Raw genomic sequence first — 57,671 nt, 5'->3', positions numbered from 1 at the left:
TTTCTGCGAAGCACGCGTCGACAAGCCACAAAGGTAGTTTATAGTAGAAATGTCAGGTTGCTACTCACACTTAGTATCTACTGGCTACTCGCTTTTGGATTAGTAAAATGGGCTTATTTTTTATTTGTTAATCCTGATTATTTTAATGACCTCATTATTCGGGGCCGGGAATGGCTCACGCTGACCGCTACCTCGGAAGAAAACTTTGAAAACGCCACCCGTATGATGGATGATTTTCTGCAATTGCCTGTCTATTTGGGTATTACTACCGCCGTTCAACTTATTTTCTGCTTAATTTACGCCTTTTTATTCCCTGCTTTTGTCAAGAACAAATAGAGTCTTGTCGATTATTTTTTTGATTAAACGTTCTGATTATCACGTCTTTTCTTCTGATAGTGCAACTTTTTTAAAACTATTTTCGGAAGAACGCCGTTTATAATGCAGTTGAAAACGATACTTACCCAAGGGCTTTGGTACCACGCCCAACGGTCGAGAGGGTGTTGCAGACAAACTTTCTGACGACTCCTCGGCGCGCTCGTACATACAACGCTGCAACTTACTAACATATTGGAATGAGCAATCAACGGGTGGCGGTCTTCCGAAAGACCCACTTCAATGCTGCGCATCGACTCAACAATCCGGCTTGGTCGGAAGAGGAAAACGCACGCATTTTTGGAAAATGCAATTTGCCGAACTACCACGGTCATAATTATGAGCTGATTGTCCGGGTAACGGGAGAGGTAGACCCGAATACCGGCTACGTTGTGGATTTGAAATGGCTGAACGATTTGATAGAACACAATGTTCTGCAAAAGTTCGACCACAAGAATCTGAATCTTGACACGGAAGAGTTTAAACACCTGAATCCCAGTGCCGAGAACATTGCAATTGTGATTTACAACATCCTGCGTGGGCATTTACAATCCACTTTTGATTTGAAAATAAGACTATATGAAACCGAACGAAACTTTGTGGAATACCCCGCGTGAGGCTGCCACTTTCGTTGATTTAAACATTGACGAATGGGGCGATGACCACAGCTTAAGTGCCTACGATACACCCATGCGCGAAGATGCTTTTGAGCTGAGCGATGTTGAAAAAGTAGCAAAAATTGAGCTGCATTTTAAAGAAATAATGGAGACCTTGGGTCTTGACCTAACCGATGACAGCCTGAAAGGAACACCTCATCGGGTGGCTAAAATGTACGTAAAAGAGATATTTAGCGGTCTTAACCCTAAAAATAAGCCCAAAGCCACCCTTTTTGAAAATAAATACAATTACAACGAAATGCTTGTGGAGAAAGACATCAGTTTTTACTCCAACTGCGAGCACCATTTTGTACCCATTTTTGGCAAAGCCCACGTAGCTTATATTTCAAGTGGCAAAGTGATTGGACTTTCAAAACTGAACCGTATTGTTCAGTATTTTGCCAGACGCCCTCAGGTACAGGAGCGTTTGACGGTTCAAATCGGCAAGGAATTGCAACAAATTCTCCAAACCGAAGACGTGGCCGTAGTAATGGATGCCAAGCATTTGTGCGTAGCTTCGCGCGGCATACAGGATGATACAAGCACCACTATCACCTCTTTTTACGGCGGCAAATTCAAAGAAGACGCTACCAAAAATGAGTTCTTGAAGTATTTGTAATCTCAAATATTACTCTACACCCAACAGAGTCAAGGCAGCGCGGGCTTTATTGTCCACGCTGTTTTTGTATTCGTGCTTAGGGTAATTAAGGGCTTGCTTGAAATGATAAATGGCCTTGGCGTTGTTGCCTTTTGCCTGATACATGTAGCCCAATTGCAGCGCTGAAGTGGCCCCAAAATACAAACTCTGTGCCTGGCTGAGCGCAATGGCGCGTTCATAATGCACGATTGAAGAATCAGGACGATTCTGGCGTTGAAGAGTACGCCCCCAACGATAATGAAATTCGGCTTTATCGTACAGCGTGGTAAAAAAAGTTTCTTGATACGGTTTCAAAGCAGAGGCTGCTTCCTGTAAATATCCCCCATCAAACGCCAATCGGGCTTTCATTAAGGCTTTCTGTTGTCCCGAAACTTCTTTCTTTCGGAAGCTTTTGGCGAATTTTTCCGCAAATTTATCGGCTTCTACGTAACTCGTTCCAACGGTCAGGACGCGCTCCAAATAGGGCATTGCCACAGCTTCTTCACCTTCCAGCCAATGGCTCAAAAACAATTTTAGGTGCGTATCTTTCAGGTAATTTTGGCCTTTATACTGCGCCAGAAATCGTTTTAAGTGCGTACGTGCTTCGTCGTATTGGCCTTTTTGAAGTAGAATTTCTCCTTTTAGGTATTCCAAAAAAGGAAACGCCAGATAGCCACTGCCAACGGGCCGCTGATTGAGTAATTTTAGGGCCTGCTCTCCGCGTCCGTCCTTCATTGAGATTGTTGTTCCGAAAAAATGGAGCAGTAAATTATCCTTTTCACCGTTAACAAATCCCAAAAGCGCTGCGTTTTGCGGCTCAGTGTAAGTGAGGATATATGCGTGCAACAGCAACTCAACCAGTCTTGCTTCGGGGCCAAACAATTTGTCTTTTTGAATAATGGCCTTGATTTCACGCATTCCCTGCGGAATATTGCCGCGCAAGCCCAGCAGCTTGGTAACCCATTGGTAGTTTTGCGGGGCCGAACCAATCAATACGTGGAGCATCCCCAATGACTTGTAGGTCGAAATAAAATCGGGATATTTTTTGGCATTTTCTTCTAGTAGCCGATACGCCTTGATAATATCCCAACAGGCGCTGACTTCTTTGCCGAATTTCAATTTGATAAACGCCCAATGCAGACGAATTTCGGCCTGATACAGTCGCTGATAAGGCGAACTCGGGGGCAACTCTTCCAAAAACGCCAAGCGTTTGTCTTGATTGGGAGACAATTGTTCAAACAAACGTTTTTCGTCGCTGACCAACAACGTGACCATGTCGGCGTAATCTTCCACATACACAGCAAAGGCTTTTTGCAGACCCGTATTTTTCTCTTTTTGCAGCAGCGCCCTTGCGGAGGTAACTTTCAACTTAAACACATCAGCGTACGCCTCTTGAAGCGTGGGCGTAATTTGGTACGGATTACTTTGGCCGAAGGAAGGAAGACGAGAAAAGAAAAAACCAAGAAAAAAGGCAAAAAAGCCGGTGAATAAAACTCCCTTTTTCACAATTTAAAACCTTCTTTTTGAAGCAGTTGTTCAAGTGAGAAGTGATATTTCCCCAGTAAACTAACATTTTTTTCCCAAGTCGAAATGATGCCATCTTGCCCTGCCCGCGAGACAAACTGTTGTTTGGTTCCTGAAAAAAACCAAATGACTTCCTGAACGCCGAAATCCAACAATTTTTTGGTTTTAATGCCGTAATAATCCATTTCTGAAATCCCGAAATCGGTCGTATCGGCCTGTATATCCACTTCTATGACCGCTAAGGGTGGAATTTCGAAGTATTTATCTTTAAAAGCATGATTTTGCAAAGCTGCCTTTTCGTAAATCACAATATCAGAGGAAACGTTGCTAAGTTTTTTGAGATGAAAGCCCACTTCTTTAGTGATAACGAAATAGGCATCTTCATCTAAATTTTTCAACAAATATTTCATCAAAACGCCAATAATTATTGCATGGGTGTCGCTTTCGCCCTTAATTTCTTCCTTCGTTTTCAGTTGATTTAATACATCTTTATAGCCCCGATAGTACATGGGTTTTCCGTCGTATTCTTCATAAATCAACGATTTCGGGATTTCATGCTTGGCAAATTTGGTCCGAATGCGTTTGCGTTTGGTGGAGACTGCTACCATGTCAATTCCTGTTTAACTAAATCAAAGATAGACAAATAAACAACTACCCTAGCTCCTCAATGAGACAATTCTTTTGCTGAAACAGGAAGCTGTCGCCGCGTTGTTTTCCCATCAGCGAAGCGCCCAGCGGTGATTGTGGCGACACCGCGATTACTTTTATTCCCGCCATGTCAAGCAGCCCCACGCTCACGGCCACAAAAAAATAACCCGCTGTGGTTTTGACCAACGTACCCAATCCAACGCGTTGAAACTGAAACAACGGGTCGATGCGGTCCAGCACAGCGCGCTCCTGACGAATCTGGTCGTACAACTGGGCGTGGCGGTCTCGTTCGTTTTGGGCCATGGCCCGCGCAGTTTCGTACTTATCTCCCGCACTGCTTTTGGTTTCTTCATTGGCTGAGCTTTGGGCAGATTGCATGGCATCCAATGCAGCCTGCATTCGAGCATCCAAATGCGCTTTTAAACGTTCCAGAATGGCTAATTTCATAATTGGTGTTATTCGTTTGACGATGAAATAACAAGAACAAAGAATACATTTCCTTGTACTGTTCTCCATGTTGTCGGGCCTCCGCTGTATTACAATCGGTGATTAATAATTTGGTCGTACATCCCTGCGAAGGCCGACTGTTTCACACCTTCCGAAGAAAGAAAATCGTGCGGAAAACCCAGTTCTATTTTGCTGAGTTCATTCAGCCGATGCATCATTTCGTCGGGAATGGTTGAATCAAGGCTTTTGATAGAATCTTGCAATTGCTCCACACGACGAGCCCCGATGATGGGCATGACGTTAGAAACCCGTTGTCTGGCCCAATTGATGGCCACCTGCGTGGGGGTTACGCCCAACTCATCAGCGATTTCTACCACGGCTTGGGCAATCTCCTGACTGCGTTCGTTGCGTCGGAGGCTATTTTCGGGCACGCGCCCGCCTTCTCCGCGTAGGTATTTGCCCGTCAGCGCCCCGCCGCCAATCACCCCCCAGGGCGTTACGGCCATATCTAGGGCTTTGGCCATGGGTAACAAATCGCGTTCAGCGCCCCGTTGTAGCAACGAATACTCAATCTGCAAAGCAGCAAATTGGCTCCAGCCACGCAGTTCGGCAAGCATATTAGCCCGCGAAATCACCCAAGCAGGCGTGTCAGAAATACCGATGTAATGCACTTTCCCACTACGCACCAAGTCGTCCAATCCACGCATTACTTCCTCTACAGGTGTGGTAAAATCCCACATGTGAACCCAAAACAAGTCGATATAATCAGTATTGAGGCGTTTTAAACTTTCGTTGAGCGAACGAACCATATTTTTGCGATGGTTTCCAGCGTAGTTGGGGTCACCGTCGCGGTCCATGAGGGTGTATTTGGTAGCGAGCACAAAATGGTCGCGGTCGGAAGCGATAAAATCTCCTAAAAATTTCTCCGAAGTCCCTTCGGTGTAGCGATTGGCCGTATCTATAAAATTACCGCCAGCATTGGCATACATGTCAAAAATTTTCTTACTTTCATGCTTGTCAGCGCCCCATCCCCATTCGGTTCCGAAGGTCATGGTGCCAAGACAAATTTCTGAAACACGAAGGCCTGATTTTCCCAATAATTTGAATTTCATAGTGATGAAGTTTGTTAGGTGATAAAGCACACGCGTTGTCGGATGAGACGTTACTCTTTCAAAAGCTGACCGACAAAATCGGCTTTTCTTTCCCGCAAATCTGCGTTTTTGCTCAAAATTACGGATAAAACTCGGTTAATTATGTGTTTTCACAATTCGTTAACAGCCACCGTTGCAGAAGTAGAGAAACGCTTTGAAGCTACTTCAGAAGTTAAGCAAGCTGATTTTCAGCCTGTCTACCACGGAAATGGGTTTGATTATCCCACTTGGCCCGTGATTACTGCGCAAGCCCCGCAAACCATCCAACTGTTTCGTTGGGGGCTGGTGCCGCGTTGGGTAAAATCCAAAGAAGAAGCCGAAGAAATGCGGGCCAATACGCTCAATGCCAAGGTTGAAACTTTGGCTCAAAAACCCTCTTTTAAATATGCCCTTCGAGAATCCCAGCGTTGTCTTGTACCTTCTACGGGATTTTTTGAATGGCAAACCGTGGGCAAACAAAAATACCCTTACTACATTCGGTTACGCAATCAACCACTTTTTGCCATGGCGGGAATCTGGGAAAGTTGGCACAATCCCGACTTCGCCGATGATGTTTGGAACACCTTTAGCATTATCACCACGGAGGCCAATCCCATGATGGCGCGTATTCACAATACCAAGCAGCGAATGCCTTTGCTTCTATTGCCGGGTAGTGAATCCCTTTGGCTTCAATCCGATTTGGATAGCTCGGCCCTGAAAGAAATCGCCCGTCCGTTAGACGACAGCCTGATGGAATCGTTTACAATCGGTCGGTTGATTAGCAATCGTAAAGCAGATTCAAATGTCCCTGACGTAAACAACCCGCACCTTTATCCTGAATTATCGCAACAACAATTGTCGCTATTTTAGCGTTTTATAAAGCAACAATTGCGAATAACTATCGCTGAATTAACCTAAACAGTAACCATTCTCATGCTAAGAAAAATATGCCTTTGGGCCTGTGTTTGCGGATTGTGCTGGGGGCTTTCTTCCTGTTTTCGTTCGTGGCGCAAAAATGAACGTGACCTTCGCAAGCATTACGCAAACAAACCCGTTCGACCTACTTATTATACCATTCAAAACGACAGCCTTCGGCTGTTTGTCGCCACTACGGGTGCCGATACGCTGCCGCCGCTCCTGCTTATCCACGGTGCACCAGGAGCGTGGTACGGATACCTCAATATGGTGGATGACAGCATTTTGCAGAGCAAATACCACATCATTGCCGTTGATCGATTAGGGTATAATCATTCAAAACACCGCAAAAAACGCATTGTTACGTCCATTGATTTGCAGGCCCGGGCGGCCGCTTTGGCCTTGTCGCTCAATCATTCCCGTCAAAAAGGAGTGTTGCTTGGTCGCTCTTACGGAGCGCCCATTGCGGCCAAAATTGCGATACTCAATCCCCAACGATTCAATAAATTGGTGATGCTGGCCCCCGCCATCGACCCCACCAAAGAAAAATTCTGGTGGTTTTCAAAGCCCGCTAAATGGTGGATAGTTAGGATGTGGCTCCCGCATCGTATTAATCTGGCGTCGTTTGAAAAATTTGCCCACGCTAAGGAATTAGAAAAACTGGCAGACGAGTGGCCAATGCTCCAAGTGCCGACGACCGTGGTGCAAGGAGGTAAAGATTGGATTGTAGACCCGACAAATCTTGATTTTGCCCGCATGAAACTGGCCAAAAAGGAAGCGCAATTTATCTTTTTGCCCAATGCGGGTCATTTAATTTCGTATTCTCATCCAGATTTGGTTCGCGAATTGGTCATCACGCCTTTTCAACACCCATCAGCCTCTACGATCTCCGTACAGGTGGGGACAAATGAAGACCATAAATAAGCAGGTATCTTTGAGGGGACGCCCATTTGTTGTAACTTTCCCCCTCAAACAATCTTGCCTTTTACTTTATGAAACGGTCATTTTATCTGTCCCTTTTTGTTGCTACTGTGTTTTTGGCAGTTTTTGCCGCATTTACTACTGCCCCAAAACCTGAAAATGCAAAAAAAAGCATCATTACGGGTGCCGACCAAACCTCAGCGTATCTTCCTTATCTGAAAGGGAAACGCATTGGAATGCTGGTCAATCAAACTTCAATCATTGGCAAAAAGCACTGTGTCGATAGCCTCTTCAAATTAGGGGTAAAAATTACCAAGATTTTTGGGCCTGAACACGGATTTCGGGGCAATGCCAGCAACGGTGCCAAAGTAGATGATAGCGTAGACCCCGCCACGGGCATTCCCGTGATTTCGCTCTATGGTAAAAACCGTAAACCTTCCAAAGAACACTTGGCCGACGTCGATTTGATGATTTTTGACGTGCAGGATGTAGGGGCTCGTTTTTATACCTACATCAATACGCTATCGTATGTCATGGAGGCCTGTGCCGAAAATGACAAAGAATTACTCATTTTGGACCGCCCCAACCCGAACGGATTTATGGTGGATGGCCCCATTTTGGAGCCGCACCTGAAATCAGGCATCGGAATCTTTCCAATACCCATTAGCCACGGTCTGACCATCGGAGAGTTTGCCCAAATGATCAATGGCGAAGGTTGGCTGCCCAGCGGGCTGAAATGCAAATTGAAAATCATCAAAGTAGCCAATTATACGCATGACCTGCCGTATGTCCTCCCCGTACCGCCTTCGCCCAATTTAAATACGCAGCAGTCCATTCTGCTCTATCCCAGTATTTGTCTATTTGAAGGCACTATTCTGAGTCAAGGACGCGGCACCTACATGCCTTTCACGGTACTGGGAGCACCCTTATTGAAAGGGAAATACACGTTTTCGTTCAAACCAGTCAGTCTTAAAGGCATGAGCGAAACTCCCCTGCATCAGGACACGGACTGTTATGGATTGGATTTGCGGAAGTATGACAGCGCTATTTTTCTGAAAACCAAGAAATTAAACTTGCAATGGCTCATGGAGCTGTATGCGGCTTACCCCCTCAAAGAGAAGTTTTTTGACATGAGTCAAAGCAAACAAATGGGAAACTTTGATAAACTGGCAGGGACAGAAAACTTAAAGCAGCAGATTATTGCGGGTAAATCCGAAGAAGAAATTCGTAAAAGCTGGGAGCCCGGGCTGGGAGACTTCAAAATCAAGCGAAAGAAATATTTATTGTACCCATAAAAAAGAAACATCCCTCGCAGCTACACAAACCCCTAAGGTAGCGCGAGGGATATTTTATCATAGGTTAAGTTGTGGTTGAAACAACTATGCAAAAATATGCAATCTTTTTGTTTTAATGCAACTTTTTTTTGCATTTTTTTGCAAGATATTTTTAGAAATCACTCTCAATGAATTTTTAAGTATTTATTGAAGTATATTTTAACTAACCTATGATAAAAGAAGAGCGCCAACGGCTCATTATTGAGAAGCTCAATCGTGACCAAAAAATCAACTTAGTGGAGTTGAGTCAACTACTGCACGTTTCGTACGATAGCATCAGACGGGATGTTATTGAACTGGAAGACAAGGGTTTACTGAAAAAAGTACACGGTGGGGCCGTGGCTAATTCCTACTTGTCTTTTAAAACCACGCAAGGCTTCGGCATCGACAATCAGGAAGTATTGCACCTGACCCGGAAAGCCCAAAAACTTTTTGAAAATCATCAAACGATATTGATGGATGGCGGCACCACAAATTTTCACATTGCCGAACAATTCCCCAAAAACTTGGAGCTGACCGTTATTACCAACAGTCTGCCCCTTGCCATTGTACTGAATGAACATCCTAAAATTGAAACGATTCTCTTGGGAGGCACTTACCACAAACGTTACCAAATCACGTTAGGCAACCAAGCCATGCGCCAACTCGAACACCTACGGGTGGACCTATATCTTATGGGTTTCAACGGGTTAGATCCAAATGTTGGAGTTACCCTGCGCAATTATGAAGAATCGGTCTTAAAACAAAAAATGGCAAAATCGGCCAAAAAAGTAGCGATTTGTGCCATTACTGAAAAAATCCATACCATCGAAACCTACAAGGTATGCGACCTACATGAGATTGATTTTTTGGTGACAAGTCTAAAGCCCTCCGACCCTTCGTTGAACGATTTTCGCAACAAGGGGATTGAAATTATCTAAATCTTGCAAAAGTTTGCAAATCTTTGCAAGGTTTAAACATTACCGCCTGAAAGAGTATTACCCACCTTCATCTTCTTCGCCCAGTTTTTGAACGAGTATCTTGTCGATACGGCTTTTGTCCATGTCGACAATCTCGAACCGATAGTCCTGCCACGTGAAGTGCTCACCCGTATCGGGAATATCCTTAAAAATATGCAGAGCAAAGCCCCCAAGGGTATTGAAGCCCGTCAATTCTTTTTTCTGCTGTATCGTAATGTCAAAATGATTGATAAAATCTTCCCACGGAAGCTGGGCATCCACCAGAAAACTGCCGTCTTCGCGCTCTACGATGTCGTAGTTAAACTCATCGGTTTCTGACAAATCCCCCACCAACGCGTCCAAAATGTCGTTGAGCGTGGCAATGCCCAGCATGGCGCCGTATTCGTCGACGATGATACCAAAATGCACCCGGCTCACTTTAAACTTCTCTAGGGCCTGATAGGCTTTGTTGTTTTCGGGAATATACAACGGCTCACGGGCCAGCGATTCCAATCGGGTAAGTTGCTCATCCAAATCACCGCCGAGCAAATCTTTAACATAAATCAGCCCCACGATATTGTCAATCCCATCGTTGCAAAGAGGATAAATGGAGTGTTTGGATTCCATGATTCGGGCCTTATTTTCTTCGGGGTCATCGGCCGAATCCAACCACGTAACCTCCTGACGGTTGGTCATCAACGACGTGATTTTCCGGTCGCCCAGATGAAAGACATTCTCCACGATTTCCTGCTCAATCTCATCAATGACGCCGCCCGTGGTGCCCTCCTGGATGATGGTCTTGATTTCTTCTTCCGTGATGGCTTGGTTTTGCGGCGTAATCCGCAGAATTTTCATAAACAAATCGCTAGATTTGGCCAACAACCAAATAAATGGCGACGTAAGATTGGAGAGCCAATTCATGGGCGTAGCCATAAACTTGGCAATGCCTTCGGGATTGGACATGCCGATACGCTTAGGCACGAGTTCTCCCAAAACCAACGACAGGTAGGTCACAAACAAAACAACGCCTCCTACGGCGATAGAATGCGCATAAGGCTTCAATAATTCGTACTGCTCAACGTAGGCTTGAAAATCGGTCGTGATGCGTTCACCACTGAATACCCCGTTCAGGATTCCAATGAGGGTGATGCCGATTTGGACGGTCGAGAGAAAGCGATTGGGGGAGTTTGCCAGTTCGAGTGCATGTTTGGCCTGCCGGTCACCGTTTCGTGCCGCAGTTTCCAACTTAGACTTTCGCGAGGAGACCAGCGCGATTTCTGACATGGAGAAAATACCGTTGATAAGAACGAGTAGAACGATAACAAATAGTTCCACGTATGGGGATGGTTGGTACAATTGCAAAATTATCAAAAGTATTTGCTATCCAAAACAAACCCATTTGCTAATTTTGTCGGCATTAAAGCCCCACTACTCCTATGATTATATTTATCAAAGACCGTCCGGTCCGAATTTTAAGCGAAAAAGCGGCTCAGGGGCTCTCCAATCGGGCCACTTTTGACCGAATCATTGACGCTCACCTCGAAATGCTGAAGGTGGCGAGTTTAAAGGGGCATTTACTCATTCTGAACGCCACACCGATTACGGCCGAAAAATTGTTTCATTTTTTGAACAATTACGACCTGCCCGAGCTCCAATCCATTTATTTGGTGCCCAAAGACCGCGAAGCAGTGGAAAAAAGATTGAAAAAAATCTACACCATCATCAAAGCGGCGGGAGGCATTGTGACCAAAGACAACAAAATGCTGATGATGTTTCGGCGGGGCGTGTGGGATTTGCCCAAAGGCAAACTCGACGACAATGAAAAATCAAAAAAAGCGGCCCTCCGCGAAGTGGAAGAAGAAACGGGCGTAAAAGCCGAGCTTATCGAAAAAACCTGCACCACTTGGCATACCTACACCCAAAACAACCAACTCATCCTCAAACGTACCAAATGGTATTGGATGCGCTGCGTAGACGACTCCAAGATGGCCCCCCAGCACGACGAAGGCATTGAACAATTGGCGTGGATGAGCGAGCCCGAAGCCCGCAAAGCACTCGTCAACTCCTTCAGTTCCATCCGCTACGTGGTGGATTGCTTTATGGGGCAGGAAGTGGATGTGGATTAGTGCGTTGACCATTGAACATACCAGCAAGTTTATTCTCTCAACGGAATGGGCTTGCTGTTTTTTTGCCCTGAGCCTTTTCTACGCATCACGCAGCTTTTCGTTCTCCTTCAACAGCACAACGTTCATTTTTTCCAACATTCGGCATTTTTCGGCGTATTCTTCCGACATAACCCGCCACTTTTCTGTATCTGACACCAAATAGGATAGTTTGATACGCAGGATTTTGGTCAATGCCTGCACCGTACTCAACGGAAGGACAGGATTACTTCGAATTATTTTATCAGAAATTTTGATACTTTTATCAGGAATCCTGATAGGGTAAAGGAGGAAAAGAGGCTAAGTTTGTACTTTTGTATTGACGCAAATTATCGGAATTATACGGATCAATAGGAGCAAATGGCATCAATGCATGGCAACAGGTCCATGTTCAAATTGTACTAAAGGCCCTGATGAATAAAATGAAGGTGCAAAAATTTAGCTTATTAATCACTTGTATACTCGTTGTTGCTTTCAAAGTTATTGGGCAACAACGAGTCCTCGTGGGTAATGTGACCGATTCCAAAACAAATGAGGCCATTCAATTTGCATCTGTTTATATAAATAACACCTCAAATTCGACCGAGACGGACTCGACGGGCAAATATCAACTCAGAAATGTCTTCAATCATCAGCGGGGAGGCAGTGTAGAAATCGTAGTATCTTCGTTGGGCTATACAACTTTTCGGCAAAAAATACTGGATAAACTCCAAGATACGATAATGCTCAACATCGCGCTATTTGCTTCTCCACAAACCATTTCGGAGGTATCTGTGAAAGGGAAACGTGACCAAAAATGGCTCAGGCAGTACAAAAAATTTGAAAGTGCTTTTGTAGGAGTAAATCAAAACGCACGAGCTACTAAAATTCTCAATCCTTGGGTCATTGATTTTGAGGGAGATATATTAGCGTTTTCGGCTTCAGCGCAAACAATAATTGAGATCGAAAACAAACCCTTGGGTTATAAAATCTTTTTTGAACTCCAACGATTCTCATTTTCTCCGACACAGAGCAGTTTTTCCGGATTGGCACGATTTGAAAAATTCAAAATAACGGACGAAGAACAAAAAAAGAAACTGGAAGAGAACCGGCAAAAAGCCTACGAAGGCTCAGAACGGCATTTTTTTAAAGCTTTAGCGCAACAGCGCTTAAAGCAGGAAGGATTTGTGGTGTATGAAGTAAACCCTAATTACAACGAAAAAACGAGCTTCTCGCACCTAAGTCCACAGTTAGGAAAAAGATTATTTCCATTTAACGACACTTCTGCTATAAAAATGGGACGTTTCCCGTCTTCCAAAGAAATTATGGCACCCAATGAACTTGAAATTCTAAACACAAACAGCGTCAATCGGATTGGTACTTATCAAGATGCCCCTTTTCCGGTATCATGGTTGCGAATCAAAGGAGGCAAAGCCGAAGTGACCACCACAGGATTGTTGTTTGATACCAATAGTTCTGAATGGGCCGGGGATATTGCAGAGCGGAGAATAGCGGATATGCTGCCTTTGGATTATGAACCCGAACCCTTAATGGAAAATAATCATTGGAAGTTGTTTTTACCCAAAAATACCCCCGAAACCCAAAGTAAGAGTGCCTTAGAACCCGAGCCAGCCCCTTTGGTTTCAATCAAACACACTTTTGAAGAAGATACTGTGGTGTTTCGTATTCAAGTAAAAAGGCCTGATGGAGAACCGTTACGCGGGCGACTGTCAGTGGCAGTGATAGAAGATATACAACCTGAACTAAATCGTTTGGACACATTATATGCTGCTGACTTATCTACCGATACATTACAAATAAAACGGGAGAAAAATGCCGTTACCTTAGAGGAAGTAAAAATCAAGGTAAAACGAAATAAAAAAGCCTCTCATACTTTATTAGGAAAAGTGGATTATGTGATAGATAGTGAAAATTTAAAAGATATCATCTCTGGAAACATAATTACGGCACTCCAAAGTAAAGTACCAGGAATAGAAATTTTTGAGACGACGGATAATGCTGGATTTAGCCGTAAAGGAATCCGAATTCGAGGGGGAGGAAATAGTTTACAAAGAAGTAGTTCAGTAGAAGATGAGCCACTTTTCTTATTAGATGGAATTCCTTTGGGAACATTACAAAGTTTGAATGCCATCCCAATCAGCGATGTATTACAAATTGAAGTGATAAAAAGTGCCAATTCTCTTTTAGGTTCTAGGGGGAAAAATGGCGCAATCAACGTAGTAACTAAACGAGCCGCTACCAACAGTACATCCCCCACGGCATCCATCAATGAAGGCAAATTATTTTTTTGGCAACCCTCCACTGATTTATCAACGCAGGGCGAGGCCGTTGTACGATTTGCTTTGCCAAAAGGAATAAAATATTATATCACAGTGAATGGAATTACTTCTGAAAATCAGCCTTTCACTAAGGAAATTTGGGTCTACTGAAATTTTAAAATCTGCTTATTCGGCATGATATAAACAGATTCTAATTGAGGTACCCATTTACTTTTGACTTTCAACGGAATGGGCTTGCTGTTTTTTTGCCCTGAGCCTTTTCTACGCATCACGCAGCTTTTCGTTCTCCTTCAACAGCACAACGTTCATTTTTTCCAACATTCGGCATTTTTCGGCGTATTCTTCCGCCATAGCACGCCACTTTTCTGTATCTGTATCTGTATCTGACACCAAATAGGGAAGTTTGATACGCAAGATTTTGGTCAATGCCTGCACCTGTTCAATGGAAGGGCAAGACTTGCCGTTTTCCCAATTATTGTAGGTGGGCTGGCTGATGTTTTTTCCTTGACTACTTAATTCTAAAGCAACCCATTCCTGCGTCAACCCCAATTCATTACGGCGTTTGCGTAGTTTTTCTCCAATACTCATACTCTACTCTTTCTATTAGATTATTTTGATGGCTATTCAAATCAGTCCTCACTTTCAGGAGTGGGCTTTCTTTATCTAATTGCTTGTAGGGTAGTGTGTGCAGAATACAAATAACACTGTTTACAACTAAAAAATTATATTATTTTTCAAATAGTTATCAAACGGTAGTTGTAACACTATTACATGATTTTTTTGAATTGTTTTATCAGGATTTCTGATAATTTTATAAAGAATACTGATAAGACCCTAAAGGAAGATTGGCTAGGTTTGTGCTACTTTAATGTATTACAGATAGCTCAAAGGCGTTACTATCGTTATGACAACGTTTAACTTCAATTCCTTTACCGAACGCGAAAACCTACTGGGCGTTGCCTGGGCGTATTTGCGCAACCTCCACCCACACCTTACGCTCACCACCCTTAGCGATACCCTCGAACAACATCCCGATTATCCGAGCCTGTTGAGTTTGGGCGATACCCTCGACCGTTATCACATCGAAAACGCCGCCCTCCGCATTGACGCCGAGCAGTTGGCGTTGTTGCAAGTACCGTATATAGCGCACTTGCGTACCCACGGGGGCACATTTGTCCTTGTAGAAAGGGCTACCGACGAAACTTTCATCTACCGTAACGAAAAAGGAAAACGCATCACCGAAACCCGTGAAGATTTTCTCAAAAAATGGTCGGGGGTGGTATTCATTGCCGAACCTACCGAAGCATCGGGTGAGAAAGACTACGCCGCCAAACGCAAAAAAGAACAACTCGAAAGCCTCCGTTGGCCGCTGATTATCGCGGGTTTTGCGCTGCTGACCATTGCGGGCATATTCCAAAGCCCCAATCTATCGAGCGGGTTGCTGTTGGGACTCAAAGCCATAGGGGTACTACTCACGGCCCTGTTGCTTTCGGTGCAGTATGGCAAACCCAATGATTTTACCGACTCCCTCTGCCACCTCAACAACCACACCGACTGCAACCACATCCTTACCTCTCCCGCCGCCAAAATCACACCTTGGTTGGGCTGGAGCGAAGTCGGATTCTTTTACTTTATGGGTGGGTGGATAGTCTTGATGACAGCGGATGACGCCCAATTCGACATTCGTCATCGCACGGGCGCCCCGTCTGAATTCGTCATTCTTTCCTTCTTGGCTTTGCCTTATACTTTCTGGTCTATATGGTATCAGTGGCGCGTAGCTAAGCAGTGGTGCCCCCTGTGTGTAGCGGTGCAGGTGGTGATTTGGGTAGAGTATCTAAGTAGCCTCTTAACTCTCAAAGGGGAAATAAATATGTTCCCCCTTTGGGGTCGGACCCTCGCAGGAATAGGGGGCTTGGCTGTTGCGTTTGTACTCCCCATCCTCTTCTGGCTGATCATCAAACCCCTGCTTCACAAATCGCAGGAAGCGGAGCGTTGGCGGGGTGAATTGCGGCGGTTTAAGAACAACCCGGCTATTTTCAACGCCCTCTTAGCAAAACAAAAACAAATGCCGCCCGTACCAGCCGATTTAGAGCCAATTATTTTGGGAAACCCCGCTGCGGAGCATACCATTACGATGGTGACCAATCCTTACTGCGGGCCGTGCGCCAATGCACATCTACAATTGGAAGAGGTATTGGCCGAAAACCCCCAAATAAAAGCACAGATAGTGTTTACTGTATGCCATGACTCCGATGGCAGAAAGACAAAAGTAGCCAAACACATGATGGCATTAGGATCTACTCACGAAAAGTTAGAGGACGGGATTACCGCTTGGTATGCTCAAGCAAAAAAAGACTATGATACCTGGGCTAGGGCTTATCCTGCTGATACAAGCAACATACCCGAAAACGTAATAGCCGCTCACTGCGCATGGACCCAAAAAGCTGATATACAAGCTACACCTACGTTTTTTGTGGATGGATATGAAGTGCCACAAGTCTATGGATTGGTACAAAGTACAAATATGCTTACCCATTTGGAGCAAAAAATAGCCTAGCCATGAAAACCGCCCTTTTCATCCTATTGCCGTATCCGAGCCACTATTTTGTGGGCTTTGGCAAAGCGCGCCAACTAAAAGCGCAAGGGTATAAGGTAGTATTTACGGGTCTCAGTTCACACCAAACGCTGATTGAGCACGAGGGATTTGTATTTAAGCCTTTGCGTTATGCAAGTGCCTACAAACGGTTGTCTTTTAGGGCACTGATCGCCTTGTTGATCCAGACTTTGCTGAACAGGCCTTTTACCATACAACGATACCGAACTTTTTGGGAAGAAGTAAGCGAAATACAAGTATTGGCCGAAGTATTACAACCTGAAATACTGCTGATAGATAGCCACTTAGGACATTATGCGCTCTATTTATGGCAGACTCAATGCAATAAAATAATACTCAATACCAAGCTTTCGTCTTATCCCGAAGTAGGCATCCCGCCTTTGACGGAAGGCTGGCTTGCCAGCCGTAATGGATGGGCTATTGTTCGTGCCTGGGCAGGGTGGCAGGTACATTTTTTAAAAAGAAAATGGAAGCAATGGCTCGAAAAAATAGCTTTTTTAGGAAAAGACGACCATTGGTTGTTAGAAAGATTGGCTCAAAAAACAGGAAAAAAATATTCTGAATGGTTTGATGATAACCACTGCTTTTATCCTGCCGTGAAAGCCTTACCCAAACTCATTACCTATCCCAGCGCATTGGAATACCCGTGGAAAAAGCCCAAAGCAGGAGAGTACTACGAAGCTATAACTTTTGACCGAAACGAAACTCATCTTTTGAGTAAAGATTACTTCCAATTGATGGCTCAATTACGCCTATCGAAACTCCAAAACCCAGCTATTAAGGTAGTGTATGCCAATTTTGGAACGACTGGTTTGAACAACAACCTGATTGGCTTACAGGCATTAGATAAACTGATAGCTGTGATACAGGACATGCCGAATATACGCTTGATTGTATCCACAAATCTTATCAAAAATACGGATGCCGATAACGTTTACTGTTTAGAAAATGTGCCGCAGTTAGATTTATTGCAGCATTGCGATTTGATGGTGAGCCACGGCGGTCTCAACAGTATTTGTGAATGTTTGCAGGCAGGAGTGCCCATGTTATTATGCCCTTTAAACCATAAAGCAGACCATTTTGGTAATACCGAAAGGGTAGTCTATCATGGTTTAGGATTAAAAGGAAATCTCACCACCGAAACAACCCAATCCATCAAAATAAAGATAGAAACGGTATTATACAACCCAACATACCGAAATCGTCTACACTGTTTTCTAAACAGTGCTACAACCTACGACTTGGCCAAGTAAAATCAAATAGATTTCCAACTAAAAAAAATTAAAAACATGAAAAAGGTATTGATGCGATTTTCTGAGAATGTATTGACCAGAAGTCAAATGAAAGCGGTAAAAGGAGGGGAGGAGTATGGTGGGGGAACCTGCCCCGGTACATATTATACAACCAAACAAAAATGTGAATTAGGGTGCCCTACCAGATGCTTATGCTCAGCAACAGCCCCTAATAGTGATCAACACGTTTGTAGCTAATTTTCATTATTTTAGGGGTAATATTACATCTAATTTTACCTCTAAAATCTAATATTTTCACTATGCTTAAAGATATTGTTTTTTCAAAAACACATTTATTAATTTGGTTATTTTCTATTCCATTTATAAAAATATTTTCACAGAATACATTTATAAATGGTGAAATAAAAAACCCCGTAGATTCTACTGTATCTTTTATTATTCTACGAAACGGACTTGTTGGAGAGCGGGAACTGATTGATATTCGTATAGATAAGTCCAATAAATTTAATTTAAAGTTGAATTTAGATGATATAGCATATATACATTTTCAACATGGCAATACTTCAGGGATTGTATTTCGCAATTGGATAATAGAACCAAAAGATAGTGTTACTTTGTCTTTTAATGCTGAAAATTTCATTGAAACTTTACGCTTTAAAGGTGTAAACTCTATGAAATATAACTACTATACAGAAGATTTGAGAAAATGGGACAGTTGGACCAGTGAGTACATGAAAAGAATAAAACAACCCATAGAAGACCAATATCATTTCATTGATTCTATCGAAAATGGCAAGTTGAAATTGTTACAATCATACTCAAAACATCTTAGCCATTTATTCTTCAAAGTAAGATATGCCGATATAAAAGGAGATGTCAATGAATCTCGATTTTTACCTCTTATTTCAGAAAATAAAAATAGCTATTCTCTTTGGTCACTGCCAAATAATCTTAAGGCTTTTTTGTACATGATGCCTGATCAAAATGACACAACGGCAAAGTCACTTTTTTATGTGGCATACTTGGATGCACTTTCAACCCTACTCTACAAAGATGTAAAAACGTTATTCGGGAATAAATCTATGTCAAATCTTATAGATTTTCAACGCAGTATTTATACGCCTAAGGTAGCAGAGTATCAATTTGCCTATCAACTCTTTGACAAGTTTCGAACTGAAGGGTCAAATGAAAAGAATAACAAACTCTATGAAAACTATGCAAATACATATCCTGCTAGTTCTTTTATTCCTTTCTTAAATGGAAGACAAATTAAGTCAACAAGTATCCGTCACGGACAAAAAGCATTTGACTTAGGAGGTGACTCCATTTCGAAGCTGGTAAAATATCATGGCAAAGTAGTTGTGCTGGACTTTTGGGCAAGTTGGTGTAGTTCATGTATTACTGATGTAAAGTATATCAAAAAAATAAAAGAAGATTTGAATATGGACAACAATGTTGTTTTTTTAAGTATTTCATTAGATGAAAAAGAAGAAGATTGGATAAAAGCAATTAATAAGTGGGACATCATGGGGACTCATATTAGATTAAAAGGTGGATTTAAAAGCTCTGTCTCTAAAGATTACGGAATTATGGGACTGCCAAGTTATTTTATTATTGATAAAAACGGTTTGTTTTTTGATGTGAACCCTCCAAGACCAAGATATAATGATGGACAGGACTTACTAAGAGTAATACAAAAAGCGATAGACTAGCTGCATAAAAATGATAACTTTGTTATAATAAGATATAAAAAGGTTATTTTAAAAATAGGACACTAATCGTCTTTCATGGCAAATAATTAAAAAGAAATTTCACCACCGAAACAACCCGATCCATCAAAATAAAAATGGTACTATACAACCCCACTTACCAAAATCGGTTACACTATTTTCTAAACAGTTTTCCAACCTACGACTTGGCCAAGTAAAATCAAATAAATTTCTAACTAAAAAAGTTAAAAAGATGAAACAGGTATTAATCCGGTTTTCTGAGCATGTATTGTCTAGAAGTCAAATGAAGAGTATTAGAGGAGGTTATGGCGGTATGGCGGCCTCCTGTTCAGACGATTGTGGTGGTGGTGATAATAAGGGTATTGAGTGCAAAAAAGGTTCTAAATGTAGCGCAGAAAATAGTTGTTGTGTGTCTTATGACTCTAATAACAATGAGTTAGAACGCAACTGTTGTCCTCCTATTAGCTAATATACTAACGATAAAAAATCGCTCATGAAAAAAATAATGCTCCAATTGGCAAATCTACAGCTTAGTAGAAGTCAAATGAAAGAAATTAGAGGTGGGTATGACAGTGGCGGAATAGTTGCAGGTAGTTGCGAAGCAAAATGTAAAGATGGAAAAAATGTTGTAAAATGTGGCCCATGTGCAGAAGGGGTAAGATGCTATGCACAAGACCATGATGATAGAGGAGGGATCCCTCTTAGAGACGGCGGTTGTAGATGTGGATCCGACTCATGGAGTGTCTGTCCTCAATCTCCACTTTAAGAATTAATCATCACCAAATTTGCAAGTAGATTAAAAATAATTTACTTGCAAATTTGGTATTCAACTCTAATTTTTTAGTACTATGAAAGGTTACATAATTTGTATTATTTTACTGTTTTTTCAGGTTCATTCCTTCTGCCAAACGAATGATAGTAGGATGATACAGATGAAAACAATTAAAGATATTGGTAATCAGAAGGTGTTTCGTGGTTGTAAAGAGATTACAAACTATTCGTTTTTGAAAGGTATTTCTGATACTTTAAAAACATTTAAGGTGTATCGTATTACTCACAATTTAAAGCAGGGTATTTACCAAAGTTATCTTGAAAATAAAATCGATTCAATAGAGTATAAAAATCTTGTTGAAAAATATAATATTAAAAAGTTAGAGATAAGTCCTTATATTATTAAATGTCATACATATATTCTGTCTGGCTTAATTAATGAAAATAAACAGAAAGTTATAATTTGTGATAACAACAACAATTATGATTTTTCTGATGATCCTCTATTGTTATATAATGTAGATATTTTGAATAACAAATTTTCCTTAGACTCGTGTAGGACTTCAACTCTTCAATTTGAATATTTTTTGAATAAAAAAATACACGAAAAGCAAATAAATGTTAAGATTTTGCCAATAAATCCTTCATTTTCTCATTCTGACCCTATAGATACGTTATTGTATTTGTCGTATGTTATCTGTGAGCATAAAATAGGAAGTTTTACGTATAAAAATAGCCAATATGAACTTCAAATACCTCACAACTGGGGCTTTGCTGCAAGTTACGAAAATGCTATATTGTTATTAGCTGACAACAATAATTTTAAAACAATTTATCGTAAAATAGACCCTGAAATTACTATCGGAAGAGAGTTTAATTTAGATGAAAATATTTATTTAAAAGTAAACTCCATCTCGATGTTTGGGGACTCATTGAATTTGTCAATTTATTCTGTAAACAATAACCATGAAGGAATTTACCCTGGAGATTTTATAAAACCTTTAGATTTTTATGATGTTTTCAAAGAAAATGTAAAAGTGCCAGATATTGACAAATATACTGTACTTGATTTTTGGGGAACATGGTGCGGTCCTTGCATTGCAGGTCTCCCGAATCTCAAAGAGTTTTATCAAAAATATAAAGATCGAATAGAACTGGTCAGTATAGCGCATGATAAGGATATAGAGAAGGTCAAGAAGTTTATTGAAGAAAAAGATATGAACTGGGTTCATAAATTTGAAAACAATGGCGAAAAGAACCCAGAGAAATTAGTAGAGAAGCTAAAGGTAGAGTGTTTTCCTACATTTATACTATTGGATAAATCGGGCAAAATTCTCTCTCGCGGATGCGGAGAACAACAGCTAAAAGAAATAGAGAAAATATTGAACTGAAAATTTTATTAATTGAAGAATTTAGAGCCAAACAACTTCATTTAAAATTCTCGTTTATTGTCGGGTAGCATGAACAACTTCCTGATACATTCTCACCCGTGTTCAGGGGGAAACTTGCATATAATTCCATGAAATCTCTCCCCCTCTACCGCCTGCCTGGTGCGCGGAAACGTCTGCCTGCGTATGGTAACCAAATTATAAAAGGCTTATGAAACCTTTTCCCTTTTACAAGCAGCACGATGCCATGGACTGTGGCCCTACCTGTTTACGCATGGTGGCCAAGTACTATGGGCGGAACTACTCGGCGCAGGCATTGCGGGAACGTACCCAAATCGGCAAAGATGGGGTCAATCTGTTAGGGATTTCAGAAGCCGCCGAGAGTATCGGGTTTCGTACAGTTGCGGTTAAAATTCCGTTTGAAAAACTCAATCAGGAAAACGCCTTCCCGTGTATTGTTCATTGGAGTCAGAATCATTTCGTGGTGGTTTATGGGGTTGTTGTAAAGCCTTTTTCCTTTTTAAATAGACGAATAAAGCAGCAATTGTCTGAAATTAAGGTTCAAGTCGCCGATCCCGCCCGTGGCCTAATTACCTACACCCGTGAGGAGTTTGAAAAACAATGGGCTACGACGATTGTTAACGGCCAAAAAATGGGCGTGGCGTTATTATTGGAACCAACGCCTGCCTTGGGAAAAGAGCATGAATTGGAGGGGCGCACCAGCGAAGAAAAAGGGTTAGGGACCAGTCGTTTGGGCACTTATCTCTATCAGCACCGACGTTTGGTAGAGCAGTTGGGCGTGGGGCTATTGGTGGCGAGTTTGTTGCAGCTTATTTTCCCTTTTTTGACGCAATCGGTGGTGGATGTGGGTATTCAAACCCGCAACCCTTCGTTTATTTTATTGGTCTTATTGGCGCAGTTGGCTCTGACCGTGGGGCGAACCTCGGTAGAGTTTATCCGTTCGTGGCTATTGATGCACCTCAGTACGCGGCTCAACCTCTCGCTGCTCTCCGATTTTCTCATCAAACTCACGCGCTTACCGCTGTCTTTCTTCGATACCAAGCAGTTTGGCGATATAATGCAAAGGATTGGTGATCATCACCGCATTGAGCAGTTTCTCACGGGTCAGACCCTCAACACGCTCTTTTCGTTGTTCAATTTGCTGGTGTTCGGGGCGGTATTGGCCTTTTATAATCTTACTATTTTTGGGGTTTTGATGTTGTCAGCGTTATTGTATGCAGGTTGGGTGGTGCTGTTTTTGAAATTTCGTCGAAAATTGGATTATCAGCGTTTTAGCATCTCTGCCAAGAGTAACAGCACCTTGGTGCAACTCATTCAGGGAATGCACGAAATCCGTTTGGCGGGTGCGGAGACTCCTATGCGCTGGCAATGGGAACAGTTGCAAACCCAATCGTTCAAACTCGGCATGAAAGGCTTGAGCGTGTCGCAGTGGCAGCAGGCGGGAGCGTTGTTTATCAACGAAGGCAAAAGCATTTTTATCACTTTTCTGTCGGCCCAGGCGGTCATCAACGGTCAGCTTACCCTGGGCGGGATGCTGGCGGTGCAGTACATCATCGGGCAAGTCAACGCGCCACTCCAACAGCTCATCGGTCTGGTGCAGTCGGGGCAGGATGCCAAAATCAGTTTGGAACGATTGAATGAAATCTACGAACTGGAAGACGAAGAGACGGGGCAGGGCTTAGTGGAACTGCCCACCTCCCAAACGCTTTTCATGCAATCACTGTCATTTACGTACCGAGGAGCGGGCAACGAACCCGTGCTGAACGACATCCACCTGACTATTCCGCAGGGTAAAACCACCGCCATTGTGGGCATGAGCGGCAGCGGCAAAACCACCCTGTTGAAATTATTGCTGCGCTTCTACGACCCTACCCAAGGCAAAATCCTCATCGGCGGCGTGGGGTTAAACAACATCAGTCACAAATACTGGCGCAAACAATGCGGTGTGGTGATGCAGGATGGTTTTTTATTTTCAGACACCATTGCCCGAAACATCGCCGTGGGCGCAGAAATCATTGACCGTCAAAAACTCTATCAGGCCGCACAAGTCGCCAATATTCTCGACTTTATCGAATCATTACCTCTGGGTTTTCATACCAAAATCGGCGCCGAAGGTATGGGGGTCAGTCAGGGGCAAAAGCAGCGTTTGCTCATTGCCCGAGCCGTTTATAAAGACCCACAATACATTTTCTTCGACGAAGCTACCAATGCTTTGGATGCCCACAACGAAGCCGTGATTGTAGAAAACCTGAATGAATTTTTCAAAAACAGAACAGTCATCGTGGTAGCTCACCGATTGAGCACCGTAAAAAATGCCGACCAGATTGTGGTACTTGACAAAGGCAGAATTACGGAGATTGGGACGCATTCGACCCTGACATCACAGCAGGGCGATTACTATCAGTTGGTAAAAAATCAGTTAGAGCTGTAATCCATTTCAACGAAATGACAAAGGAAGAAAATCACTTATTCACCGACCGCCCCGAAGGTGCTGCTCTGTTTGAAGAACTTCGCAGTGAAGAAATTCAAGAAGTGCTTGGCCACGCTCCCCCGTGGGCTGTTCGCTGGGGCAATACTCTTTTTCTCGTGATTTTGGTGGGAATCATGGGTTTAAGTTGGTTCATTGACTACCCCGAGCTAGTCATCGCCCCGTTTCGGCTCACGTCCGATGACGTACCCAAACCCGTGGTAGCAAAAACCAACGGTCGCTTGGTCAAAGTGTGGATTAAAGATAATCAGCGTGTGCAGCGGGGGCAATTGTTGGCCTATTTGGAAAGCACCGCTTCGCACCGCGAAGTATTGACGCTGGAGAAACAACTGGAAACCTTGGCCCAATGGGTACAAGCACAACGTTTTGAAGCCCTTGCCTCTTTCCACCCCGGAGATTTTCGTCAACTGGGGGAGTTACAGGCCGACTATCAAACATTTATGCAACAGTTTTCCGAGACCGCTACGCTTTTTGCCAATGGCTACCTCCTCCAAAAAACCAATTTCTTACACGCCGAATTGACTGATTTACAACAAAACCGTGAGCAATTGACGGAGCAGCTTGACATTCAAAAAAAGGAACTTGCTTTGGCCGAAAAAGAGTTTAAAATGCACCAGACACTTTTTGCGGGGAAGGTAATTGCCCCCGTAGAATACAACCGTGAAGAACGAAATTACTTGGCTAAACAATTGCCCCTGAAGCAACTAGAAATGAGCCTCACTGGCAATCGAACCGCACAAACCCAAAAACAAAAGGAATTGGCTGAACTCAGCAAACAGGCCAACGACCAAAAAGCACAATTTGCCCAAGCACTCAGCACATTACGGGCGGCAATTGGAGCATGGAAAGCCCGTTTTTTGCTCACCGCCCCCAAAGATGGGCTCGTGACTTTTGCGGCACTTTGGCAGGAAGACCAGACCGTTAAAAATGACGAGATTCTGTTTCACATTGGCGCTTCGCAGAAAAACTATTTTGGGGAGGCGCATATCCCTCAAACCAATACAGGGAAAGTCAAGCCCGGACAGCGGGTATTGGTAAAGTTTCAAAGCTATCCGTATGAGCAATTCGGAATCGTGGAAGGAAAAGTTCAACACATTGCCAGCATCCCCTCCTCCGACAGTACCTTCAGGGCCATCATCTCTTTGCCAAAGGGGTTACAGACCTCTTCGCACAAAACGCTTCATTTCAAAAATGGATTAAATGCCTCTGCCGAAATCGTCACCGAAGAGTTGCGCGTGGCCGAACGAATGTTTTATGAAGTAAAAAGGCTCATCAACAGGCCATAACTTAAATAAACACAATATCCGCAATCAATTCATACCCAAAGGAATCATTGAGAGATTAGATGAGTTTGCGTTTGGCAGTCACCAATTCATGGGCCGATGAGCCAAGATCCATTTTAGCCCCGTTGTTGAGTAGGTTTTCGTAAATTATACTTACTGTAGAAGTAATAACCCTTACGAAAGAACTCTTCAATGAACAGCAAACTCAAGCCCTTGTGTTCGGTTATCATTTTTGTCTTTTTATCAGGAGTACAAATAGGTGCTTTGGCACAGGGTCCGGGCCCGGGACAAAGAATACCGCTCCCGCCCATACCGATCAAAGGCGATACGACCCATACCTTGTCGAAACATTTCACGTCTGCTTCTACCGCCGCAAAAGCACCAGATGCCAAGGGCTTTATTCAACGTTGGCTGGTGCTGGAACCGGTGAAGAAAGATATTGTCAGAAATAACATCTTCACCGACAATTACCTCCGAACCGCCTTTTCGACAGATAATTTTTCCACTGATTACATCACCGTTCCCAAAAATGGCGAAACGGTAAAAGTGGGAAACCAAGAACTGAAATGGTATGCGCTGGACAGCAAGGCGTTCAACTTTAATTTATACCATTTTACCTACGCCCTTAACAAGCCCAAATACGGCATACTTGTCTGGCTTGTTACGGTCATCAATTGTCCCGAAGAAATCAAAAACGTCAGGATGGCTGCGGGGTGTAATTCCGGAAGCATGTGGTGGCTGAATGGTCAGGAAGCCTTACTGCTTTCCGGTGACAGGGATATGATTGCCGATAATGGTACTTCTGCACGGTTAACGTTAAAAAAGGGAAAGAACATCGTCAGAGGGGCGGTAATAAACGGACCGGGGATGGCTAATTTCTGTGTTCGTTTTTTAGATGAAAAAGGAGCACCCGTAAAAAACCTCAGTATAAGTTACGAATAATAGAAAGTATTCTGTTTAAGCTAATTACAACAAGTTAGTACATGAAAAGAATCAACGTACCCGGCCTGACAACCTTATTCGCTTTATTGATAACCCAAACCGTATCAGCACAGGTCGGAAAACCTTTTATCCATGACCCCTCAACCGTCACCGAATGCGACGGCAAGTATTATACATTCGGCACGGGCGGTGGCGGATTGATTTCCAACGATGGTTGGACATGGCACGGTGGCGGGGTGAGACCCGGTGGCGGTGCTGCTCCGGATGTCATCAAAATCGGGGATCGTTACCTTGTCATCTATGGCGCAACTGGCGGTTCACCCAACCACAAAGGAGCGATTCTGACCATGTGGAACAAGACATTAGATCCCAAGTCGCCTGATTTTAAGTATTCTGAACCGATTGTCGTAGCTACGTCGGATGGCTATGAAGAAAACGACGCCATTGACCCCGGCGTGATGCTGGATCCCACAACCGGACGCCTTTGGCTAACCTACGGTACTTATTTTGGATTCACTCGTCTGATAGAATTAGACCCCAAAACGGGAAAACTCAAGGCAGGAAATAAACCCGTTGATGTAGCCATCGTATGTGAAGCCAGTACGTTAGTCTACCGCGACGGTTGGTACTACCTGCTGGCTACGCACGGCAGTTGTTGCGACGGGGCCAACTCCACCTACAATGTGGTGGTGGGTCGATCCAAAAAAATAACCGGCCCTTACCTTGATAATGTAGGAAGAAGCATGTTGGAAGGCGGCGGAAAAATGGTGGTCGCTACCCGTGGCGGATTAATAGGCCCTGGGCATTTCGGGCACATCATTTTGGAGCGGGGAGTTGAAAAAATGTCCCTCCATTACGAAGCCGATCTGGCGCAGGGGGGGCGAAGCGTATTGGGTATACTTCCGGTGGTTTGGAAAGACGGATGGCCTGTGGCGGGAGAAAAGTTTAAAGAAGGCACGTATGAAATCGAATCCGTACGCAGAGGCTATGGATTAGAGTTGGCCGTTGATTTTACAAGAATGCCAAACGCCCCGCGAGGGTTTAACCAGCCCAATAATGAACCGATAAAACCCGTTCCAGCGCAGCAATTAGCCGATGTAATGAAAAACTGGCCAACAGGTAACATTAACGTAAGAATAGGCGACTACATGTCCCGTCCCCATCAACAATGGACGATTACCGATGCCCCTGATACAACCGGGTATCTGGGCGGCCCTTATTATAAAATTGTATTGGCAGGCACCGATCGGGCATTGGCGGCCACGGCCGATGCCGAAGTAATCACCGTACCAGCATTTACGGGCGCGCCCGAACAGCTATGGCGCATCGATCAGTTGACGGATGGTACCTACCGAATCATGCCCAAGGAAGTTCCCAATTCAGGAAAGAAGTTAGCGCTGGTCTCTTCTGGAGACAGCACCCCGACACTGGCAGAATTTGATTTCAACAGCGATAATTCGAAATGGAATTTCAGGGCTCCCTGAGGATATTCTTTACCCCGTTGCCCGTTTGAAGCAGCATTTAAGAAGATTCGCGCCAGTAGGGATTCTATCAGGTATTCAAGCCATAACTCAAATAAACACGATAATCGGTAATCAATTCATACCCAAAGGAGTCGTTGAAAGATTTGATATTACATATTGATTACTAAGAAGATAATATTTTTAAAAATACCTGAACTTTTTATCGACTACTTAATAAAAAAGGCAGCCTCCAATTTTTGGGACTGCCTTAATCGAATATAGGAGTTGTTCTAATTTTACTTAGGTTTCAAGAACACAAACGGTATAATCATTTCTTCAATCGAAACTCCGCCATGCTGGAAGGTATCGCGGTACATATTGACGTACTGGTTGAAGTTGTTGGGATACGCAAAAAAGTAATCGCCGAGGGTAAAAACGTAGGCCGTCGAAACATTGAGCTTGGGCAAAAACAAGCGCTCGGGGCGGCGGCACACGTAGATGTGGTTGTTGTCGTCGAAGCCGAGATTTTTCCCCTGTTTGTAGCGTAAGTTGGTATTGGTTTCGCGGTAGCCTACGATTTTGACGGGTTTTTTCACCCGCGTCATGCCGTGGTCGGTGGTGATGATGATGCGCCCTTTTTTCTCCGCAATTCGTTGCAAAAAATCCATGATAGGGGAGTGCTGAAACCAAGATTTGGTGATGGAGCGATACGCGGCCTCATCGGGGGCTAACTCCTTGATCATCATCATGTCGGTGCGTGCGTGCGAGAGCATGTCCACGAAGTTAAAGACGACCACGTTCAGGTGATTTTTCCAGAGGTTGGGAAGGTTGTCGATGAGGGTCTTCCCCTGATTTTGATTGATGATTTTGTTGTACGAAAACTTCACCTGCATCCGGTTGCGCTCAAACTGTTTGCGCAACAAATCTTCTTCGTGCTTATTGAGCCCTTCTTCGCCGTCGGGGGTATTTTCGTCGTTTACCCACCAATTAGGATATTGCTTTTCAATTTCGCTGGGCATAATTCCCGCAAAAATAGAGTTACGCGCAAAACCGGTGGTGGTAGGCAGAATTGAATAATACGAAGATTCTTCTTCGACCGTAAAAAACTCGCTCAACAGCGGCTCGACTACTTTCCACTGGTCATAACGTAGATTATCAATCAGAATAAAAAACAAGGGCTCCGTCTGTTTCATCAACGGAAATACTTTGCGTTTCATCAGCTGATGCGACAAAATCGGCTTGTCAGCGTTGGGGTCATTGAGCCAGTCTTCATAATTATCGAGGACAAACTTGCAAAAATTGTTGTTGGCCTCTTCTTTCTGGGTTGACAGAATCTCCTCCATGCTTTTGTCTTGCGTGTTTTCGAGTTCTAATTCCCAGTAAATCAATTTTTTATATAATTCGACCCACTCCGCATGGCCGATGCGGTCTTGGTATTGCATGGCCAATTGCCGAAACTCCTGCATGTAGCTGATGTTGGTTTTTTCGCTGACCAACCGCTTGTTATCCAGAATTTTTTTGACCGAAAGGAGGATTTGATTAGGATTAAGTGGCTTGATGAGATAATCGGCAATGCGGGAGCCGATGGCTTCTTCCATTATACGTTCCTCTTCGCTCTTGGTAATCATGACCACCGGAAGATTGGGGCGTAATTGTTTTATCTGCGCGAGGGTTTCGAGACCTGAAAGTCCAGGCATATTTTCGTCCAGAAAAACCACGTCGAATCGTTCGTGTTCTACTTTATCGAGAGCATCAGAACCACTATTGACGGGGGTGATGGTGTAGCCTTTGCCGGTAAGAAATAAAATATGTGGTTTTAATAAATCTATTTCATCATCTGCCCAAAGAATATTTGCCATAAGATAGTTGATAAGATGTTTTGATTGAAAAAATACGAAGGGGCTTATGCAGTAAAAATCAAAGCCCAAAATGTATCTCTCCTAACGACTTGCGAATTGAATAATTGTTTGTAGAGTGACATTAATCATCAAACATAACTGCCAATAATCATATTTTAAAATAGCTAATGAACGGAAATTGCGGAAGATAACCAACAAATCCATTCATCCAATGAAAACGATTCTTGTACCTACCGATTTAAGCGATGTTTCTGAATATGCCCTAGACGTGGCCGTTGAGATTGCTAAAAAGCACAACTCAACCATTGTGTTGCTCAAACGATTGATTTTTCCAACGGTAGAATATACCATGATTGATAATGATTTTTTTGACGGCAAGGAAGATTATTACCGTTTTCTGACCCAAGAATCAAAAGACCGGCTCAAAGATATGATTGATAGACCTGCTTATGCGGGTGTTAGTTTTAAACTGAAAGTAGTAAGAGAAAACGAAACGCTGGCCGAGGCCGTTTTGCACCAAGAGGCTGATTTAGTGGTGATGGGTTCGACGGGGGCAAGCGGTTGGAAAGAATGGACGAAAGGGTCTAATGCAGAGCATGTGGTACGAAAAGCAACCTGTCCAGTGTTGGTCGTAAAATCACCCGTGAGTGAGTTTAATAATGTGGTATTTGCCGTAGATTTTGAAAATGAGCAGTTTGTAAAAACCTCTACAAAATTGCTGGATAAATCAAACATCAATCCTCATTTTGTATATGTAGACAACGGCACCAAAATTTTTGATGAAGTGGCATTGCGCGAAAAAGTTGGGAAATGGGCCCTTGAACTGGGGTACAGTACCTATCAATTTGAGATTGTCGAAGCCAATACCATTGAGAAAGGAATCTTAAATTATGCCAGAAAAGTGGGAGCCGACATTATCGTAATGTATACCCACGGGCGTACAGGAATCCAACATTTTATTTACGGCAGTGTTGCCGAAGATGTGGTCAATCACGCCGAAATGGCCGTAATGGTGAGTCATTAACGGAGAAATTTTATTCCTTGCTCTTTTAAAAGAATGGTTGGCATCCCCAACCATTCTTTTTTATGCGTAGTTTTGCAGGATTAAAAACATCTTTACACCGTTCATGCAAACCACTGTAGCCGTGAATCGACCGGAAGTAGCCCGCCAAGTTGCGGCGTATTTATTAAACATTGAAGCGATTCAACTTCGCCCCGATCAGCCCTTCAAATGGAGTTCAGGCTGGAATTCACCCATTTATTGTGACAATCGTCTGGCACTTTCGTTTCCTGAAGTGCGGACTTTCATCAAAAACGCCTTGGCGGGAGCCATCAAAAGCCATTTTCCGGCCGTTGAGCTTATTGCAGGAGTAGCCACTGCGGGTATTGCGCAGGGCGCTTTGGTGGCTGATGTGTTGCATTTGCCTTATGCTTATGTGCGTCCTGAACCCAAAAAACACGGTATGGGCAACCAAATTGAAGGCCGGGTCTTGGCGGGTCAAAAAGTAGTAGTACTTGAAGACCTTATTTCTACGGGCGGAAGCTCCCTCAAAGTAGTAGATGTACTGCGGGAAGCCGGCGTGGAGGTTTTGGGAATGATTTCGATTTTTACCTATGGCTTTTCCATTGCCGATGAAAATTTTAAGCAGAAAGGCGTCGAATTGGTGTCGTTGAGCAACTATGATTGCTTACTGACCGAAGCCCTCAAATTAGACTATATCGAGTCAAGCCAATTAGAAACACTATCTAAATGGCGGGAATATCCCGGAAACTGGGGTGTGTAAATTACTATAAATGATGCAATTATTTCACTCGCCCACCATTTTTCAACGCTTTCCTAACCTCATTGCAGCAGAAAGCAGGCGCCACGGTGGGGTGAGCGCGCCTCCTTTTTCGTCGCTTAACCTAGGCATTAATACCAAAGATGCGCCCGAGAATGTGCTAGAAAACCGACGACTTTTTTTTGAAAAGTTGAATATTTCGGAAGCTAAAGTTGCCTCCTCTCATCAAGTACACGGAGACAGCATTCAAATAGTTACCCAACCGGGCCGAGCCGAAGGCTTTGATGCGCTCGTCACGGAGGTGCCAGAGGTTGTGCTTGGGGTCACCGTTGCCGATTGTACCCCCGTGTTGATTTATGACGCTCATCGTCGGGTTGTTGGGGCGGTCCATGCTGGATGGCGGGGCACGGTGTCTCAACTGGTCTATAAAACCCTCGAAACCATGCACGCCGAATACGGCACTGCTCCAGGTGATTGCTTCGCCTACGTGGGTACGTGCATCGATGAAAATGCTTTTGAAGTGGGAGAGGAAGTAGCGGAGCAGTTTCCTGATAAATTCAAACGGTTTGATACGGGCAGGGGAAAGTATTTGGTGGACTTAAAACGCGCCAATGCCGCGCAGTTAGAAAATTTTGGGATTCCTTCTGAGCGGATTGAAATATCACCGTATTCAACCATTACCCATAATGACCATTACTTCTCCTATCGTTTGGAAAATGGCCAAACCGGGCGGATGTTGGCCGTAATTGGGATGAAAAATGCTTAACATACGGTAAACGTTATTGAAAAAATAACCTCGCTCGGCCTAACATGATACAATGCAACAATCTTCTTCCGTAAAACTTTGGGCCAATCTGGTCATTGTGTATGTTGTATGGGGCTCTACCTTCTTGGGGGTTCGATACGCTATTGAAGTGCTACCGCCGTTGTTGACCAATGCCATTCGGTTTCTGGTGGGTGGTGTTATCTTCTTTTTGTTTACGCTGCTTCGTGGATATTCTATTCCGAGTATAAAGCAATGGCTTTCAGCGGCTTGGATTGGTATGCTTTTGAGCGGTGTCGGAAACTGCGCCGTTGCCTACGCCATTGGATTTATGCCTACGGGGTTGGTGGCGTTGCTGGTAGCCACGCTGCCAGGCTGGATGGTGGGTTTGGATTATTACTTCTTTGGGAAACAAAAACCTTCGTGGTTGACGGCGGTTGGTTTGGGGGTTGGTCTGATTGGTATGTATATTTTATTAAATCCCGGAGAGAACCTCACCCAACGTGAAATCCCCTTATTCCCCGCTTTTTTGGTTTTTATCGGGTCAATTACTTGGGCGTGGGGGTCGTTACAATCCCCGTATTTAGACATGCCTCCTCAAATGCAGACCACCGCGATTCAGATGTTGGGCGGGGGAGTTTTCTCCTTGGTGATGAGCTTGTTTTTGGAGCCAAATGGCTTTAAAGCCTTCGATAACATGACCCATCAAACCTACATGGCCTTACTTTATCTGATTGTGATGGGTTCTTTTGTGGGGTATTCGGCTTACGTTTGGTTGTTGCACCATGCAGCCCCTTCTTTGACCGCCACCTATGCGTATGTCAACCCAGTAGTGGCGATGATTTTAGGGTGGCTAGTGGTAAACGAAAAATTAAGCACTCGCTCGCTGGTTGCTTCGGCGGTGGTTCTGACGGGTGTAGTTTTGATAACATTTGGCCGAAGAGCTTCGGCCAAAGCTGGCAATTTGCGTTAGTGCGTTTCTCTGACCATTTTTTAACAAAATTCATACGTTCCCATGACCCGAAATGTAGCCATTTTCTTATTCGATGAGGTAGAAGTGCTCGATTTTGCGGGCCCTTACGAGGTTTTTAGCGTAACTGGATTACGGACATTTACGGAGAAACCTTTCCACGTTTACACAGTTGCTGAGAAATCCCCCGTGGTGGCCCGCAACGGACTGACCGTTATTCCCGATTATTTGTTGGATACCTGCCCCGAACCTGACCTGATTCTTATTCCGGGTGGAGGCGGTTTTACTCCCGAAGGAGTGGCTTTTGGAAGTCGTCGAGAAATGGACAATGATGTGGTGTTGGAGTGGGTAAAAAAGCACGCTGCTCACGTTGAACTGGTTCTTTCGGTCTGTACGGGGGCCTTGATTTTGGGTAAAGCGGGGCTTTTGGAAGGACTGCAAGCCACGACCCATTATAAAGCATTGGATGCCTTAAGGGCCATTTCTCCAACGATTGAGGTACTAGAAGGAGTTCGATACGTTGATAATGGCCAAGTCATCCTTTCTGCGGGTGTATCAGCAGGCATAGACATGTCTTATTACGTAGTCAGTAAATTGCTGGGCAAAGAAGTAGCCGACGAAGCGGCGCGTTATGCCCAATATGATTATTGGCAATAATAAAGCACAAACCATATTCTAAATGCCCAGTCAGGGCCTATCAATGGGGAAAATAACCTTTTTTGGGTGTTTTTATTTGCTAATATTTGACTAATTTTATACTTTGTTTCGTTGTATTAATACTGAAAACCATTCTACAAACTTTAGTGATATGAAAAAATATCTTTACGCTGCACTATTTATTACTTCAGCCATGTTGGCAGGATGTTCAAAATCTGAGCCAGAACCAGAACCCGCCGAGCAAGTGATTGGGAGCTACACCGTGGAAAAACTTACCGAAGCTATCAAATATGCTACTTCTACTTCTGAATATGCCGAAACAACCAATTATCCCGTAAAAGGGAAAACGAGTACGGGCATTAGTTATGAAGTAAACGCGGTATTGGATGTTGCCAAAACGGCGTCAAACATCGTAACCGTGACGTTTACCCAAACGGCAAAGTTATCAAACGGACAGACCGAAAAGAGCAATTCCGCCTTTACAGGTATCGAATTAAAGAAAATTGAAGGTTCTTCTGGCGAATTTGACATGCTAGATACAGGCGTTAAAATTGGTACGATTGGCAAAAATGCCATTACAATCGAGGAGGTGACCAATGATAAAGACAGCTCTGGAGTAGCCTATACGTATACTTTCCGTATTACGGGTAAAAAAGCCCAATAGTTAATCATACGTTAAGATTTAGAAAGTTAGCAGTTACGCAATTCCACCAATATTGCACAACTGCTGACTTTTTATGTTTTTAATAACCTTAACTTAACCTAAATGAGGCAGTTGAAGCGTAGATATTTGTGGGGTTTTTGGATTGCTTCGCTATTGTATTCCTCCCTTACTTTTGCCAATGATCAACAGCGGTATTTGGCCGTGTTGCTTTTAAATACCAACCGGTCGTTGGATGTGGACTTGGATTTGTTGGAGGGCGGGGTCAAAGCAGGGTGTAATGCTGTTCATTTAACCATCTACTGGGATCAGGTATACACAACTGCTACTTCGCAGGCCGACTGGCGTAAGTATGACACCCAAATTAATTTGGCCCAAAAATTGGGGGTAAAAATAGCCCTTCGAATCTTGGTAGGGCGGCATGTCAGTCGGATTCAGGGGTTTTGGGATAACGAACACCGCCAACGCGACCAGCAAGGACAGGCTTTGATTTCGGGCTACAGCGCTACCTATTTTAGTTATGCCCATCGACCTTCGGTAGAAAAAGCACGGGCTTTTATCAAAGAAGTATGCCAACGATATAACAATCTGCAACAACAAGGGGTGATTTCGTGGGTATCGGTTTCGACGACACCTACGCAAGAAACGGGATATTATCACGAAAACGCGCCTGAAGGCTATAATTACCCGACGGTTTTTGATTATTCGCCCGTCATGCAGCAGGAGTTTCGGATTTGGCTAAGCCGCAGGTACAAAAAAATTGAGCGTCTGAATGTTTTTTGGCAAACCGAATACAAAAGTTTTGAAGAAGTAACCCCTCCCGTATCACTTAAATACCGCGAACAGGTTTTTTGGGGGCAATCAGGCCGAGATTGGTACGTATTTCGTCATGCCATCTTCAAACAGTTTGTGGAACAAACCACCCAAACCATCAAAAGTGTAAACAGCACCTACCGCGTTATCACGGACTTTGGTTCGGTCTTTGATCAAATCAGCGTGTTTAACGGTACATTGGCTTTCCGTGATTTGAATCGTTCGACCGATGGGGTCAAAATCAACGACGATTTGCAGTACGATCACCGCTTTTCAACCGATCTTTTAAGGAGTAACGTTTTGCCAGGCCAATGGGTACTGAATGAGGTATATCCTGATCCCAAACATAGCCCAGAATTGATTACTCGTCAAATTGATGAAAATTTTGAACACGGTGCACATTGGGTGAGTATAGTCATTGCTACCCAAGCGGCGCTGGACGTTGTACGGCCCATTATTCAAGCCAGCGTTCCTAAATGGCTCAAAAAACCGTATGCGGAGGTATCACCAGTGGCTTACATGGATTATACGCTGTCGCGGGTAGTGGAGTTTGGCTATTATAGTGGCGGGGTGTACGGAGAATGGCTGAACCGGGCGGGGCATGAGTCAAACCGGAAGCCAGTGGCTATTCGGATGGTGGAAGATTTATTGGTCGATTCTCTCCAAGGTTCTATCAATCAGGTGCCTGTCGTCAGAAATTCGCTACCCACAAAAATTGCCAAAGTCAATAATGCGTTTTCTTATCGCTTGAGTTCAGAAGTTTTTGCCGACATTGACGGAATCATAGACACCGTTGTTATCAACAACATACCCTCTTGGCTGACGTTCAAAAACAACGTTTTTTCGGGTACTCCTCCCCAAACAGGGAGCTTTACTATGCTCCTGCGTGCTACCGATGATGATGGTGCTTCGGTCGAAACTAATTTTACCATAATCGTGAATAATGTTGGCCGAACGAACCAAATTCCGATTGTTCAAAAACCTATCCAAAATGTAAAAGGAGTTTATAAACAACCCTTTACATTCACTTTTTCTGATAGTATTTTTGTCGATTTTGATGGTTTTATTACGCGTTTAGAAGTCACTGGATTACCTTCATGGGCGCAGTTTCGACGCCGAGAAATTCGGGGGCTTGCCGATGCCGTGGGCGAATATACCATCACTGTACGGGCCTACGACGACGAAGAGGCCGTGGCCCAAACTTCCTTCAAGATTACGATTAGCTATCCCATAGTTTCGTTTGATTTGATTCAGGCGGGCCGAGTGGGGGAGCGTTTTTTAATCAAAAGGCTTCAAAATGAAGAGGTTCTGTCCTCATCTGATCTGCCTCCTTTGTTGAATATTTATGCTACTTGCGACGCCGTTTTTGATGAATTTGAGCTGCAATTATCGGGAGGACACGTTCAAAAAGCCCAATCTGAAAGTTCACCTTTTGCGCTTTTTAGGGGCGATGGCGGCTTTCCGACGGTGGTCGGAACATACCAGGTCAAAGGGAATGCCTATTTTCAAAAAGAACTGATTTCTTCGGCTACCTTTCGGTTTCAAATCATTGCTACTGACCCGCTGACAAAACTGCCGATCCCATTGGCCGACTGGGCTTTGTTTCCCAATCCTTGTTATCAATTTTTGAATGTGAAACTTCCTGATAATGTGTCGATTCAGAAGATTCAGTTGGTGAATGTGATGGGGCAAACCCAGCCGATTCTGGACAATGCTATCTCTATCGCTAATCAACTTTTAAGTATTAACTTAACCGACTTCAAACTGCCTGCTGGTGTTTATTTTTTGAAATTGCAGAAGGAGGATTCTTCGTGGCAGGCGTTTAAACTGATAAAGCAATAACCATACAATGTTGAGTTTTATATTGACAATTGTTTACAATAAAATCAAAACGCTAAAGGCACTCCTTTTTTTGGGACTTTTGGTGCTGCCTCTAGCCTTGAAAGCGCAGAATTCTGACACCCAGCGCTACGTTGGTTTGCAATTGCTCAACCTTGACCCACGCCCAGAAGCTGGGATGGATGTCATTGAGGCTTCAATTGCCAATGGCTGCAACTTAGTGGCCCTTACCATTCAATGGGATGAAGTTTACAAAGACAATACTTCTCCGCCCGATTGGCGTCAGTACGATCGTCAGATTGAATACATCGCAAAGACCAATGCTAAAATAGCACTACGCATCATTGTGGGCCGACTTTATTATCGTTTGGATGGTTATTGGACGGCCAAAGAAACCATGAAGGATGATTTGGGGCGGCCTCTTTCGGGTGTTTATGGCCGAACTTGCTTTAGTTTTTCGCATCAACCTACGGTTGCCAAATCCCAAAATTTTATCAAAGAAGTGTGTCAACGCTACAACGCCTACCAAAATCAAGGTAAAATTCTGTACGTTTCCTTCGGTAATTTATCGACCCAAGAGCTAGGGTATCCGCATGAGACCAATTTTGAAGGCGGCAAACAATACCTTGCGGGTTTTGATTATTCCGATTCATCGTTGGATTCGTTTAGGGTATGGGCCGAAAAACGCTACAAACGCATCAATAAGCTCAACTACCATTGGGGAACAAAATATACCTCATTTAAGACATTAATGCCCCCCGGAACGGCGTACAATCCTTATCCGACCTATCGAAAAAAATCGGGAAAAGATTGGTACTTGTTTTCTCATTCGCAACTTCAACATTATATAGACGGCACAATTAATGGTATCAAACAAGTAAATCCACAGTATAAAATTGTCAATGAATACGGTGCCGTAACGGCCGATTTTTCGGCCATGATGATTTCTTACTCCTTCAAAACGCTCGACGCAAAAACGGACGGGACCAAGGTGCATAATGACCCCTATTACAATCACCGTTGGGTAACGGACGTGATACGCTCTAATCGCCCCGCCAATAAATGGACGGCAAACGAAGTGTTTTACACGCCACAAACGCCCATTGATTTATTGAGACGCCAGTTTAATGAGTGTTTTGAGCATGGCTCTAAGATAGTAACGCTGGTGACGGCGGGGCCTGAGCCAGGGGCGATGCGTTTGATTCAGGAAATGGCGGGCCGTTGGCTCAATACGCCACTTTCTGAAATCAAACCGCAACATTCTATTTCTTACACTCTGACCGAAGCCCTTGATTCTACCATGAAAAACGTGGAAAAAAGATGGGTTGAAAAAGTTGGGTCAAATCCGCAACCCGTTCATATTGAATTGGTTGAAGATATTTTATCGGAAGAGTATTGGAAGCCCCTCAGCCTGAATCTCCCGCCAATTATTGCCAATCAGGTCACCGAGCGGGCAAGTAAACCCCGCAAAGCGTACAGTTATACCTTGCCCAAGGATGTATTTGCTGACCCCGACGGGGATATTGTCAAAATAGAAGCCCTTGAAAAACCCCAGTGGCTAAATTTGAACAACGGGGTTCTGTCGGGAAATGTGCCAGATGTAATCGGCGACTACAAAATAACCCTCCGCGCCACCGACGATGAAGGAGCCACGGTGTTGATGAGTTTTAATCTTAAAGTGACCAATATAAACGTTAAACCTATTGTCAAACGTCCCGTGCCAGACTTTGAGACATCACTCCAAAAATTGGTGTTTTATCAATTCCTGCCCGACCATTTTGACGACCCCGATGGCGTCATTGTACGCATACAGGCCAGCGGGTTACGCCCGTGGATGACTTACAGTTCGAAAGAGTTTTCGGCGTATCCGCAGGAGCAGGGCACATTTACCGTAAACCTTCGAGCATACGATGACGACAGCGCGTTTGTGGAAACATCGTTTAAAATAAAAGTACTTAACATCCCTCCCGTGGCCAAACAGCAACTGCCCGAAAAAGTGATTGCGCGCGGCAAAGCGTTTCGTTTTAAGATTTCGCCCAACCTTTTCAGCGACCCTGACGGTGAGATTGTCAGAGTTGGAGCGGCCAAACTGCCCGCGTGGCTTACCTTTAATGGGACAGAACTGCGAGGAACTCCCCCCGAACTGGCAACGTATCGGGTTGGAATTCGGGCGTATGATAACGGTGGCGATTCGGTCGAAATACCGTTTGTGATAAAAGTAGACGTGCAGGGTGCCCAAAATTCTCCCCCTCTTGCCCGTTATACGTTGCCAAATGTGCAGATGTTTGCCACCCAAAAATTTACTTACCGTGTTCCAGATTCATTGTTTTATGATATCAATGGCTACGTTGACAGAATCGAAGCGCCCAACCTACCTGCTTGGCTTTCGTTTCAAAACAATGAAATTTCGGGAGTAGCATTACAGGCAGGTACTTACACGGTCACGGTCAGGGCTATTGACGATGACGAAACAGCCACCAATGTTACCTTTAAAATCGAAGTGCGCTACGCAAATATCAGTTTTGAGTTGATTCAGGCGGGAAAAATTGGCGAACGGAGGCTCATTGGACCGTTGACCAACGGGGACGTACTTCAGGAAGAGACAATGCCGAATAAAATCACGATATATGCCAATTGCGAAGTTCCTGCCAAAAGAGTATTGCTGAAATTGACTGGCCCCTATCAACGGGAGATTACCGCTGAGCGGTTTCCTTTTGCTTTGTTTGACGAAACAACTGGTTTTTCCCCGATTGCTGGGAGCTATACGCTAGAAGCTGCGGCTTTTAATGATTCATTGCAGGTGAGCGCCGCCACGATTCGTTTTACGATTAAAACAACGCAACCTTTGACGGATTGGCAAGTATATCCGAATCCTTTTTCAAACGTCTGTAATGTGAAATTGCCTGATTTACTGGATATTAATTCTTTGAGTTTTAGGGTGATTGCTGTGTCAGGCCAGGAAATAATGATGGCTAAACGTCAGATAACCGTCGTCGATAAAGTCGCCTATATCAATTTGTCAGATGCCCAGTTGCCAAGCGGCACGTATATATTGCAGGTTTTTGATAATGAAACGTTACTAAAAGGGATTAGAATCTTGAAGCTGTAAAATGCTCTAATTAGAAGCAATTTTGTGCTCTTTTTACATAAATCCTATTTGAGGTAATCAATCATCGACGTTTTTCTGAATAGATTAGCAGTTCTTCCTTACATTTGGTGTTCAATTAAAGTGGCAAAGTTTAAAAATCGAATGCCTGTCATTTTGGAAACCCAAAACAATTTTTTTATGCAGGAATTTAGCAGGGGAGCAACCCTAATGCTTCTGGTTTTGACGTTATTGTGTTGTAATTCTAAACAATCCTCTACTGAGCAAACGACCAATAGCGAAACCGCAACAACTATGGTAAAGGCACCTTTATTCAGTGGAGATTCGGCTTACGCATACGTGGAAAAACAAGTCAAATTTGGCCCTCGGGTTCCCAATTCAGCGGCCCATACCCGTTGTGGTGACTACCTTGTGGCCGAATTGAAACGCCTTGGCTGTACGGTTACGGAACAGACTTTTACGGCAACCCACTACGACGGTCGCAAACTCAACGCTCGGAATATTATAGGTAGTATCAATCCACAAGCCACAAAACGTATTTTGTTGGCGTCACATTGGGATAGCAGGCCCGTAGCCGACGAAGACCCTACCAATAAAACGGGACCCATCGACGGGGCCAACGACGGAGCAAGTGGAGTAGGAGTGTTGCTTGAAGTGGCCCGTACCCTTCAGCAGGCCGCCCAAAAACCGGGTGTTGGAGTTGATTTTATTTTTTTTGATGTAGAAGACGGAGGAAATGCGGCCGTTGCCAAGGATAAATTTACGGGTTTTTGCTTAGGCTCTCAATATTGGGCCGCCAATAAGCACGTTCCAGGTTATTCGGCGTATTTTGGGGTTTTGTTGGATATGGTTGGTGCCAAAGGAGCGACGTTCCCTAAAGAAGCTTTCTCTAATCAATACGCCAATGAAGTCACGCGAATGATTTGGAATACGGCCAGCCAATTGGGGTACAGTTCTTACTTTGTGGAACAAGACGGTGCTGCAATTACGGACGACCACCTGCCAGTGAACGAAACGGCCAAAATTCCCATGGTTGACATTATTCATCTCCAGCTCAATAATCCTCAAAAAACCTTCTTTGATGATTGGCATACGCACGAAGATGATATGCGCAACATTGACCCCAATACCCTCAAAGCTGTAGGGCAGGTACTGGTTCAGGTCTTGTATCAGGAAAGTATTTAGAAAAAATTATATCGTCTGATTTTGATTTTTATGATAAAAAATAACCGTTATTTAAGCGCAAGTACCCTTTCGTTTTTCTTGCTTTCTTTTGTTTTTTCCTGTTCTCCCGCGCCAGATAAGGTTGGAAATTTAGATTTAGTAAAATGGCGAAGTGACCGAGGAGGATGCGGTGACGTCAGAAAAGGGCTTGAAAAAGAATTTGTGAAGATACAGAGTGAGCTTTTGGGTAAACATATCGACGATGTAGGGTACATGCTGGGCCGCCCAGATATTCAGCAGTTGGGGTCACGGGATCAAAAATTCTACGTCTATTTCTTGGAAAAAGGAATTCATTGTACGGATATTACCCAAAAATCAGCTGCTCAAAAAGTGATTTTACGCTTCAATGCCGTAGGTTTACTATCTGAAATTACTTTTCAGGCACGACCTTTGTAGAGGGGTTAAAAGATAATCTGTTCATTGCCCGAACGATTAACTTTTGGCAGTCAACATTTAACTTCACAATTCGATGCGCTTTTCCGTTGCTTTTGCCTTTTTTATCCTATTGTTTTCATCTTTCGTCACTTCGGCACAACACCTTCGGCACAAAGGGAGTTTGGGCATCAGCTACGCAGCGGCGAGTGATTCATTGATGAGTACGCAGCACTTACCCGATAGTCACGGGATTTTAGTGAAGAGTGTCATGCCCGATTTTACCGCCGCGCGGTTGGGTATTCAAGCGGGCGATATTCTGGTCTCCATCAACGAAACGGATTCGTTGTACCTGTTTGATTTTCGAAAGCTGGAGCAGGAATTGTACGAGCAAGAGCCAATTTCAATCACTTACATTCGAAATAGAAAGAAAGCCCGGGCCGTTGGGAATGTCGTTGCGGCACCCAAGGAGTTTTCAAAAGGAGAGGTGATTTACGGGGAAGTTCCTTACCAACGGGGATATTTGCGTTCCATTGTTCATAAGCCGTTGGGCAGCAGTCGTTTGCCTGCTATATTTTACATTCAGGGGCATGGGTGTGGTTCCGTTCATTTTGCTGATGATTCGCTTGCTCCCGTCAAACAATTAGTGGATGGTTGGGTGAGCGCTGGGTACGTTGTTTTTAGGATTGAAAAACCAGGCGTTGGAGAAAGTGCTGGCACAAAGGAGTGCGTTCGGCTGAGTTATGAAGAAGAAAAAGCTGCTTTTCAGAATGCATTTGCGGCATTTAAGAAACTTTCTTTTGTTGACAGTACCCGATATTTTCTGTTTGGACACTCATTGGGTGGAGCGTTGGCGCCACTGCTGGTGGCCCAATCGGGTTCTAAACCGAGGGGTATCATCACTTACGGAACCGTGGTGAAACCGTGGTTTGAGCACATGATTGACGTATATCGTCAAAAGCCTCTATTGTATCAGGAATCGTATCAATCTATCGAAGCCAATACCCGGATGATGATACCGTTGTTGTATGAATGGTTGGTACAGGCCAAAACGCCCACTGAGTTGCTTCAAGAGCCTGATTTTGAGGCTATACTTACATCCAAAGAAAATCCACTTGCCTACCATAGAGGGACTTTTTTTGGGCGCTCATCTGGGTATTTTACCGAACTTCAGCAGCAAAATCTCACTCAGGCGTGGGCGCAGGCAGCAGTGCCTACTTTGGCCCTGTACGGAGAGTTTGATAGTGAAGCTATCAGCCCAGAATCGGCGCAGAGCATTGCCCGAATTGTCAATGAAGTACGTCCTGAGTTGGGAACGTATAAGCAATTGAAAGGTACTGATCAGCATTTTATTAAAGTAACGTCTTTTGTTGAAGCGGCTCAATTGCAAAAATCTGGGCAGTATATACAGTATGCTCGCCGCCATTTTAACCCAGAAATTCTTACGGAGACTGTTGAGTGGATGAAAAAGTTTAACAGAAAATAATTCTCTTGAATACCTATCACGACATATCGCTCCAAGAAGCTGAAGCCATGGCTACCCAACCAGGGAGCATTATTGTGGATGTGAGGGAGCCTTGGGAGTTTGAAGAATTTAGCATTGGCGGCACCAATATTCCCCTTGCAGATATTCGGGAACGCCGTACCGAATTATTGCCTTATCAAACCCTCATCGTAGTTTGCACCAATGGAACGCGCTCTCGCGTAGCGGCCAAAGATTATTGCCGGGCGGAGGCGTTTCAGGAGAAACACATTTTTCATCTCAAGGGCGGTATTCTGGAAGTAGAAGATTAAGCTTTAGCTTGATATTTTATTTATTGGGTTTTAAATCAGAGGATTATGTATTGTGTGAATTAAAACATACCGCAACGATTCTATTAAAAACTACTTATTTTGTTTCTTCAACGCTTTTTTTACTGGCAAGCTTCTGTCAAAGACTTTTCCGATTTCCGATTCATAATCGACACTTCAAGGTATAAAAACAGCAATTCATGCTATAAGTAATTCTGCACCGTTGGCAGCAGTACTAATTTTGTATTGTCTTTTACCAACTGTCATTTAGCTAAATGATGATTCGGCAAGGCATAAAATTTTGTACTACTAAAATATACAGCTTTCCATGAAAACAATTGCAATGTTATTTCTAATGGGCCTCATTGGCCTTTCAGCTTGTCAAACCGAAGGAGTACCTGGCCCGAAAGGGGATACGGGCGCGCAAGGGCCTAAGGGCGACACTGGGTCGCAAGGCCCCAAGGGAGATTCGGGTACGGTAAATGCCCGGAGTTATATTTACTCCAACCAGCAGTTTAATGCACTAGGCACGCCAAATTATGATGCCACTACTAAACTGTTTACTTATAATAGTTTTCGGACTTATAGCCCACAAAACTACGCTGCAATCGCCGATAAAGGGGTGGTGTTGGTTTACCTTCGTGATCAACTCAATGCGTGGACTTTAAACACGATTCGGGCCAACTATCTCAATGTAGGCGTTAGCGATAGCCCTAGTGTGATTGAGTCGGTGGTTCGTCCCCAAACTGACAAAGTTCAGATAATGGCTAAATTAACAACTCCATTGGAGACAAATCTGTTTACAAATTACCGATTTGACGTAAAAATCATTCTAATTGAGCCCACCCATTCGGTAATAGGTGCACTGCGTACAGGTCAAGTTGATGTCAAAGATAGTCGAGCTGTTGAGCGATTTTTCAGCCTAAAGCAGCTTTAAATTGCGAGGGTGAAGGTGGTAATTGAAGGCCTGCTAGGAAAGGTTGATTGTAATGGAATTGATCCAAAGTAGTTAAGTTGATATTTTAGGTTACATCACCTATTCATTTGTCCGAAGCCATTAGAATAATTTAGGAATAAAAAAGGTTTACGAATTTAATCGTAAACCTTTTTTTGAGTGGAGAATATCGGATTCGAACCGATGACCTCTTGCATGCCATGCAAAATGTAGTGCAATTTTATAAATTTGTTTTATTGATAAACATATTGATAATCAATGGTTTAGTAAATTATTGCTTTTTATTGCTTTTTGATTTTAACGGAAAATTTATACATTTGTTTTAGTAATGTTTTAGTAATGTTTTAGTAACGACTGCAAAATAAATTTATAAATAATCCCAATGGCAACCGTAAAAGCTCTTCTCTATATACACCAACCGCTCCAATCAGGCGAGTACCCTATCTACCTACGCGTCACCAAAGATAGGAAATCACGCTATGTTTCTTTAGGCTTTTCATGTAAAAAGGAATTATGGGATGAGGCTAATAATCTTCCTAAAAAACGCCATCCTCTTTATAAAGAAATTACGATTGCCATCGAAAAGGCAAAACTGGAAGCTAATCGGGAGATTCTTAACTTACATAACGACAACCAAGACTTTTCGACGGAAGAACTCAAAAACAACCTGCTGGCCGATAAGCGCAAAAGCAAGCTCACCCTTTTTGAATACTTTGATGCTTACGTACAGCAACTCAAAACCAATGATAAGATTGGCTCAGCCAATATCTACCATTCCACTAAAAAAAGTATCATGGACTTTCGTAACGGGAAGGACATGGAGTTTTCGGACGTGACGCACAGTTTTCTCAAAAAATTTGAAGAATATCACTTGAAACGGGGTATGAAGCCCAACGCCTTTTTTGTCTATTTTCGACATTTTAAGACCCTGCTCAATCATGCCAAAAAAGAAGGCTTTGTCAAGAAGGAATATAATCCTTTTAAAGACATAGATTTTAAGAAGTACAGAAGAATCAAAACCAAGAAACGGGCGTTGAAAATCGAGGAGATGGATAAAATCAAAGCGATGGTTTTGCCACCCACTTCTAAACTGTTTCATGCTCATAATTACTTTCTGTTCAGCTATTACTGTTGGGGTATCAATTTTGTAGACATTGCCCACCTGCGCTGGACTGACTTACAAAATATGCGCCTTCATTATGTACGTAAGAAAACGGGTGATGAATTTGATATTAACCTTAATCCGGTAGCCATTCAAATGCTGGATTATTACCGTCAGCATCATTTTATTCGGGAAGACTCCTATATCTTTCCAATCCTGAGTGATTTTCATAAAACTTCCGTACAGATTGATAATCGTATTGATAAAGTGCTGAAACAGGTAAATCACGACCTTAAAGAAATCGCGAAGTTGGTAGGGATTGACGAGAACCTGACCACATATTCGGCTCGCCACACTTTTGCTACTACTCTCTACCGAAAAGAGGTACCTACCGCCCGAATCAAAGAATTGATGGGGCATGAATCTGAGCGTGTAACTGAAATATATCTCCAAAGTTTTGATACTGAAACCCTTAGCAACATAGCTAATTCAATGCTTTAATAAATGCACAGGATATTTCTCAAATAAATTGACAATATTCAGACAATAATAAAAATTATTTTTATTATTGTCTGAATAAATAATGATGTATGATTGATAGAAGTTTAGTAGGAGAGGTGCTGGCAGGGCTCTCTTACTTACCATCGGTTGCCATTTTGGGGCCTCGTCAGGTGGGAAAGACCACTTTTGTAAAAACACTGGTTGCTCAATTGAACAAACCAAGTGTTTATTTAGATTTGGAGTACTTTGCTGACCGAGCCAAGTTACAAAATGCGCCTGATTTGTACTTTCAGGAACACCAAAACGAAATTGTCATATTGGATGAAATCCAACGAATGCCCGAGTTATTTCCCTTACTTCGTTCGATGATTGACCAACATCGCCAGCCGGGGCGGTTTATCCTGTTGGGTTCGGCTTCTCCTGATCTTTTACGTCAAAGTTCCGAAACGTTGGCAGGTAGGATTGTTTATCTAAAGATGCATCCGCTTCATTATCGGGAAGTTTCAACAGCACAGATTACTTACCAACAGCATTGGTTAAGGGGTGGATTTCCTGACGCGCTATTGGCTCCCAACGATAAAGCGGCCGAACTATGGTTCAGGGGATTTGTTCAGACATACGTCGAACGAGACTTACCTGCTTTAGGATTGCCTGCTGCTCCTGATACCACTCGAAACTTATTAAGGATGTTGACCAATGTACAGGGAGGATTACTGACTTACAGCGATTTGTCGGACTCGCTCAATATTTCCCAGCCCACCGTCAAGACTTACATTGGCTTTCTGGAATCTGCTTTTTTGATTCGACGCTTAGAACCCTATTTTGCCAATGTCAGCAAACGTTTGGTAAAGTCTCCCAAATTGTTTTTTACAGATACAGGCTTGCTTCATCACCTGATGGGTATTCAAAATTTTGAGGGATTGCAGGGAAATATTGGCTTGGGGCGGTCGTGGGAAGGGTACGTCATTCAACAAATTATCGCCAATTTACGTCCGGATGTTGAACCCTATTTTTACCGAACCAAAGATAAAACAGAACTTGATTTGGTACTGGTCCAAAATACACAGGTAAAAATGACGCTTGAAATTAAATATGGCAACAATCCCAACGTTAGCCGAGGAAATACCGTAGCCATCGAAGATTTAGAGGCTAAACAAAATCTGATTGTTACACCGCAAGCCGAAGATTATTGGCTTAGAGCTAATCTCAGGGTATGTAGTATAGTAACAGTTTGGAATTATCTTGGAAATGAAGGTTTATTGGCAGATTCTTGATACTTTTTACAGAAAATGAGTCTAATTATTAATCTTCACCGAATCACCAATTTGGCAGCCACTGGCTGCCAAATTACAAATAGTTGATAATGAGTTGCTAAATTCAAAACTAACCTCCGAAAATCTCCTGGCTCATTTCTCGTTTAGGCATTTTGCCGCCCTCATGCGTATCAAAGACCCACTCAAACGGGCATTTACACCAGTAGGTATTATTCTTCGAACGCGGCTCAGATACAAAAGTGCTCTACTCTACGGCAGGACTTAACAATCAAGTGTTTGTTTCAAAGTATCTGGTAGAGCTACCCAAGGAGGAGGAGTTGAGGCAGTTGATGGAGAAGTAGGAATAATACTACTAAAGTTATTACTCAATTTTTAAAATATGAATACACAAATGTTATTTGTATTTAGTGGTTGTTTGACATATTTTGCAAGTTCATGTAAAGCACAGAATAAATACGAATGAATGTAATTGTCGTTAGAGCCCTAAAAGGAGAACTTATGGATACTTTTAAACAATTTCTGGCTCACGTAATTGGCTCTTGCCAATGCTAATGAATGGGCAAGTGGTGGTGGAGTAGAAGTAGTGTTTCAGATATATCATTATGCAAAAAACGGAGTATAAAGTCACCAAGTTAGAAGATTTCTTAGATGTACCTTTGATTGGGTTTTTGGGTTGGTTAGCTCCCAATACTTTTGAACTTGCAGATTACCAATTTAGTACGATGGTAAATCAATTGCAACACTCAACGGATTTGCCAAAAGAAGACCAAAAAAAGAAACTGGATGAATTTGTTGCTTCAATTAAATCGGTGTATGAAAATGAATATTTGGGCTTTATAAGGCCATATCTTACCCTGCCTCTCAGAGATTTTGTCAATGAATTGAATCGCATCTTTCATCTATCAACAAAAAACGACTTTATCTTTCGTGGCTTTCCTGCCCAGGAACGCAATACGTTATTGAGTATTTTTGAATCTAAGCGTAGCAAAAGAATAATCAAAGGCGGGGGGAGTTTGGTGGATGTAGTGTGGCTATTAATGAAGCTTAATCGCATGGAAAAATTAAGCACATGGTCGGAGCAGCATATTGGAGCAGGGATAGGGGTTATTCATTTTAATAGAAAAAAAATATGGGCTTTTATTTGGGCGGTAGTTTTCAAAAAGAAAGAAAACTTCGAGGAAATCATCCATGATTTAGCAAGCAGCATGTTTGGGGAAATTATTCTGAAAATAGCCGAATATGAAAAAATAAAAGAGATATATCCCAAGCTTATAACCTCAATTGAACAACAACAAGTGGCCTCTGTAACAATAGAGCCGGCCACCGCTAATACTCCAATTACTAAATGGAAAGGAGATAAAGTGCAGTTTTATCAGTTGATTTATGCTCTGTATAATGCCGATTTTATTGACGGAGAAGTAACGAAAATTGTTGAAGGTTTGGCGAATGTTTTTGATATTGAATTAGCTAAAGGCTGGCAAGCTAACTTAGATCATAATATCAAGAACAATAATCCGGAGTATGTACCGGCGATTTTTGATGACCTGAAAAAAGCCTTTGATAAATACTCCCGAAGACGGTTGAATTCAAAATAATGCCTTAAAATGATGATACAACTTGTATACAAGTTGTCAATTAACCCGATTTTTTGCATATTCCTTTGTGTCGTTAAATTTTTTATCAAACTAAAAAAACGACGCAATGGAATCATTTCCCAAACTGGTGTTAATTACACCCCATGAGTTAGAACAACTCATTCGCAAAGTTTTATCGGAAGATAAAGCCGCCCCCCAAAGCCGCCAACACGCGGAACATGAATATTTGAACATGGCGGAAGCCAGCAAATATTTACAACTTCCACAAAACACGCTCTATGTGTTCTGCCATGAACGGCGGATTCCCTACTCCAAACGAGGTAAAAGGAATTATTTTCTTCGCGCTGATTTGGACGAATGGATGGCGTCTCATCGAAAAATGTCGGCCAAGGAAATTGAAGTTGAGACGATGGCTAACCTCAGAAAAAAAGGGAAAAGATGAGCCATTCGCCAAACTCCTCCCAAAACGATACAGTACTGTTTTGGGAGACAATTCTCACGAAAGAATTGACTAACGTAGCAACATTGCTTGAAAAAAAGCAAAGTCGTTTGTTCGCACTTCGAAATCTTCCCTTTGCAGAACAATCCGAAAGCAATTACCGAACCATCAAACTGTTGGAAGCCGAACTTTCGCTATTTGTTGGATTGATCGGTACAGTGGAAGAACTCAAAAATGCCTATGTTGGGTTTACCGCCTCCGTCGCTGACAGGCTTATTTTATTGACCGTGCAGCGCGATTATTATCGTCAGGAGTTACTCGAATGCATGACAAAAGGAGGGGCATATCAGCTATGAGTTCATTCATGGATAAGTTCAAAAATGTCATGCAGCATGGCTATGAACAATTGCCCCAAACCGGAGAGCAAAAAGTGCCTAAAGTTTCTTACTTGGCCCAATTACGAGAAATTCAGGAGACCATCGAAAGCAAAGCCTGTCAAGATATACGCTTTGCCCAGCCATTAATGACGTTGAATGGAGTTGGTATCATTTATCCCAATACCATTTCAGTTATTCAGGGACAAAAAGGCGTTCACAAGTCACGTCTTACCGAGAATCTTTGTGCAGCCTGTGTAAAAATGGATGCAAACCGCGAGTTTATCGGCTTCAAAATCGCCCCTCTTAAACGCTTTCATGTGGTTTATGGAGATACCGAGCGAAACCTGAACGACCAATTCCCTTTTGCCATTCAACGAATCAAAGAATTGGCAGGATTTGATAAAACAAGTCGTCCCAACAATTTAGAAGCGTTTAGCCTGATTGAAATTGAGCGTACAGAACGGTTTGAGGCCGTGAAGCAGTATTTAGATGATGTGCGCCAAAACCATGCTGACGAACACGTAATCGTGATTTTAGACGTGATTACGGACTGTATCGGAAGCTTTAACGACCCCAAAGAGTCGATGAAGTTGCTTGACCACCTGAATATGATGATTAATCGGTATAACGTCTCGTTTATTTGTGTCATCCACGAAAACCCCAACAGTTTTGGCGAAGGGAAAGCACGGGGGCATTTAGGAACGGAACTGATTAATAAAGCCTCTACCGTAATCTCAATTGGATTTGATAAGGGAGCCAATGGCAATTCTACTGACTTGATTGTCTTGAAGTTTCTTCATACCCGGAGCGTCAAGAAACCTGAACCGCATTTTCTGCGCTATTCAGAAGAAGCAAGGGGTTTGGTGTTGGCCGATGCCGACTTTATCGCTGACCAAAAAAGTCTTAAAGCGGAAAAAGCGGAATTGGGAGAGTTGAAGGATTGGTTATTGGAGAACATGATGGGAGAAATCTCAAAGACCGCTTTACTCGACCAACTTACCCAATACTTTGGATGTACCGCCAAAACAGTTGAGACCCGTTTGAAAAGCCTGACGGATGGGGAAACCCCTTTTTTGGGGCGCAAAAAAAACGGAAAGGAAGTTTTCTTCACCTTAAATGCACCCTTCTAAAGACGTTGGAAATGGAAATGCCCTATATATGGCTTTTCTAATTTCCAACGTTCAAAACCCCAAAGCTATGGAAACTAAAACGCATAAACCGTCCACCCGTAATCAGTTGGCCAAACTTTACGGAGTCAGCCCTGAAACCTTTAAAAAGTGGCTTGTAAAAATACCTGATTTGTCACTGGACACTGGCTATAGGGTATTAACTCCCAAACAGGTAGGTATTATTATCAAACACCTTGGCGAACCCTCTGATTAACTGCCGTTAACGTAGATTAATGCCGATTAACCTGTATTAACCCTGATTAACCCGAAAGCGGTAAATCAGGGTTAATTAGTTTTGGAGTGTACAATTAATCAAAATTAACAACATGGTAAATTATCAAAGAAACGGAAGGGCATTGCAGTTAGAAGGACTCGAAAATGCCCGCAACAAAGTAACGCTTGGTTTCAAGTGTGATGCAGGTACAAAAATCCAACTGGCACAGGAAGCCAATCAAAACGCAATGACGTTGAGCGAATATGTAGAAACGGTTGTTTCTCTGCGCCACCAACGAACGAATCACGCCCCACAAAAATCAAGTTACACGTTCAATGAGTGGGAAAGCAAAATTAATAATGCCAAAAAGCAGACGGAGCAGGTACAGACTCAGCTTGATTTCTACGAAAAGAATCCTTTGCTTCTTGAATTGTTTAAATCGCACAAAGGGCAAAGCGTCTCTTATCTCAATGTGCAGGGCCAAAAGCAGAGCATTGTAATCAATCAGATAGCAGACGTATTTACGGTATTAATTCACAGTTTTAACCCACAAAAGCCATGATAGAGCAAACGTATTATCCGTTCGGTGGAGATTTTGATAGCTTTCCTGCACAGTCTTCGACTCCAATGCTTTCAGGATTTTCCTCATCAATAGTTCAAAATGAGTATGAGAAAGGTTCCGGTACGAATTGGTTCGGTTGGCTTCTTCTTATTGCCACTTTGATTGGAATTGCTGGGGTCGTTTATTGGTGGAGAGGAAAAATCTCAGAATTATGATTCAAAAAAGGTGCTTACAAGGTTTCGTAAGCACCTTTTTTTGATTAAGCATGATTCGAAAACAATTCCTGTGAAAAAGTTATCAAGTGGTTATAATGTTATCTTTCACTTGTTTAATGTTCCTGTTTCTTCGCCCCTGAACGGCTTTTCTCCACATATATGGTTTAAAAAATCTATCTTTAAGCAGTGCTTATCAAACTGAAAGGTTGCAGGTATTATTTGTAAAGTAATGTTAGATACCGTAACCTTGCGGCCTTTTATACGTATCAGTAAGATTTAAAGTATGACCAACGAACAACTCAAGAAATTAGAGAATGATCTGTGGGCTTCGGCCAATTCATTAAGAGCGTATGGCGGTATCAAAGCCGCTGACTACGCCGTACCCGTGTTAGGATTGATTTTTCTGCGATTCTCCGAAAATAAATACAGTCAGTACGAAGCCGAAATTTTGAATGAGTATCTGGCTACCAAAGGAAGCCGACTCGAACGCTCCGTAGAATCCATTGCTTTGTCGAAATGCGGGTTTTATCTGCCCGACTACGCCCGGTATGATTACCTGCTGACGCTCCCCGGCGATAAAAGCATGGCCAAAGCGCTGCAAAAAGCCATGGAAGGCATTGAGGAGCATCAGGACGAGAAGTTTAAGGATGTGTTGCCGAAAGAGGCGTATTTTGAAATTGAGAAAAAGAAAGCGGACATTCTGCCGCAACTGCTCAAAACTTTCTCCGATATTCCGAAAGATGCGACCGGCGATGTGTTCGGCAAGATATATGAATATTTCCTCGGCGAGTTTGCCATGAGCGAAGGCCAAAAAGGCGGCGAATTCTTCACGCCTACGTCGGTGGTGCGGTTTATTGTGGAAGTGATTGAGCCCTTTGCGGGCAAAATCTACGACCCGGCCTGCGGCTCGGGCGGTATGTTTGTACAAAGTGCCAAGTTTATTCAGGAAACCAAACACGACCTCAGCGACATTTACGTATACGGACAGGAGTACATGAGCGAAACTGCCCGATTGGCCAAAATGAACCTGATGGTCAATAACATACGGGGCGAGATTACGGAGACCAACTCGTACGAAAGCGACCCGTACAATAGCTTGGGGAAGTTTGATTTTGTGATGGCCAACCCGCCGTTCAATGTAAAATCGGTTAAAGAAAGTACCGTCAAAAACGACCCGCGTTTTTATCAGTTTGGTTTGCCCAAAAACAAAGGCAAAAACACCGACGACAGCATTACGGATGCCAATTACCTGTGGGTGTCGTTGTTTGCGACCTCGCTCAACGAAAAAGGACGCGCGGGCTTTGTGATGCCCAACTCGGCCTCCGACGCAGGCAATTCAGAGTACGACATTCGTAAAAAGATCGTGGACAGCGGCATTGTGGACTGCATGGTGTCGATGCCTTCCAACATGTTTTTTACGGTGACGCTGCCCGCCACGCTCTGGTTTTTTGACAAACAAAAAGCCCTGTCTGAGCGCAAAGACACGATTTTGTTTTTGGATGCCCGTAATGTTTATACCCAAATAGACCGTGCCCACCGCGAATGGAAAGAGGAGCAAATTCAAAACCTTGCTGCCATCGTGCGCCTGTACCGGGGCGAAACCGACCGCTACCTCGCCCTCATCAGCCACTACGCCAAGCAGGCCATAGAAGCGCAGGCGGCCGTTCCAAGAGCTTTTGAAGCGCTGCAAACCAAACTGAAAACGGGCCTGATCAACCTCCAAAAATATGCCGCCGACAGCCAAGCCAAACGCACTGCCAAAGACGGTGGGCTGTTTGGAGAAGCCAAAGGTGCCGTTGCTGATCTTATCCAAAAACTTACCGCCTTACCGTTGCCCGTGGCTGCGCTTCCCGATTGTTCTTTGAGCGAAGTGGAAGAAAACGCCGCCCAATTGGCTTTTGCCGAAACCCTGAGCGAGTACCTCACGGCCCTCAAAGCCACCGATACCCTCCTGAAAAACCACAAAGACGCCCTCAGCGAACTATGGGCCGAAGCCGATAAAAGCCTGAAGCTTAAAAACGATAAAACATGGGCGGAACTGGAACTCAACAACTTTCCCAAAGCCCTTGACGAGCTGTACCAACACTGGAAAACCGCCACCGAGACCCTAACCTATTGGCACAACAGCATGGATTGGCTGCAAAGCCGTTTTCCCGAAGCCAAATACACGGACATTGTTGGATTGTGTAAAGCCGCTGACAAAACCGAGTATGCTGATGAACAGGATTATTCGCTGAATGCGGGGAGGTATGTGGGGGTGGAAAATATTGATGATTCTATTTCAGAAAGCGAATTCAAATTGATTTTAAAAGAAAAGCACCAAAAGCTAACTAAATTAAATAAAGACTCATTAGAACTTGAAATAGTAATAGATGAGAACTTAAAAAAAATATTATTTTAATATGGCTATTATCTGGAAAACAGAGCCATTAAACTTGGTCTGTTCTGAAATTATTGATTGTGTAAATAAAACTGCCCCAGTTGTAGATTATGAAACACCTTATAAAATGATTAGAACTACTAATGTCAAAAATGGGAGAGTAGATATATCATCTGTTAGATATGTGACTGAAGATACATACAAAAATTGGACAAGAAGGGCAAAACCAAAAAGGAACGATATAATTTTAACAAGGGAAGCTCCTTTAGGAGAAGTTGGCTTACTACGTTCAGATGATAATATATTCTTAGGCCAAAGGTTAGTTCAATATAGGTCTAATCCATTAATTGTAGACCAATTGTACCTCTATTACGCATTCCAAGACGACTTTATGCAAGGGCAACTTCGCTCTTACGGATCTGGTGCTACAGTTGAACATTTACGTATAGGAGATTGTGAAACTATAAAAGTTAAATACCCTCCGCTTCCTATCCAACAAAAAATCGCCTCCATTCTCTCGGCCTATGACGAGCTGATCGAAAACAACAAGCAGCGTATCAAGCTGTTGGAAGAAATGGCCGAGGAGATTTACAAAGAGTGGTTTGTGCGCCTGCGCTTTCCCAATTATGAAAATACGGAGTTTGTGGATGGCTTGCCGAAGGGGTGGGAGATTGGGAAACTTGGTGATTTAGTAGAATTCAAAAAAGGACGAAATATTACTCAAAATACGATTTCAGAGGGCAGTGTTCCAGTTGTTGCAGGAGGATTATCACCAGCGTATTATCATAACACAGCCAATACGAGTTCGCCAACAATTACAATTAGTGCTTCTGGAGCAAACGCAGGATACGTCAATCTATATTTTGAAGATATTTGGGCTTCTGACTGTTCTTATTTAGATACAAACGAGACACAATACATATTCTTTTTCTATCTATTGCTCAAAAACAAACAAAATGAAGTCTTTTTTTTACAAAAAGGGTCTGCACAGCCTCATGTTTACCCTAAAGATATAATGGCATTAAAAATGAATTTACCATCTCAATGTTTAATCTCAAACTTTGAAATGTTGATTAATCCATTTTTTGAAGAAATTAAAATACTATCTCAAAAGAACCAACTCCTCCAGCAAACCCGCGATTTATTATTGCCGAGGCTCATCAGCGGTAAACTGAGTGTGGAGGGGTTAGCAGAGGCAAAGGAATACGTATTGGGGCAAAATGCGGAGCCGTGGCCAATGGCAGCGGAAGCGGAGGGAGCATATCCTCACTCATAGGGAATCAGCCACTCTTACATGGCCTGTCTCACAAAACACATGGGTCTCTCATGTATAAAAAACGCTTATTTTTATACACGTTTGGTAGTTCATGTATAAAAAAACCATAAATTTATACATGAGATAAAAGAATGGAAATGAGTTATCGAATCAAAGAACTGCCGAATATCGGCGAGGTAGAAACAAAAACGGTATTAAAAAAGTCGTTGCAAGCTAACAAAGCCCTGGCCGAGCTCAAAGGGATTTTGGCCACTATTCCCGACCAAAATATATTGATAAACACCTTATCGTTGCAGGAAGCAAAAGACAGTTCGGCCATCGAAAATGTCATTACTACCCACGACGAACTCTTCAAAGCATCGCTTGATTTGCAGGTTTCGGCCGCCGCCAAAGAAGTCCAATCCTACGCGGCCGCGCTCAAAAGGGGCCATGATTTGGTACAACAATATGGTTTTTTGAGTACCAAGCATTTATTGCAGATACTGGATATACTCGAACCAACCAACGGTGCTATCCGACGCTTGCCCGGTACGGTGCTGAAAAACCAACAAACCGGCGAGGTGGTCTATATGCCTCCGCAGGACTATGACGAGATTATTCACCTGATGTCCAATTTAGAACAATTTATCAACAATGATGAATTGGCCGATTGGGATTCTCTGGTCAAGATGGCGATTATCCATTTTCAATTTGAAAGCATCCACCCTTTTTATGACGGCAACGGCCGTACAGGGCGGATTATCAATCTATTATACCTTGTACTCAAAGATTTGTTAGACGTTCCGGTGCTGTATCTCAGCCGTTATATCGTACGCCATAAGGGGCAATATTATCAAAAACTGCAAGCCGTCAGAGACCATGACGACTGGGAAAGTTGGATCTGTTTTATGTTGGAAGCCGTTGAAAACACCGCTCTTTATACCATTGATTTAATCAAAGCGATTCGGGTATTATTGGAAGAAACAAAAGTGTGGTGTCAGGAATCACATCCTAAAATTTACAGCAGAGAACTGTTGGACAACCTCTTCAAACATCCCTACACCAAAATTGAGTTTGTGATGCAGGATTGTCAGGTAACCAGACTGACGGCAGCCAAATATTTAGAGATTTTTGCGGAAAACGACCGGTTGAAGAAAGTAAAACTCGGCAAAACTAACTACTTCATTAATCAAAGATTGATACAGTTATTAATGCAACAATAAAATAGCCCATGGCCTATCTCAACGAATCACACATTGAAGTTGCCGACATTGATTTTTTTGTCAATCAACTGGGCTACACGCATATCAACGCTTGGGAAAAACAGTTGTTGGGTCGAAGCAGTCTCAAAGAAGTGGTTCTGAAAGATCGGTTGAAAGCCAATTTGGAAGTGCTGAATCCGCACCTTCCCGAGTCTTCGCTTACGTACGCAATTGGCGAAATTACCAAAAGTCGGGCCACGCTCACGCCGTTGTTGGCCAACAAAGAAGTCTACGAACTCATCAAAAACGGCGTCCCTATCGCCTATAAAAATACGCTGGGGCGTGAAGTCAACGATTACGTCCGTATCATTGATTTTACCGCTGCAAACAATAATGATTTTTTGCTGGTATCGCAACTAAGCATCGAATACCAACAAACCCAGACCATTACGCGTCGTCCTGATTTGTTGCTGTACGTCAACGGCCTGCCGTTGGTGATGATTGAACTGAAAAATGCCACTGAAAAGGTAAAAACGGGCTTTGACAAAAACCTGACCGATTACCGCCGCGACATTCCTCAATTGTTTTGGTACAACCTGTTTGTCTGCATTTCCAATGGCATCCAAACCCGCGTCGGCAGCTTCAATGCGCCATGGGACCATTTTTTCAGTTGGCTCAA

The 57,671-nt window shown here is 43.2% G+C and carries 53 protein-coding genes and 1 pseudogene (2 of these 54 cut by a window edge); 46 read left to right on the top strand and 8 right to left on the bottom strand.

Features of this window, described 5'->3' with window-relative positions:
• The 3 genes from GVN20_RS08465 to folE form a co-directional block, all read left to right on the top strand.
• A protein-coding gene (locus tag GVN20_RS08465) for a DUF4199 family protein (protein WP_166557887.1) crosses the window boundary here: on the top strand, window positions 1-336 show its 3' portion. Its footprint begins 171 nt before the window's first position; the window shows 336 of its 507 coding nt (coding positions 172-507); its start codon lies beyond the left edge, outside the window; its stop codon occupies window positions 334-336.
• A 236-nt stretch (window positions 337-572) separates the two neighbouring features.
• A complete protein-coding gene (locus tag GVN20_RS08460; RefSeq protein ID WP_166557886.1) occupies window positions 573-989 on the top strand; it encodes a 6-carboxytetrahydropterin synthase in 417 nt (138 codons plus the stop codon).
• Window positions 952-1,647 (top strand): GTP cyclohydrolase I FolE, encoded by a 696-nt coding sequence (gene folE, locus GVN20_RS08455; RefSeq protein WP_166557885.1) that lies wholly within the window; start codon window positions 952-954, stop codon window positions 1,645-1,647. Before GVN20_RS08460 ends, folE begins: the two co-directional genes overlap by 38 nt.
• A gap of 9 nt (window positions 1,648-1,656) precedes the next feature.
• Here folE and GVN20_RS08450 read toward each other — a convergent pair whose 3' ends face one another.
• From GVN20_RS08450 to GVN20_RS08435, 4 genes are all read right to left on the bottom strand, one after another.
• Window positions 1,657-3,171 (bottom strand): lipopolysaccharide assembly protein LapB, encoded by a 1,515-nt coding sequence (locus GVN20_RS08450; RefSeq protein ID WP_166557884.1) that lies wholly within the window; start codon window positions 3,169-3,171, stop codon window positions 1,657-1,659.
• Window positions 3,168-3,797 carry a Uma2 family endonuclease gene (locus tag GVN20_RS08445; RefSeq protein ID WP_166557883.1) on the bottom strand — a complete coding sequence of 210 codons (630 nt, stop codon included), beginning with the start codon at window positions 3,795-3,797 and terminating at the stop codon, window positions 3,168-3,170. Before GVN20_RS08445 ends, GVN20_RS08450 begins: the two co-directional genes overlap by 4 nt.
• Window positions 3,798-3,840: 43 nt before the next feature.
• Window positions 3,841-4,284 (bottom strand): transcription elongation factor, encoded by a 444-nt coding sequence (locus GVN20_RS08440; RefSeq protein ID WP_206023227.1) that lies wholly within the window; start codon window positions 4,282-4,284, stop codon window positions 3,841-3,843.
• Between the two features lie 89 nt (window positions 4,285-4,373).
• The gene (locus GVN20_RS08435) at window positions 4,374-5,396 is read right to left on the bottom strand and encodes an aldo/keto reductase (protein ID WP_166557882.1); all 1,023 of its coding nucleotides are present in this window, start codon (window positions 5,394-5,396) and stop codon (window positions 4,374-4,376) included.
• A gap of 141 nt (window positions 5,397-5,537) precedes the next feature.
• Between GVN20_RS08435 and GVN20_RS08430 the strand changes: the two genes are divergently transcribed.
• From GVN20_RS08430 to GVN20_RS08415, 4 genes are all read left to right on the top strand, one after another.
• On the top strand, window positions 5,538-6,284 hold the full coding sequence (locus GVN20_RS08430; protein ID WP_166557881.1) for an SOS response-associated peptidase: 747 nt from the start codon (window positions 5,538-5,540) through the stop codon (window positions 6,282-6,284).
• 63 nt (window positions 6,285-6,347) lie between these two features.
• Window positions 6,348-7,253: an alpha/beta fold hydrolase gene (locus GVN20_RS08425; RefSeq protein WP_166557880.1), complete on the top strand. Its 906-nt coding sequence runs from the start codon at window positions 6,348-6,350 to the stop codon at window positions 7,251-7,253.
• Window positions 7,254-7,321: 68 nt separating this feature from the next.
• A complete protein-coding gene (locus tag GVN20_RS08420; RefSeq protein ID WP_166557879.1) occupies window positions 7,322-8,545 on the top strand; it encodes an exo-beta-N-acetylmuramidase NamZ domain-containing protein in 1,224 nt (407 codons plus the stop codon).
• Between the two features lie 209 nt (window positions 8,546-8,754).
• The gene (locus tag GVN20_RS08415) at window positions 8,755-9,504 is read left to right on the top strand and encodes a DeoR/GlpR family DNA-binding transcription regulator (protein ID WP_166557878.1); all 750 of its coding nucleotides are present in this window, start codon (window positions 8,755-8,757) and stop codon (window positions 9,502-9,504) included.
• A 57-nt stretch (window positions 9,505-9,561) separates the two neighbouring features.
• On the opposite strand, the gene GVN20_RS08410 is transcribed toward GVN20_RS08415, so the two are convergent.
• The gene (locus GVN20_RS08410; RefSeq protein ID WP_166557877.1) at window positions 9,562-10,857 is read right to left on the bottom strand and encodes a hemolysin family protein; all 1,296 of its coding nucleotides are present in this window, start codon (window positions 10,855-10,857) and stop codon (window positions 9,562-9,564) included.
• A gap of 101 nt (window positions 10,858-10,958) precedes the next feature.
• Here GVN20_RS08410 and GVN20_RS08405 point away from each other — a divergent pair, with 101 nt between their 5' ends.
• Window positions 10,959-11,648, top strand: a complete 690-nt coding sequence (locus GVN20_RS08405; protein ID WP_114070007.1) for an NUDIX hydrolase — start codon at window positions 10,959-10,961, stop codon at window positions 11,646-11,648.
• 78 nt (window positions 11,649-11,726) lie between these two features.
• On the opposite strand, the gene GVN20_RS08400 is transcribed toward GVN20_RS08405, so the two are convergent.
• Window positions 11,727-11,897, bottom strand: a complete 171-nt coding sequence (locus GVN20_RS08400; RefSeq protein WP_166557876.1) for a hypothetical protein — start codon at window positions 11,895-11,897, stop codon at window positions 11,727-11,729.
• Between the two features lie 200 nt (window positions 11,898-12,097).
• On the opposite strand from GVN20_RS08400, the pseudogene GVN20_RS30110 reads away from it, so the two are divergent.
• Window positions 12,098-12,448: pseudogene (locus GVN20_RS30110) on the top strand (carboxypeptidase-like regulatory domain-containing protein); the annotation flags it as partial.
• Window positions 12,449-12,640: 192 nt separating this feature from the next.
• Window positions 12,641-14,113 (top strand): TonB-dependent receptor, encoded by a 1,473-nt coding sequence (locus GVN20_RS08395; RefSeq protein ID WP_229599005.1) that lies wholly within the window; start codon window positions 12,641-12,643, stop codon window positions 14,111-14,113.
• Window positions 14,114-14,224: 111 nt separating this feature from the next.
• Here GVN20_RS08395 and GVN20_RS08390 read toward each other — a convergent pair whose 3' ends face one another.
• The gene (locus GVN20_RS08390; RefSeq protein WP_166557874.1) at window positions 14,225-14,551 is read right to left on the bottom strand and encodes a helix-turn-helix domain-containing protein; all 327 of its coding nucleotides are present in this window, start codon (window positions 14,549-14,551) and stop codon (window positions 14,225-14,227) included.
• A gap of 316 nt (window positions 14,552-14,867) precedes the next feature.
• Here GVN20_RS08390 and GVN20_RS08385 point away from each other — a divergent pair, with 316 nt between their 5' ends.
• The 9 genes from GVN20_RS08385 (at window position 14,868) to GVN20_RS08345 (ending at window position 27,937) form a co-directional block, all read left to right on the top strand.
• Window positions 14,868-16,520 (top strand): vitamin K epoxide reductase family protein, encoded by a 1,653-nt coding sequence (locus tag GVN20_RS08385; protein ID WP_166557873.1) that lies wholly within the window; start codon window positions 14,868-14,870, stop codon window positions 16,518-16,520.
• A gap of 2 nt (window positions 16,521-16,522) precedes the next feature.
• Entirely contained in the window at window positions 16,523-17,830 is a 1,308-nt protein-coding gene (locus tag GVN20_RS08380) for a glycosyltransferase (RefSeq protein ID WP_166557872.1), read from the top strand.
• A gap of 299 nt (window positions 17,831-18,129) precedes the next feature.
• The gene (locus GVN20_RS08375) at window positions 18,130-19,542 is read left to right on the top strand and encodes a TlpA disulfide reductase family protein (protein ID WP_166557871.1); all 1,413 of its coding nucleotides are present in this window, start codon (window positions 18,130-18,132) and stop codon (window positions 19,540-19,542) included.
• Window positions 19,543-19,624: 82 nt separating this feature from the next.
• Window positions 19,625-20,029 carry a TIGR04149 family rSAM-modified RiPP gene (locus tag GVN20_RS29995; RefSeq protein WP_310586816.1) on the top strand — a complete coding sequence of 135 codons (405 nt, stop codon included), beginning with the start codon at window positions 19,625-19,627 and terminating at the stop codon, window positions 20,027-20,029.
• Window positions 20,030-20,492: 463 nt separating this feature from the next.
• On the top strand, window positions 20,493-21,722 hold the full coding sequence (locus GVN20_RS08365; RefSeq protein WP_166557870.1) for a TlpA disulfide reductase family protein: 1,230 nt from the start codon (window positions 20,493-20,495) through the stop codon (window positions 21,720-21,722).
• 208 nt (window positions 21,723-21,930) lie between these two features.
• A complete protein-coding gene (locus tag GVN20_RS08360; protein WP_166557869.1) occupies window positions 21,931-24,171 on the top strand; it encodes a peptidase domain-containing ABC transporter in 2,241 nt (746 codons plus the stop codon).
• Window positions 24,172-24,185: 14 nt separating this feature from the next.
• Window positions 24,186-25,514, top strand: a complete 1,329-nt coding sequence (locus GVN20_RS08355; protein WP_166557868.1) for an HlyD family secretion protein — start codon at window positions 24,186-24,188, stop codon at window positions 25,512-25,514.
• Between the two features lie 189 nt (window positions 25,515-25,703).
• Entirely contained in the window at window positions 25,704-26,453 is a 750-nt protein-coding gene (locus GVN20_RS08350) for an acetylxylan esterase (protein ID WP_166557867.1), read from the top strand.
• 41 nt (window positions 26,454-26,494) lie between these two features.
• Complete coding sequence (locus GVN20_RS08345; RefSeq protein ID WP_166557866.1) at window positions 26,495-27,937, top strand: family 43 glycosylhydrolase; 1,443 nt, start codon at window positions 26,495-26,497, stop codon at window positions 27,935-27,937.
• A gap of 275 nt (window positions 27,938-28,212) precedes the next feature.
• On the opposite strand, the gene GVN20_RS08340 is transcribed toward GVN20_RS08345, so the two are convergent.
• Window positions 28,213-29,775 (bottom strand): bifunctional response regulator/alkaline phosphatase family protein, encoded by a 1,563-nt coding sequence (locus tag GVN20_RS08340; protein WP_166557865.1) that lies wholly within the window; start codon window positions 29,773-29,775, stop codon window positions 28,213-28,215.
• Between the two features lie 211 nt (window positions 29,776-29,986).
• Here GVN20_RS08340 and GVN20_RS08335 point away from each other — a divergent pair, with 211 nt between their 5' ends.
• From GVN20_RS08335 to GVN20_RS08205, 27 genes are all read left to right on the top strand, one after another.
• Entirely contained in the window at window positions 29,987-30,799 is an 813-nt protein-coding gene (locus GVN20_RS08335) for a universal stress protein (protein ID WP_166557864.1), read from the top strand.
• Between the two features lie 103 nt (window positions 30,800-30,902).
• Complete coding sequence (pyrE, locus tag GVN20_RS08330; RefSeq protein WP_166557863.1) at window positions 30,903-31,559, top strand: orotate phosphoribosyltransferase; 657 nt, start codon at window positions 30,903-30,905, stop codon at window positions 31,557-31,559.
• A gap of 10 nt (window positions 31,560-31,569) precedes the next feature.
• Window positions 31,570-32,322, top strand: coding sequence for a peptidoglycan editing factor PgeF (gene pgeF / locus GVN20_RS08325; RefSeq protein ID WP_310586814.1), 753 nt, complete (start codon window positions 31,570-31,572; stop codon window positions 32,320-32,322).
• A gap of 52 nt (window positions 32,323-32,374) precedes the next feature.
• Window positions 32,375-33,292, top strand: coding sequence for an EamA family transporter (locus GVN20_RS08320; RefSeq protein ID WP_166557862.1), 918 nt, complete (start codon window positions 32,375-32,377; stop codon window positions 33,290-33,292).
• A gap of 42 nt (window positions 33,293-33,334) precedes the next feature.
• On the top strand, window positions 33,335-33,946 hold the full coding sequence (locus tag GVN20_RS08315; protein WP_166557861.1) for a DJ-1/PfpI family protein: 612 nt from the start codon (window positions 33,335-33,337) through the stop codon (window positions 33,944-33,946).
• A 151-nt stretch (window positions 33,947-34,097) separates the two neighbouring features.
• A complete protein-coding gene (locus tag GVN20_RS08310) occupies window positions 34,098-34,610 on the top strand; it encodes a hypothetical protein (protein WP_166557860.1) in 513 nt (170 codons plus the stop codon).
• A 102-nt stretch (window positions 34,611-34,712) separates the two neighbouring features.
• A complete protein-coding gene (locus GVN20_RS08305) occupies window positions 34,713-37,262 on the top strand; it encodes a putative Ig domain-containing protein (protein WP_166557859.1) in 2,550 nt (849 codons plus the stop codon).
• 7 nt (window positions 37,263-37,269) lie between these two features.
• Window positions 37,270-40,368 carry a putative Ig domain-containing protein gene (locus GVN20_RS08300; RefSeq protein WP_166557858.1) on the top strand — a complete coding sequence of 1,033 codons (3,099 nt, stop codon included), beginning with the start codon at window positions 37,270-37,272 and terminating at the stop codon, window positions 40,366-40,368.
• A 177-nt stretch (window positions 40,369-40,545) separates the two neighbouring features.
• The gene (locus GVN20_RS08295) at window positions 40,546-41,550 is read left to right on the top strand and encodes a M28 family peptidase (protein WP_166558182.1); all 1,005 of its coding nucleotides are present in this window, start codon (window positions 40,546-40,548) and stop codon (window positions 41,548-41,550) included.
• 30 nt (window positions 41,551-41,580) lie between these two features.
• Window positions 41,581-41,985 (top strand): hypothetical protein, encoded by a 405-nt coding sequence (locus GVN20_RS08290; RefSeq protein ID WP_229599004.1) that lies wholly within the window; start codon window positions 41,581-41,583, stop codon window positions 41,983-41,985.
• 73 nt (window positions 41,986-42,058) lie between these two features.
• Window positions 42,059-43,447, top strand: coding sequence for a serine aminopeptidase domain-containing protein (locus GVN20_RS08285; RefSeq protein ID WP_166557857.1), 1,389 nt, complete (start codon window positions 42,059-42,061; stop codon window positions 43,445-43,447).
• A 5-nt stretch (window positions 43,448-43,452) separates the two neighbouring features.
• Window positions 43,453-43,755, top strand: a complete 303-nt coding sequence (locus GVN20_RS08280) for a rhodanese-like domain-containing protein (protein WP_206023224.1) — start codon at window positions 43,453-43,455, stop codon at window positions 43,753-43,755.
• Window positions 43,756-44,080: 325 nt separating this feature from the next.
• On the top strand, window positions 44,081-44,689 hold the full coding sequence (locus GVN20_RS08275; RefSeq protein WP_166557856.1) for a collagen-like protein: 609 nt from the start codon (window positions 44,081-44,083) through the stop codon (window positions 44,687-44,689).
• 400 nt (window positions 44,690-45,089) lie between these two features.
• The gene (locus GVN20_RS08270) at window positions 45,090-46,310 is read left to right on the top strand and encodes a site-specific integrase (RefSeq protein WP_166557855.1); all 1,221 of its coding nucleotides are present in this window, start codon (window positions 45,090-45,092) and stop codon (window positions 46,308-46,310) included.
• An 89-nt stretch (window positions 46,311-46,399) separates the two neighbouring features.
• Complete coding sequence (locus tag GVN20_RS08265) at window positions 46,400-47,584, top strand: ATP-binding protein (protein WP_166557854.1); 1,185 nt, start codon at window positions 46,400-46,402, stop codon at window positions 47,582-47,584.
• Window positions 47,585-47,823: 239 nt separating this feature from the next.
• On the top strand, window positions 47,824-47,925 hold the full coding sequence (locus GVN20_RS29985) for a DUF1016 domain-containing protein (RefSeq protein WP_166557853.1): 102 nt from the start codon (window positions 47,824-47,826) through the stop codon (window positions 47,923-47,925).
• Window positions 47,926-48,186: 261 nt separating this feature from the next.
• Window positions 48,187-49,179: an RteC domain-containing protein gene (locus GVN20_RS08255; protein ID WP_166557852.1), complete on the top strand. Its 993-nt coding sequence runs from the start codon at window positions 48,187-48,189 to the stop codon at window positions 49,177-49,179.
• A 106-nt stretch (window positions 49,180-49,285) separates the two neighbouring features.
• Entirely contained in the window at window positions 49,286-49,621 is a 336-nt protein-coding gene (locus tag GVN20_RS08250) for a helix-turn-helix domain-containing protein (protein ID WP_166557851.1), read from the top strand.
• Complete coding sequence (locus tag GVN20_RS08245; protein ID WP_166557850.1) at window positions 49,618-49,974, top strand: hypothetical protein; 357 nt, start codon at window positions 49,618-49,620, stop codon at window positions 49,972-49,974. The genes GVN20_RS08250 and GVN20_RS08245 overlap by 4 nt, the downstream gene beginning before the upstream one ends.
• 8 nt (window positions 49,975-49,982) lie before the next feature.
• A complete protein-coding gene (locus GVN20_RS08240; RefSeq protein WP_166557849.1) occupies window positions 49,983-51,125 on the top strand; it encodes an AAA family ATPase in 1,143 nt (380 codons plus the stop codon).
• A 67-nt stretch (window positions 51,126-51,192) separates the two neighbouring features.
• A complete protein-coding gene (locus GVN20_RS08235; protein ID WP_166557848.1) occupies window positions 51,193-51,378 on the top strand; it encodes a DUF4248 domain-containing protein in 186 nt (61 codons plus the stop codon).
• 112 nt (window positions 51,379-51,490) lie between these two features.
• Window positions 51,491-51,940, top strand: coding sequence for a hypothetical protein (locus GVN20_RS08230; RefSeq protein ID WP_166557847.1), 450 nt, complete (start codon window positions 51,491-51,493; stop codon window positions 51,938-51,940).
• Entirely contained in the window at window positions 51,937-52,155 is a 219-nt protein-coding gene (locus tag GVN20_RS08225) for a protein BatD (RefSeq protein ID WP_166557846.1), read from the top strand. Before GVN20_RS08230 ends, GVN20_RS08225 begins: the two co-directional genes overlap by 4 nt.
• Before the next feature lie 283 nt (window positions 52,156-52,438).
• Entirely contained in the window at window positions 52,439-54,556 is a 2,118-nt protein-coding gene (locus GVN20_RS08220; protein ID WP_166557845.1) for a type I restriction-modification system subunit M, read from the top strand.
• A 1-nt stretch (window position 54,557) separates the two neighbouring features.
• Window positions 54,558-55,811 (top strand): restriction endonuclease subunit S, encoded by a 1,254-nt coding sequence (locus GVN20_RS08215; protein ID WP_166557844.1) that lies wholly within the window; start codon window positions 54,558-54,560, stop codon window positions 55,809-55,811.
• Window positions 55,812-55,948: 137 nt separating this feature from the next.
• A complete protein-coding gene (locus tag GVN20_RS08210) occupies window positions 55,949-57,013 on the top strand; it encodes a Fic family protein (RefSeq protein WP_166557843.1) in 1,065 nt (354 codons plus the stop codon).
• 8 nt (window positions 57,014-57,021) lie between these two features.
• Window positions 57,022-57,671 carry the start of a type I restriction endonuclease subunit R gene (locus tag GVN20_RS08205; RefSeq protein ID WP_166557842.1) on the top strand. 2,647 nt of this gene lie beyond the right edge of the window, so the window shows 650 of its 3,297 coding nt (coding positions 1-650); its start codon is at window positions 57,022-57,024; its stop codon lies off the right edge, out of view.

Source organism: Runella sp. CRIBMP (assembly GCF_009905605.1).
Lineage (GTDB): Bacteria > Bacteroidota > Bacteroidia > Cytophagales > Spirosomataceae > Runella.
This window is presented reverse-complemented; position numbering and strand designations above follow the sequence as displayed.

Coding starts and splice junctions, on each gene's coding strand:
- GVN20_RS08460 (WP_166557886.1), top strand. CDS start 573: ATGAGCAATCAACGGGTGGCGGTCTTCCGAAAGACCCACTTCAATGCT.
- folE (WP_166557885.1), top strand. CDS start 952: ATGAAACCGAACGAAACTTTGTGGAATACCCCGCGTGAGGCTGCCACT.
- GVN20_RS08445 (WP_166557883.1), bottom strand. CDS start 3,797: ATGGTAGCAGTCTCCACCAAACGCAAACGCATTCGGACCAAATTTGCC.
- GVN20_RS08440 (WP_206023227.1), bottom strand. CDS start 4,284: ATGAAATTAGCCATTCTGGAACGTTTAAAAGCGCATTTGGATGCTCGA.
- GVN20_RS08435 (WP_166557882.1), bottom strand. CDS start 5,396: ATGAAATTCAAATTATTGGGAAAATCAGGCCTTCGTGTTTCAGAAATT.
- GVN20_RS08430 (WP_166557881.1), top strand. CDS start 5,538: ATGTGTTTTCACAATTCGTTAACAGCCACCGTTGCAGAAGTAGAGAAA.
- GVN20_RS08425 (WP_166557880.1), top strand. CDS start 6,348: ATGCTAAGAAAAATATGCCTTTGGGCCTGTGTTTGCGGATTGTGCTGG.
- GVN20_RS08420 (WP_166557879.1), top strand. CDS start 7,322: ATGAAACGGTCATTTTATCTGTCCCTTTTTGTTGCTACTGTGTTTTTG.
- GVN20_RS08415 (WP_166557878.1), top strand. CDS start 8,755: ATGATAAAAGAAGAGCGCCAACGGCTCATTATTGAGAAGCTCAATCGT.
- GVN20_RS08405 (WP_114070007.1), top strand. CDS start 10,959: ATGATTATATTTATCAAAGACCGTCCGGTCCGAATTTTAAGCGAAAAA.
- GVN20_RS08390 (WP_166557874.1), bottom strand. CDS start 14,551: ATGAGTATTGGAGAAAAACTACGCAAACGCCGTAATGAATTGGGGTTG.
- GVN20_RS08385 (WP_166557873.1), top strand. CDS start 14,868: ATGACAACGTTTAACTTCAATTCCTTTACCGAACGCGAAAACCTACTG.
- GVN20_RS08380 (WP_166557872.1), top strand. CDS start 16,523: ATGAAAACCGCCCTTTTCATCCTATTGCCGTATCCGAGCCACTATTTT.
- GVN20_RS08375 (WP_166557871.1), top strand. CDS start 18,130: ATGCTTAAAGATATTGTTTTTTCAAAAACACATTTATTAATTTGGTTA.
- GVN20_RS08365 (WP_166557870.1), top strand. CDS start 20,493: ATGAAAACAATTAAAGATATTGGTAATCAGAAGGTGTTTCGTGGTTGT.
- GVN20_RS08360 (WP_166557869.1), top strand. CDS start 21,931: ATGAAACCTTTTCCCTTTTACAAGCAGCACGATGCCATGGACTGTGGC.
- GVN20_RS08355 (WP_166557868.1), top strand. CDS start 24,186: ATGACAAAGGAAGAAAATCACTTATTCACCGACCGCCCCGAAGGTGCT.
- GVN20_RS08350 (WP_166557867.1), top strand. CDS start 25,704: ATGAACAGCAAACTCAAGCCCTTGTGTTCGGTTATCATTTTTGTCTTT.
- GVN20_RS08345 (WP_166557866.1), top strand. CDS start 26,495: ATGAAAAGAATCAACGTACCCGGCCTGACAACCTTATTCGCTTTATTG.
- GVN20_RS08340 (WP_166557865.1), bottom strand. CDS start 29,775: ATGGCAAATATTCTTTGGGCAGATGATGAAATAGATTTATTAAAACCA.
- GVN20_RS08335 (WP_166557864.1), top strand. CDS start 29,987: ATGAAAACGATTCTTGTACCTACCGATTTAAGCGATGTTTCTGAATAT.
- pyrE (WP_166557863.1), top strand. CDS start 30,903: ATGCAAACCACTGTAGCCGTGAATCGACCGGAAGTAGCCCGCCAAGTT.
- pgeF (WP_310586814.1), top strand. CDS start 31,570: ATGATGCAATTATTTCACTCGCCCACCATTTTTCAACGCTTTCCTAAC.
- GVN20_RS08320 (WP_166557862.1), top strand. CDS start 32,375: ATGCAACAATCTTCTTCCGTAAAACTTTGGGCCAATCTGGTCATTGTG.
- GVN20_RS08315 (WP_166557861.1), top strand. CDS start 33,335: ATGACCCGAAATGTAGCCATTTTCTTATTCGATGAGGTAGAAGTGCTC.
- GVN20_RS08310 (WP_166557860.1), top strand. CDS start 34,098: ATGAAAAAATATCTTTACGCTGCACTATTTATTACTTCAGCCATGTTG.
- GVN20_RS08305 (WP_166557859.1), top strand. CDS start 34,713: ATGAGGCAGTTGAAGCGTAGATATTTGTGGGGTTTTTGGATTGCTTCG.
- GVN20_RS08300 (WP_166557858.1), top strand. CDS start 37,270: ATGTTGAGTTTTATATTGACAATTGTTTACAATAAAATCAAAACGCTA.
- GVN20_RS08295 (WP_166558182.1), top strand. CDS start 40,546: ATGCAGGAATTTAGCAGGGGAGCAACCCTAATGCTTCTGGTTTTGACG.
- GVN20_RS08290 (WP_229599004.1), top strand. CDS start 41,581: ATGATAAAAAATAACCGTTATTTAAGCGCAAGTACCCTTTCGTTTTTC.
- GVN20_RS08285 (WP_166557857.1), top strand. CDS start 42,059: ATGCGCTTTTCCGTTGCTTTTGCCTTTTTTATCCTATTGTTTTCATCT.
- GVN20_RS08275 (WP_166557856.1), top strand. CDS start 44,081: ATGAAAACAATTGCAATGTTATTTCTAATGGGCCTCATTGGCCTTTCA.
- GVN20_RS08270 (WP_166557855.1), top strand. CDS start 45,090: ATGGCAACCGTAAAAGCTCTTCTCTATATACACCAACCGCTCCAATCA.
- GVN20_RS08265 (WP_166557854.1), top strand. CDS start 46,400: ATGATTGATAGAAGTTTAGTAGGAGAGGTGCTGGCAGGGCTCTCTTAC.
- GVN20_RS08255 (WP_166557852.1), top strand. CDS start 48,187: ATGCAAAAAACGGAGTATAAAGTCACCAAGTTAGAAGATTTCTTAGAT.
- GVN20_RS08250 (WP_166557851.1), top strand. CDS start 49,286: ATGGAATCATTTCCCAAACTGGTGTTAATTACACCCCATGAGTTAGAA.
- GVN20_RS08245 (WP_166557850.1), top strand. CDS start 49,618: ATGAGCCATTCGCCAAACTCCTCCCAAAACGATACAGTACTGTTTTGG.
- GVN20_RS08240 (WP_166557849.1), top strand. CDS start 49,983: ATGGATAAGTTCAAAAATGTCATGCAGCATGGCTATGAACAATTGCCC.
- GVN20_RS08235 (WP_166557848.1), top strand. CDS start 51,193: ATGGAAACTAAAACGCATAAACCGTCCACCCGTAATCAGTTGGCCAAA.
- GVN20_RS08230 (WP_166557847.1), top strand. CDS start 51,491: ATGGTAAATTATCAAAGAAACGGAAGGGCATTGCAGTTAGAAGGACTC.
- GVN20_RS08225 (WP_166557846.1), top strand. CDS start 51,937: ATGATAGAGCAAACGTATTATCCGTTCGGTGGAGATTTTGATAGCTTT.
- GVN20_RS08220 (WP_166557845.1), top strand. CDS start 52,439: ATGACCAACGAACAACTCAAGAAATTAGAGAATGATCTGTGGGCTTCG.
- GVN20_RS08215 (WP_166557844.1), top strand. CDS start 54,558: ATGGCTATTATCTGGAAAACAGAGCCATTAAACTTGGTCTGTTCTGAA.
- GVN20_RS08210 (WP_166557843.1), top strand. CDS start 55,949: ATGAGTTATCGAATCAAAGAACTGCCGAATATCGGCGAGGTAGAAACA.